This window comes from Amycolatopsis ponsaeliensis, assembly GCF_030182635.1.
GTDB lineage: Bacteria > Actinomycetota > Actinomycetes > Mycobacteriales > Pseudonocardiaceae > Amycolatopsis > Amycolatopsis ponsaeliensis.
Genome location: NZ_JAPZLD010000050.1, coordinates 1 through 57,231, shown reverse-complemented (window position 1 = coordinate 57,231; position 57,231 = coordinate 1). Strand labels below are relative to the sequence as shown.

General features: G+C 72.1%; 52 protein-coding genes and 1 rRNA gene (1 of these 53 only partly in view). 16 read left to right on the top strand and 37 right to left on the bottom strand.

From position 1 onward, the window contains the following. From QQ657_RS46230 to QQ657_RS46200, 7 genes are all read right to left on the bottom strand, one after another. On the bottom strand, positions 1-824 hold the 5' portion of the coding sequence (locus QQ657_RS46230; protein ID WP_284748763.1) for a SagB family peptide dehydrogenase. The gene continues 622 nt to the left of window position 1, outside the view; only the first 824 of its 1,446 coding nucleotides appear in the window; the start codon lies at positions 822-824; the stop codon falls past the left edge of the window. 39 nt (positions 825-863) lie between these two features. Then, positions 864-1,406 carry a carboxymuconolactone decarboxylase family protein gene (locus QQ657_RS46225; protein ID WP_284748762.1) on the bottom strand — a complete coding sequence of 181 codons (543 nt, stop codon included), beginning with the start codon at positions 1,404-1,406 and terminating at the stop codon, positions 864-866. After that, positions 1,378-1,845, bottom strand: a complete 468-nt coding sequence (locus QQ657_RS46220; RefSeq protein ID WP_284748761.1) for a DUF6187 family protein — start codon at positions 1,843-1,845, stop codon at positions 1,378-1,380. The genes QQ657_RS46225 and QQ657_RS46220 overlap by 29 nt, the downstream gene beginning before the upstream one ends. Continuing rightward, on the bottom strand, positions 1,838-3,181 hold the full coding sequence (locus QQ657_RS46215; protein ID WP_284748760.1) for an FAD-dependent oxidoreductase: 1,344 nt from the start codon (positions 3,179-3,181) through the stop codon (positions 1,838-1,840). Before QQ657_RS46215 ends, QQ657_RS46220 begins: the two co-directional genes overlap by 8 nt. A gap of 18 nt (positions 3,182-3,199) precedes the next feature. After that, the gene (locus QQ657_RS46210; RefSeq protein ID WP_350310758.1) at positions 3,200-3,676 is read right to left on the bottom strand and encodes a DUF6423 family protein; all 477 of its coding nucleotides are present in this window, start codon (positions 3,674-3,676) and stop codon (positions 3,200-3,202) included. A 262-nt stretch (positions 3,677-3,938) separates the two neighbouring features. Beyond that, positions 3,939-4,286, bottom strand: a complete 348-nt coding sequence (locus QQ657_RS46205) for a DUF6235 family protein (protein ID WP_434056849.1) — start codon at positions 4,284-4,286, stop codon at positions 3,939-3,941. Positions 4,287-4,414: 128 nt separating this feature from the next. Continuing rightward, positions 4,415-4,549, bottom strand: coding sequence for a hypothetical protein (locus QQ657_RS46200; RefSeq protein ID WP_284748758.1), 135 nt, complete (start codon positions 4,547-4,549; stop codon positions 4,415-4,417). 149 nt (positions 4,550-4,698) lie between these two features. On the opposite strand from QQ657_RS46200, the gene QQ657_RS46195 reads away from it, so the two are divergent. Continuing rightward, entirely contained in the window at positions 4,699-4,920 is a 222-nt protein-coding gene (locus QQ657_RS46195; protein WP_284748757.1) for a hypothetical protein, read from the top strand. A gap of 393 nt (positions 4,921-5,313) precedes the next feature. Here the strand turns inward: QQ657_RS46195 and QQ657_RS46190 are convergent, their stop codons facing one another. The 17 genes from QQ657_RS46190 to QQ657_RS46110 form a co-directional block, all read right to left on the bottom strand. Beyond that, complete coding sequence (locus tag QQ657_RS46190) at positions 5,314-5,505, bottom strand: acyl-CoA carboxylase epsilon subunit (RefSeq protein ID WP_284748756.1); 192 nt, start codon at positions 5,503-5,505, stop codon at positions 5,314-5,316. Positions 5,506-5,520: 15 nt separating this feature from the next. Continuing rightward, on the bottom strand, positions 5,521-7,230 hold the full coding sequence (locus tag QQ657_RS46185; RefSeq protein ID WP_284748755.1) for an acyl-CoA carboxylase subunit beta: 1,710 nt from the start codon (positions 7,228-7,230) through the stop codon (positions 5,521-5,523). Then, positions 7,227-7,412: a DUF6222 family protein gene (locus QQ657_RS46180; protein WP_284748754.1), complete on the bottom strand. Its 186-nt coding sequence runs from the start codon at positions 7,410-7,412 to the stop codon at positions 7,227-7,229. The genes QQ657_RS46185 and QQ657_RS46180 overlap by 4 nt, the downstream gene beginning before the upstream one ends. Then, a complete protein-coding gene (locus QQ657_RS46175) occupies positions 7,409-8,482 on the bottom strand; it encodes an SDR family NAD(P)-dependent oxidoreductase (protein WP_284748753.1) in 1,074 nt (357 codons plus the stop codon). The genes QQ657_RS46180 and QQ657_RS46175 overlap by 4 nt, the downstream gene beginning before the upstream one ends. Before the next feature lie 13 nt (positions 8,483-8,495). Then, positions 8,496-9,059: a flavin reductase family protein gene (locus QQ657_RS46170; RefSeq protein WP_434056848.1), complete on the bottom strand. Its 564-nt coding sequence runs from the start codon at positions 9,057-9,059 to the stop codon at positions 8,496-8,498. A 1-nt stretch (position 9,060) separates the two neighbouring features. Further along, positions 9,061-9,513, bottom strand: a complete 453-nt coding sequence (locus tag QQ657_RS46165; protein ID WP_284748752.1) for an acyl-CoA thioesterase — start codon at positions 9,511-9,513, stop codon at positions 9,061-9,063. A 2-nt stretch (positions 9,514-9,515) separates the two neighbouring features. Then, on the bottom strand, positions 9,516-15,338 hold the full coding sequence (locus QQ657_RS46160) for a type I polyketide synthase (RefSeq protein WP_284748751.1): 5,823 nt from the start codon (positions 15,336-15,338) through the stop codon (positions 9,516-9,518). 257 nt (positions 15,339-15,595) lie between these two features. Continuing rightward, entirely contained in the window at positions 15,596-16,393 is a 798-nt protein-coding gene (locus QQ657_RS46155; protein WP_284748750.1) for a TIGR03084 family metal-binding protein, read from the bottom strand. Between the two features lie 195 nt (positions 16,394-16,588). Continuing rightward, on the bottom strand, positions 16,589-17,650 hold the full coding sequence (locus QQ657_RS46150) for a carboxymuconolactone decarboxylase family protein (protein WP_284748749.1): 1,062 nt from the start codon (positions 17,648-17,650) through the stop codon (positions 16,589-16,591). Between the two features lie 170 nt (positions 17,651-17,820). Next, entirely contained in the window at positions 17,821-19,473 is a 1,653-nt protein-coding gene (locus tag QQ657_RS46145) for a GMC family oxidoreductase N-terminal domain-containing protein (RefSeq protein ID WP_284748748.1), read from the bottom strand. After that, the gene (locus QQ657_RS46140) at positions 19,470-20,039 is read right to left on the bottom strand and encodes a DUF5987 family protein (RefSeq protein WP_284748747.1); all 570 of its coding nucleotides are present in this window, start codon (positions 20,037-20,039) and stop codon (positions 19,470-19,472) included. The genes QQ657_RS46145 and QQ657_RS46140 overlap by 4 nt, the downstream gene beginning before the upstream one ends. Before the next feature lie 35 nt (positions 20,040-20,074). Further along, on the bottom strand, positions 20,075-21,460 hold the full coding sequence (locus tag QQ657_RS46135) for a cytochrome P450 (RefSeq protein ID WP_284748746.1): 1,386 nt from the start codon (positions 21,458-21,460) through the stop codon (positions 20,075-20,077). Next, positions 21,457-22,467 carry an enediyne biosynthesis protein gene (locus QQ657_RS46130; protein ID WP_284748745.1) on the bottom strand — a complete coding sequence of 337 codons (1,011 nt, stop codon included), beginning with the start codon at positions 22,465-22,467 and terminating at the stop codon, positions 21,457-21,459. Before QQ657_RS46130 ends, QQ657_RS46135 begins: the two co-directional genes overlap by 4 nt. A 4-nt stretch (positions 22,468-22,471) precedes the next feature. After that, positions 22,472-24,445, bottom strand: coding sequence for an FG-GAP repeat domain-containing protein (locus tag QQ657_RS46125; protein WP_284748744.1), 1,974 nt, complete (start codon positions 24,443-24,445; stop codon positions 22,472-22,474). Further along, on the bottom strand, positions 24,442-25,425 hold the full coding sequence (locus tag QQ657_RS46120) for a DUF1702 family protein (protein ID WP_284748743.1): 984 nt from the start codon (positions 25,423-25,425) through the stop codon (positions 24,442-24,444). The genes QQ657_RS46125 and QQ657_RS46120 overlap by 4 nt, the downstream gene beginning before the upstream one ends. 121 nt (positions 25,426-25,546) lie before the next feature. Then, entirely contained in the window at positions 25,547-26,542 is a 996-nt protein-coding gene (locus tag QQ657_RS46115; protein ID WP_284748742.1) for a DUF1702 family protein, read from the bottom strand. Between the two features lie 128 nt (positions 26,543-26,670). Then, positions 26,671-27,498: a helix-turn-helix transcriptional regulator gene (locus tag QQ657_RS46110; RefSeq protein ID WP_284748741.1), complete on the bottom strand. Its 828-nt coding sequence runs from the start codon at positions 27,496-27,498 to the stop codon at positions 26,671-26,673. Positions 27,499-28,061: 563 nt separating this feature from the next. Here QQ657_RS46110 and QQ657_RS46105 point away from each other — a divergent pair. Together QQ657_RS46105 and QQ657_RS46100 are read left to right on the top strand one after the other, a co-directional pair. Continuing rightward, positions 28,062-28,868 carry an AfsR/SARP family transcriptional regulator gene (locus QQ657_RS46105; RefSeq protein WP_284748740.1) on the top strand — a complete coding sequence of 269 codons (807 nt, stop codon included), beginning with the start codon at positions 28,062-28,064 and terminating at the stop codon, positions 28,866-28,868. A gap of 65 nt (positions 28,869-28,933) precedes the next feature. After that, a complete protein-coding gene (locus QQ657_RS46100) occupies positions 28,934-29,632 on the top strand; it encodes a winged helix-turn-helix transcriptional regulator (RefSeq protein ID WP_284748739.1) in 699 nt (232 codons plus the stop codon). A gap of 204 nt (positions 29,633-29,836) precedes the next feature. Here QQ657_RS46100 and QQ657_RS46095 read toward each other — a convergent pair whose 3' ends face one another. Further along, positions 29,837-31,096 carry an RNA polymerase sigma factor gene (locus tag QQ657_RS46095; protein ID WP_284748738.1) on the bottom strand — a complete coding sequence of 420 codons (1,260 nt, stop codon included), beginning with the start codon at positions 31,094-31,096 and terminating at the stop codon, positions 29,837-29,839. Position 31,097: 1 nt separating this feature from the next. Beyond that, on the bottom strand, positions 31,098-31,481 hold the full coding sequence (locus tag QQ657_RS46090) for a YciI family protein (protein WP_284748782.1): 384 nt from the start codon (positions 31,479-31,481) through the stop codon (positions 31,098-31,100). Positions 31,482-31,617: 136 nt separating this feature from the next. Between QQ657_RS46090 and QQ657_RS46085 the strand changes: the two genes are divergently transcribed. Further along, positions 31,618-32,289 carry a maleylpyruvate isomerase family mycothiol-dependent enzyme gene (locus QQ657_RS46085; RefSeq protein WP_284748737.1) on the top strand — a complete coding sequence of 224 codons (672 nt, stop codon included), beginning with the start codon at positions 31,618-31,620 and terminating at the stop codon, positions 32,287-32,289. Between the two features lie 172 nt (positions 32,290-32,461). Here the strand turns inward: QQ657_RS46085 and QQ657_RS46080 are convergent, their stop codons facing one another. After that, positions 32,462-33,082, bottom strand: coding sequence for an L-threonylcarbamoyladenylate synthase (locus QQ657_RS46080; protein ID WP_284748736.1), 621 nt, complete (start codon positions 33,080-33,082; stop codon positions 32,462-32,464). A gap of 166 nt (positions 33,083-33,248) precedes the next feature. Between QQ657_RS46080 and QQ657_RS46075 the strand changes: the two genes are divergently transcribed. Together QQ657_RS46075 and QQ657_RS46070 are read left to right on the top strand one after the other, a co-directional pair. Then, positions 33,249-33,761, top strand: coding sequence for a DUF899 family protein (locus QQ657_RS46075; RefSeq protein ID WP_284748735.1), 513 nt, complete (start codon positions 33,249-33,251; stop codon positions 33,759-33,761). A gap of 175 nt (positions 33,762-33,936) precedes the next feature. Beyond that, complete coding sequence (locus QQ657_RS46070) at positions 33,937-36,303, top strand: sensor histidine kinase (RefSeq protein WP_284748734.1); 2,367 nt, start codon at positions 33,937-33,939, stop codon at positions 36,301-36,303. Between the two features lie 75 nt (positions 36,304-36,378). Here QQ657_RS46070 and QQ657_RS46065 read toward each other — a convergent pair whose 3' ends face one another. Continuing rightward, positions 36,379-36,984, bottom strand: coding sequence for a response regulator transcription factor (locus QQ657_RS46065; RefSeq protein ID WP_284748733.1), 606 nt, complete (start codon positions 36,982-36,984; stop codon positions 36,379-36,381). A 325-nt stretch (positions 36,985-37,309) separates the two neighbouring features. Then, positions 37,310-37,495, bottom strand: coding sequence for a hypothetical protein (locus tag QQ657_RS46060; RefSeq protein ID WP_284748732.1), 186 nt, complete (start codon positions 37,493-37,495; stop codon positions 37,310-37,312). Positions 37,496-37,952: 457 nt separating this feature from the next. On the opposite strand from QQ657_RS46060, the gene QQ657_RS46055 reads away from it, so the two are divergent. Next, on the top strand, positions 37,953-38,702 hold the full coding sequence (locus QQ657_RS46055; RefSeq protein WP_284748731.1) for a helix-turn-helix domain-containing protein: 750 nt from the start codon (positions 37,953-37,955) through the stop codon (positions 38,700-38,702). A gap of 231 nt (positions 38,703-38,933) precedes the next feature. Beyond that, positions 38,934-39,539, top strand: a complete 606-nt coding sequence (locus QQ657_RS46050; RefSeq protein ID WP_284748730.1) for a response regulator transcription factor — start codon at positions 38,934-38,936, stop codon at positions 39,537-39,539. Between the two features lie 241 nt (positions 39,540-39,780). Here QQ657_RS46050 and QQ657_RS46045 read toward each other — a convergent pair whose 3' ends face one another. From QQ657_RS46045 to QQ657_RS46035, 3 genes are all read right to left on the bottom strand, one after another. Then, positions 39,781-40,950, bottom strand: coding sequence for a sensor histidine kinase (locus QQ657_RS46045; RefSeq protein ID WP_284748729.1), 1,170 nt, complete (start codon positions 40,948-40,950; stop codon positions 39,781-39,783). Positions 40,951-41,062: 112 nt separating this feature from the next. Continuing rightward, positions 41,063-42,517, bottom strand: a complete 1,455-nt coding sequence (locus QQ657_RS46040) for a SagB/ThcOx family dehydrogenase (protein WP_284748728.1) — start codon at positions 42,515-42,517, stop codon at positions 41,063-41,065. Positions 42,518-42,562: 45 nt separating this feature from the next. Next, on the bottom strand, positions 42,563-44,872 hold the full coding sequence (locus tag QQ657_RS46035) for a TOMM precursor leader peptide-binding protein (protein WP_284748727.1): 2,310 nt from the start codon (positions 44,870-44,872) through the stop codon (positions 42,563-42,565). A gap of 298 nt (positions 44,873-45,170) precedes the next feature. Between QQ657_RS46035 and QQ657_RS46030 the strand changes: the two genes are divergently transcribed. The 3 genes from QQ657_RS46030 (at position 45,171) to QQ657_RS46020 (ending at position 47,920) form a co-directional block, all read left to right on the top strand. Continuing rightward, on the top strand, positions 45,171-45,866 hold the full coding sequence (locus QQ657_RS46030) for a winged helix-turn-helix transcriptional regulator (protein ID WP_284748726.1): 696 nt from the start codon (positions 45,171-45,173) through the stop codon (positions 45,864-45,866). A gap of 141 nt (positions 45,867-46,007) precedes the next feature. After that, positions 46,008-46,580 (top strand): hypothetical protein, encoded by a 573-nt coding sequence (locus QQ657_RS46025; RefSeq protein ID WP_284748725.1) that lies wholly within the window; start codon positions 46,008-46,010, stop codon positions 46,578-46,580. Beyond that, on the top strand, positions 46,577-47,920 hold the full coding sequence (locus tag QQ657_RS46020; RefSeq protein WP_284748724.1) for a copper resistance CopC/CopD family protein: 1,344 nt from the start codon (positions 46,577-46,579) through the stop codon (positions 47,918-47,920). Before QQ657_RS46025 ends, QQ657_RS46020 begins: the two co-directional genes overlap by 4 nt. A gap of 120 nt (positions 47,921-48,040) precedes the next feature. Here QQ657_RS46020 and QQ657_RS46015 read toward each other — a convergent pair whose 3' ends face one another. Further along, on the bottom strand, positions 48,041-48,706 hold the full coding sequence (locus QQ657_RS46015; RefSeq protein ID WP_284748723.1) for a maleylpyruvate isomerase family mycothiol-dependent enzyme: 666 nt from the start codon (positions 48,704-48,706) through the stop codon (positions 48,041-48,043). Positions 48,707-48,816: 110 nt separating this feature from the next. Between QQ657_RS46015 and QQ657_RS46010 the strand changes: the two genes are divergently transcribed. From QQ657_RS46010 to QQ657_RS45995, 4 genes are all read left to right on the top strand, one after another. Next, the gene (locus QQ657_RS46010; RefSeq protein ID WP_284748722.1) at positions 48,817-49,536 is read left to right on the top strand and encodes an MgtC/SapB family protein; all 720 of its coding nucleotides are present in this window, start codon (positions 48,817-48,819) and stop codon (positions 49,534-49,536) included. A 120-nt stretch (positions 49,537-49,656) separates the two neighbouring features. Further along, on the top strand, positions 49,657-50,853 hold the full coding sequence (locus tag QQ657_RS46005; RefSeq protein ID WP_284748721.1) for a coiled-coil domain-containing protein: 1,197 nt from the start codon (positions 49,657-49,659) through the stop codon (positions 50,851-50,853). A gap of 38 nt (positions 50,854-50,891) precedes the next feature. After that, a complete protein-coding gene (locus QQ657_RS46000) occupies positions 50,892-52,160 on the top strand; it encodes an ABC transporter substrate-binding protein (protein ID WP_284748720.1) in 1,269 nt (422 codons plus the stop codon). Then, positions 52,157-52,852 carry a CPBP family intramembrane glutamic endopeptidase gene (locus QQ657_RS45995; protein ID WP_284748719.1) on the top strand — a complete coding sequence of 232 codons (696 nt, stop codon included), beginning with the start codon at positions 52,157-52,159 and terminating at the stop codon, positions 52,850-52,852. Before QQ657_RS46000 ends, QQ657_RS45995 begins: the two co-directional genes overlap by 4 nt. Positions 52,853-53,052: 200 nt before the next feature. Here the strand turns inward: QQ657_RS45995 and QQ657_RS45990 are convergent, their stop codons facing one another. The 3 genes from QQ657_RS45990 to QQ657_RS45980 are packed head-to-tail and all read right to left on the bottom strand — an operon-like array spanning position 53,053 to position 55,717. Next, complete coding sequence (locus tag QQ657_RS45990) at positions 53,053-53,334, bottom strand: metal-sensitive transcriptional regulator (RefSeq protein ID WP_257920172.1); 282 nt, start codon at positions 53,332-53,334, stop codon at positions 53,053-53,055. Between the two features lie 56 nt (positions 53,335-53,390). Continuing rightward, entirely contained in the window at positions 53,391-55,505 is a 2,115-nt protein-coding gene (locus tag QQ657_RS45985) for a heavy metal translocating P-type ATPase (protein ID WP_284748718.1), read from the bottom strand. 5 nt (positions 55,506-55,510) lie between these two features. After that, on the bottom strand, positions 55,511-55,717 hold the full coding sequence (locus QQ657_RS45980; RefSeq protein ID WP_284748717.1) for a heavy-metal-associated domain-containing protein: 207 nt from the start codon (positions 55,715-55,717) through the stop codon (positions 55,511-55,513). 78 nt (positions 55,718-55,795) lie between these two features. On the opposite strand from QQ657_RS45980, the gene cobF reads away from it, so the two are divergent. Beyond that, positions 55,796-56,554: a precorrin-6A synthase (deacetylating) gene (gene cobF / locus QQ657_RS45975; protein WP_284748716.1), complete on the top strand. Its 759-nt coding sequence runs from the start codon at positions 55,796-55,798 to the stop codon at positions 56,552-56,554. Between the two features lie 510 nt (positions 56,555-57,064). On the opposite strand, the gene rrf is transcribed toward cobF, so the two are convergent. Continuing rightward, positions 57,065-57,181 (bottom strand): 5S ribosomal RNA (gene rrf / locus QQ657_RS45970). Positions 57,182-57,231: the final 50 nt, after the last annotated feature.

Here is a 57,231-nt window from a genome sequence, read left to right as displayed (position 1 = left end):
GTCAGGTCGGGCCGGTGCAGGACGTATTCCCGGCCCGGCCCCAGCGGCTTGGCCACCGGCGAGCGGGGCGGCTCGGCCGTCTCCGGCAGACCGTACGCCTGCCAGGTGCGGCTGCGGTCGTGGAAGAGCAGCTCCTCGTAGGACCACAGGCTCAGCCCGGGGTCGGCGTCCTCGGCGAACCGGCCGCCGTCCTCGCCGGCCACCACGCAGCCCGACGCCACCAGGTAGCCGACGAGCCGGGTGACGACCTCGACCGGAATCCCTTCCTGCGCGGCGATTTCCGCCGCCGACACCGCCTTGCCCAGCGACGCCGCGACGTGCACCGCCCACGGCTGGGCCAGCAGCACCCGGAACCGCGCGGACGGGGACTCCAGGCTGAGGCCGCTGTCATCGGGGCGCAGCGCGCTGAAGCGCGAGAGCCGGACCGGCCGCGTCGCCACGATCTCCTCCGGCGCGAACACCGGGTCCGGGACCACCGGCACCACCGACAGCAGCGGCCCCTTGCCGTCGTTGAGTCCCAGCGACCGCACGACCGACCCGCTGAGCTCGGTCAGCACGCGCTCGAGCGCCGCCGCGCCGGGTACCGTCCAGCCGGGACCGCCGGACTCTTCCCACGACGTGGCCACGTTCGCCGGCGAAACGGGGCCGAGCGCCATCCGGCGAAGCGCTTCCCCGACCAGCGGCCCGGCGTCCGGGAAATCGAATTCGCCCCAGCGGGTGACCACGACCAGCGAGGTTTCTTCCCCGAATTCGAGAAGGCTCTCCTCGGCCAGCGACACCAACGGGATCGTCTCCACCGATTCGTCCGGCGCGTCGAAAGTCACGCTGCTGCTCCCCCCTGCCCGCGGCGGCCGGCTCGGTTATCACAGCATTTCGGCGAGCCCCGCGTATCCGCCTTGCTTCAACCGCAACCCGGACGTCGTCGCGTACGCCTCGTCCGCGCGGATCCCCAGCCCCTCCACCATGCGGTTCATGAAGTTGAACAGCGCGCACACCAGGACCGCGTCGTGCAGCGCCCGCTCGTCCCAGCCCGCGGCGAACACGGCTTCGGCGTCGGCCTCGGTCATCCGGGACGGCGTGCGGGTCAGCTTGCCGACGTAGGCCAGCACGGGCCGGAGCTTGTCGTCGACCGGGGCCGAGTCCAGGTCGGCGACCGCGGCCGCCAGCAGCCCCTCCGGCACGCCGAACGCCTCCGCGGTGATCGTGTGGATCCCGTGGCAGTAGTCGCAGCTGTTCACCCCGGACACGTACGCCGCGATCAGCTCGCGCTCCCCGGGGGTGAACGGGGACGACTCGCCGCGCATCAGCACCTCGTGGAGGTCCAGCAGGTGCCGCGCCGGGTCCGGGTTCGCCTTGAACACCTGCAGCAGCGTGGTTTCAGCCGGCAGGGACCTCAGGTACGACATCGAAGGGTTCCTTTCCGTCCGCCAGCCCGGAAGCGAGCTGGTCGACCTCGGTGCCGCGCAGCGCGCACGCGGTCAAGTAGGCGATCGTGCCCGCGCCGGCGCCGGGCACCGCGGCCGCGACGAGGTCCAGGCGGCGCTCCCACTCCCGCCGCAGCGAGCCCGGCGACGACGTCGACGGCGGGTCGCCGACCCGGCCGCGCAGGGCCAGCCAGTGCTCGCGGCCGGACTCCAGGAGCCCGCCGAGGCCGAACTCCGCCGTGCCGTGGCGAGCCTGGTCGACCACCTGGGTCACCAGGGCCGGGTCGTCGGCGAGCCGGGCGAGCGCGAGGCCGGCGAGCAGCCGGTCGGCGTCGAGGCCCAGCAGGATGATCCCGGCTTCGGTCGCACCGGTTGCGTCTACGTCGGGCAGGGCGAACCGGGAGTCGTGGCGCTCAGACACCGACGACCGCCTCGGCCGGCGCGGCAGGGAGGGCGGGGGTGGCGACACCGCGCAGCTGCGCCGCGATCGCCGCGGCGACCCGGGTGGTGGCGACGCGGTGGCCGTCGATGTTGCGGGCGGCCGGGCCGAGCACCATCCCGGCCGCGGCCCCGACCACCGAAACGCGCGGCTCACGGCGGTAGGACAGCGTCCGCTCGTCCAGGGACGGCCAGCCGTCGCGGGCGTCGACGACCTCGTCGGGCAGCAGGCCGGTGCCGATCGACGGCGTCGTACCCAGCGCGAGCACGACGTGGTCGCCCGCGACCCGCCGGCCGCTCTCCAGCCGCAGCACCACGCTCCCGCCGACCGCGGGCGCGATCTCCTTGACCGCTTCGCCGCGGTGGACGACCAGCCTGCCTTCGGCTTCGGCGCGTTCGAGCAGCGGCCGGAACTCGAACATGATCGACGCGCGCCGGAACCGGCCCATCAGGTCGAGCCGCTCGGCCCAGCCGACGCCGTCGAAGCGCTTGCGGCCCTCCGGCCGGAAGAAGGTGGAGTTCACGTCCGCGCACTGGTAGCGCTCGCCGGTCTCCCGGACCACCCAGTGCACCTCACGCCCGGCCTCGAGCGCGCCGGCGATCAGGTGGGCCGCGGTGAGCCCGGCCCCGACGACCACCTGGCAGCGCGCGCCCGGCGGGACGGACTCGTCCCAGAAGGACACGCCCCGCGGCGGATGCCCGCCGCCCCACCAGGTTTCCGGCGCCGGCCGGCGTTCCTCGCCCGGGCACAGCACGACGTGGCGGGCGGTGACGGAGAAGCGGTCGGTGTGCACGCGGACCGCGTCCGGCCCCGGCACGACCTCGCGGACCGTCGCCTGCCAGGTCTTCTCCCCGATGTGGTGGGTGGTGACCAGGTGCGCGCAGTAGGCGTCGAAGACGTCCACCGGGACGACCGACCGGTGCCCGGACTGCGCCATCCGGATCTCGCGGCGCTCGGTGGGCGTCAGCCGGCCCCAGTGCAGCCGTGCGAAGTCGAGCAGCTCGCAGTCGCGGAAGCCTTCGACGCCGGGGTGGTGTTCGTAGGGCGAGCGCAGCACGCGCTGGCCGAGGAGGTCGATGCGGCCGAAGAACCGCCCGCACGGGCGTCCGGTGCGGTCCACCACGACGACGTCGTGGACGCCGTGGTGCCACAGGGCGGAGGCGACGGCGAGCCCCGCCGGTCCGGCGCCGGCGATCACGACGTCGGCCGTGGGCGCCGGCGACGCCTCCCGCGCCGGGGACGGTGGCGCGGGCGGGCGCGGCCACGGCCGGCCACGCGGCGAGTCGAGCAGGTGCGGCTCCGGAACGAACTTGATCACTGCTCGCCCGCCGCCGGCTCAGAGCACCGTGACGGGGACGATCAGCTCCACCACCGGCCGCTGGCCCATCCCGTTGGTGACGAGCTCGTCCAGCGTCTGCTGGGACTGCTCGGCGCTGTCGGTGGCGATCGGGCTGTAGCGCGAGTAGAAGTAGGTCGGCTTGCGACCGCCGGTCTCCATCGAATACGTCTTCAGGACGGTTTCACCCGGGCGGACCTCGCCGTCGTAGAAGGTGAGGCGGCGCTGGTCCGGCGTCATGAAGCTCTTCGAGAACTGCGGAGACATCAGCATCTCGTCGTCGAGGAACGTCGAGTCCTCGTCCATCACGGCCTGCATCGCGACCCACGTCTGGTCGGTCAGGTTGGTCTCGGCCTTGATGACCTGCCAGCGGCCGGGCTCGGGGAGGCTGACGCTCACCGAAACGTCGTGGTCGGTGGTGTCGATGGCACCGGTGATCATGAGCACCCGGCGGCCGAGGTCGGCGGTCCCGGTCATCTGGACGTCCCGGGCGCGCACCCGGCTGGAGACATCGAGTCCTGGCAATTCGGGTGAAGACATGGTGCAGCCTCCTACGTTTACCCACCCCAGAAATAGCGGCCTGACCAGCGAACGCTTAAAGGCTTTCACACGGCAAGATGCAATGTCAAGATGAGGAATGCACGTCCGTGAGCGTTAATTCGGCGGCCGATCAGGGCAAACGACGGCAGCCGGGTGCGGGCCGGGCACTGGTCCGTTCGGCCCAGTACACCGGCGACGATCACTCGGGACTGGAGGTTTCTTGAGCTGCGGCGGCGGTGTCGGCGCCGTCGACCGCGCCGACGTGCCGGATTTCGAACGCGGATTCCGCGCGCTGCACCATTACTTTCAGGACCAGTCCCGGTTTCACCATGATGAGGAAATTGCCGGGATCCCGGGGATCGCCGAAAATGTCGTAAACGAGGAACGCGGAACCGTCACCGACGGCGAACAAGGCTTCGTAGACGACGTTCCGCTCCGCCTGCGACGCCGTCTCGGCCCAGCTTTCGAGGACCTCGTGGCCCGCCGTGAGCTGGAGGCGCATTGCCATCCGCCGGCCTCCCAACCGAACGTCGCAGGTCGCCGGCACGCATGGGCCACCGTGCTGCGGTGACACTCCGGCCCGAACACCCTCGATTCTCCCGGCCGGGCGCCGGGATGCTCATCTCCGAGCGTGCGCTCCGGCACCGTCCGTGTCCGGCGCCGGAGCCCCGCCGCTCAGTTGTAGCCGAGCACGATGTGCTCGCCGAGCTCCTCTTCGACCGGCGCGGGCGGCTCGACCAGCCGGAGCACGCTGGGTTCTTCGGTGACCGCCGGCGTCCAGTCGTCGGCCGGGACCGCTGCTGCTGTCATGGCGTTCCTCGCTTTCGGTGTGTGGGACCACCATGCGCGCCCGGGGTCGAGGATCGGATGGGAACCGCTGACGTGCGCAGCTTTCGAGTGGCCGCGAGCGGGGCGCGCGAGGTGCACTGGAAGGACGACATCGACGGCGAGGTACGCGCATGACGGACGACCGGAAGCCAGTGGGCGGCGCGGCGGACCGCCAGCGCACGTGCGCGATGTGCGGCGCGGAGTTCAGGCAGGGCGAGCGAACGCAGCTGGAGGCGTTCTCGGACGGCGAGGTCCGGTACGTGGCGGTCCACCCGGGGCACACGACGCACTCGCCCACCCGCGAACGCGCGGCGGCGCGGAGGTTGAAGGGGATCCCGGGCCAGGCGGCTTGACGACGCTGCGGCGGGGTTCCGGCCCTCCTGCGGCCCATCGGGCGGCGCGACGGATCTCGCGGGATTTCGCGGCCAGGCAACGGAAGTCCGCGGGGAGGCCTCGGTTGCGTCCAGCGCACTGATGGGCTCGCCGGGTCGCCTGACCGGCGCCGGGCCGCGGGCCGCAGGCAGCAGGTCGGCCGCGTCCTGGAGTGCGCGGACCAGAGCCCCCTTGGCTGCGCTCAACGCAGCGAAAGGCGCGCCGCGAACGCCGGGTCGCCCGCCCGACCGGCGCCGGGGCTGCGAGCCCCTTGGTTGCGCTCAGGGCAGCCCGGTCGGCCGTCACGTCCCAGAGCGCGCTGCCCCGCGCTCTCGCGGCCGGGCGCACGTGATCAGTGCGACATCAGCGCTGCATCAGCGCGGCAGACCCGACATCCGCCAAGCCCCCGGCGCGGCCCGCACTTCCCGGGCCCGCCAAGCCGGATCCCCCCACACCGATCGCTCCGGCGCACGACGCGGCCGGGCGCGGGCCGCCTGCAGCACCGCCACCAGGGCCGCCAGCTCGCCGTCGTCCGGGGAACCGTGCAGGACGCGGATCGCGGACATCGCGGACACCTCGTCTCAGATCGGCAGGTTGCCGTGCTTGCGTCCCGGCGCCGGCTTGCGCTTGTCGCGCAGCATCGCCAAGCCGCGTGCCACCGACGCGCGCGTCTCGGCCGGGTCGATGATGTCGTCGACCAGGCCTCGCTCCGCCGCGTACTGCGGGTTCAGGAACTCTTCCGTGTACTCCGCGACCAGCTTCGCGCGCAGCGCCACGGGATCGGCCGCCGCCGCCAGGTCGCGGCGGTACAGCACGTTCACCGCTCCCTCCGCGCCCATCACCGCGATCTGGTTCGTCGGCCACGCCAGCGACAGGTCGCACCCGATCGAGCGCGAGTCCATCACGATGTACGCACCGCCATACGCCTTGCGCAGGATCACCTGGACCCGCGGGACCGTCGCCTCGCAGTACGCGTGCAGCAGCTGCGCGCCCTGGCGGATGATGCCGCCGCGCTCCTGCTCCACCCCCGGCAGGAACCCCGGCACGTCGACCAGGGTCACGAGCGGGATGCCGAACGCGTCGCAGAACCGCACGAACCGCGCGGCCTTCTGGGACGCCGGCCCGTCGAGCACCCCGGCGAACACCACCGGCTGGTTGCCGACCAGGCCGACCACGCGGCCGTCGATCCGGGCGAGCGCGCACAGGACGTTGCGTGCCCAGCCCTCGTGCAGCTCGAAGAACTCGCCGTCGTCGGTGACTTCGGCGAAGACCTCCCGCATGTCGTACGGCTGGTTCGGCTCCACCGGCACGAGCTCCGCCAGCCGGGGCCGGTAGTCGTCCGCCGCGCTCGTCGGCGCGGTCGCGGGCGGCGGGTCGAGGTAGTTCGAAGGCAGCAGCGACACCAGGTACCGGACGTCGGCCAGGCAGCTCTCCTCGTCGTCGTGCACCACCGTCGCGACGCCCGACGCACTCCCGTGGACGTCGGCGCCGCCGAGCTCCTCGTGCGTGACGCGCTGCCCGCTGACGGCCTCGACGACGTCGGGCCCGGTCAGGTACATCCGCGCGGTGTCGCGCACCATGAACGTGAAGTCCGCGAGCGCCGGCGAATACGCCGCGCCGCCCGCGCACGGGCCGAGGATGACGCTGATCTGCGGGATCACCCCGGACGCCTCGACCTGACGGCGGAAGATGCCGCCGTAGCCGTTGAGCGCCAGGACGCCCTCCTGGATCCGGGCGCCGCCGCTGTCGTTGAGCCCGATCACCGGGGCGCCGTTGGCCACCGCGAGGTCGAGCACCTTGTGGATCTTCGCCGCGTGCGCCTCGCCGAGCGAACCGCCGAAGAGCGTGAAGTCCTGGGCGTAGACGAACACCCGGCGGCCGTCGATCGTGCCGGAGCCGGCGACCACGCCGTCGGTGTGCGGGCGGTTGCCCGCCAGGCCCGGGCCGGTCGCCTGGTGGCGCCGGTAGGGCTCGATCTCGGTGAAGGAGTCGTCGTCGAGCAGCAGGGCGAGCCGTTCGCGCGCGGTCAGCTTGCCCAGCGAGTGCTGCCGCCGGACGGCGTCGAGCTTGCCCTCGTTGATGTGCGAGCGCAGCTCTTCACGCCGCCGGCGCAGCAGCGGCATGTCGGGCGGCACCGGCCGCACCAGGTCGGCGGCGCGCGCCAGCTCGATGACCTGGGCCTCCCCGGACGCCGCCGGGCGGCCCAGCCGGCGGCGCCGGACCCCGTCGGGGACCGGCACCACCTCCGCGTCGTCGGCCCGGACGGCGCCGGAGTCCTGGGGTCCGCTCACGCGGCATCCCTCATCCGGGCCTGGTGGTCCCGCTCGATCTCGGCGACGATGGCGGACCACACGATGCCGCGGCCCAGCCGGGGCATCGGGCGGACCAGCGCCTCGACGGCAGGCGGGGTGAGGATCGCCGGCACGGGCTGCCGGTCACCGGTGTCCGCGTGCCCGGCGTCGCTGGTGGTCATGACAGGACCTCCTCGGTCTGCCCGGTCCCGGGTCCGGGACCGGTGAGAGCTGGCCGCCCACTGTCCGAAGTGGACGGAACGGGCGGCACCGCCGCGCCCGCCCGGCGGCCGGTGACGCGCCCGGTGGCGTGCAACCAGGCCACCGTGTCGCGCACGGTCTCGAGCACCGGCCGGGCCGGCACGCCCCCGGTGGGCGCGTCCCCGGCGACCGGCACCGCGCTCGCGCAGACGTGGATCGCGCCGTACTGCACCGGCAGCGCCCACGGCCAGACGCGCTGCAGCCGGTCGGCGAACCGCCCCACCGGGTACAGGGCACGCGGCGGCAGGAACACCGCCGGCAGCGCCCGCCCGGTCGCCGCCCGGGCCGTGGCCAGGTACTCCCGGGTGGTCAGGAAGCGGCCGGGCCCGAAGAACGCGGCACCGTGCACCTCCCCGCCGAGCAGCCGGGCGTGCAGCTCCGCCGAGTCGCGGACGTCCCCGATCGGGAGCCCGCCGCCCGGCCAGATCGGCGTCAACCCGCGCAGGAGGTCCCGCAGCCGGGCGTTCTGGTCGCCCAGGCGCGGGTCCCGCGGGCCGAGCAGCGCCGGCGGGTAGGTGAGGACGACCGGGGCGCCGGCCGCCCGGTGCTGCCGCGCGATCCGCTCGGCCGCGGCCTTCGACGCCAGGTAGGGCTCCCGCGACTCGCCGACCGGGCTCGAAACCCCGATCGACGGCGCGGTCGCCGGGTACAGCGCCCCGACGGTGGAGACGTGCACGATCCGGCCGGTGCCGGCCCGGCGCGCGGCGCCGAGCACGACCTCGGTGCCGCGCACGTTCACCCGCCACAGCTCGTCGCGACGCCGGCTGTCGAACGTGTAGACGCCGGCCGCGTGCAGCAGCGCGTCCGCCCCGGCCACCAGCCGGCGGGCCGCGGCGGGATCGGTGACGTCACCCGCCACGACGTCCACTGTGGACGCATCCACGCCGCTCGCGTCCCGGGCGAGCAGCCGGACCCGGTGCCCCCGCCGCAGCAGCGCCGCGACGGTGTGCGCACCGAGGAAGCCGGTGCCGCCCGTGACCGCGATCAGCATGCCCTCTCCCCCTTCAAGCCGCGCGGGCCTGCCCGTCGATGTGGTGGTAGCTGCCGCTGTAGAAGACCAGCGCGTCCTCGCCGGTCCCGCGGCTGGTCGCGACCACCCGGCCCAGGAAGATCGAGTGGTCACCGCCCGCCACCACCTGCGCCAGCTCGCACTCCAGCCAGGCCAGCGCGCCGTCCAGCAACGGGGCCCCGGTCCGGGAACCCGGCGTGTAGCCGACGGCCTCGAACTGGGCCATCCCGTCGGGCCGCCGCCAGTCGGCGAAGTACTTCGACGTGTCCTGCTGGTCCGCCGCGAGGATGTTCACCCCGAACGAGCCGGCGGTGACGATCGCGGTGTGCATCCGGGCCGCCTTGGACACGCAGCACAGCACCATCGGCGGTTCCAGCGAGACCGACGAGAACGCGTTCGCCGTCATGCCGTGCGCGTCCTCCCCGCCCGCCGTCAGCACCGTCACCCCGGTGGCGAACTGCGCCATCACCTGACGCAGTCCCGGCTGGGCCGAGAGGCCGCGACGCGACGATGGCGTCGGCAGCCGCTTCAGCACGGGGGGCTCGGATTCGTGGGCCACTTCATGCTCCCTTGCCGTTGACCGCGGCCGTCCAGTAGGGCACCAGCGCTTCGCGCAGCTGCTCGGGGACGCGCGACGGCACGGTCGCCGTGTTGGGGCCGCGCATGCAGGCGATCCGCTGCCGTCCCCGGGCCACCAGCCGCTCGTCGCCGCCCTCGGTGAGGTGGACGTAGTCGAACGCGAACTGGATCTGCGTCGAGGTGAGCTCCTCCAGCCGCAGCCGGATGGACAGCTCGTCGAACGCGGTGATCTCGGCGAAGAACTCGCATTCCACCTTGAGGGTGAACAGCTTCAGGTCGTGACGGACCTCTTCGAGGACCGCCGGGGCCTTCTCCTTCAGGAACATCTCGCGGCACCGGCCCTGCCAGCGCACGTAGTTCACGTAGTAGACGTTGCCCACCAGGTTGGTCTCTTCGAAGCCGACCGTGTGGCGGATCTCGTAGTAGTCGGCCATCTTCAGTTCCCCTCTGTGTGGAGCACCGCGAACACGATCGGGTCGGTACGGTCGTTGACGGTCGTCGACCAGGTGGCGATCCGGGCGGTGCCGGAGGCGAGCAGCGCCCACCCGTCGGCGTCGACCTGGCGCACCGTCAGCGCCTGCGTCATCGAACCGGTCTTGCGGACGCACTCCAGCGCGCTCCAGACCCGCGTGTTGGCCACGCTGATCGGTTCGCCGGTGTCCGCGGCCAGCAGCCGGCCGAGGGCGAGCAGTTCCTCGCCCAGCAGCCCGGCCCAGTCCTCTTCGGTGCGTTCGATCGCCGTCTCGATGTCGCAGGCGACCTGCTCGGCGCCGGCGACCACGAGGGTCAGCTCCGACGTGTGCGACGCGGTGACGTTCAGGTCGTCGCACTCGGGCTTCCCGTCCGGGCGGTACCGGATCTCGATCGGCTTGTCGAGCGCGCGGCCCGCGGCGAGCGCGGTCTGGGCCCGCCGTTCGGCGATGCCCTCCGCCGGGCGGCCCACCGGGTCCGGCTCGAGGACCACCGACCGCGTCCCGCCGAGCAGCCGCTCGCACGCACGCTCCACATAGGACCCGAGCATCGACGGGACCCACGGCCCGGCACCGTCGCGCTTGCGGACCGCGCGCAGCTTCAGGCCTTCCCAGCGCTCGACCAGCGTCCCGTCCGGGTTGCGCACGTCGAGGTCGTAGATGTAGCTGTCGCCGTCCTGGCTGCGTTCCTTCGCGTCCAGCAGCACGTACTCGTCGTGCTGGGCGCCCGGCTCGGCCAGGTACAGCTTCTCGATGCCCTGCGGCAGCAGCGTCGCGTCCGGGACGCAGCACTGGATCGCGTGCATCATCGCGTCCCGGGTGCCGGGGTCGGCCAGCAGCCGCTCCTGCGGGAGGAACGGGGCGAACCAGTAGTGGTCCGCGCTGGTCGAGATCTCGGCGACGGCGTGCCGGGCGCTCGCCCGCCGGTAGCCGAGGACCCGCTGGAACCGCTTGCCCTGGAACAGGACCGAGCCGTACAGCTCGCTGATCGGCTCCACCGGGACCGGCGGCAGCGCGACGTCACGGGGGACGCACTCGCCGATCTCGGCCGGCCGGGCGAAGCTCAGCCGCGCCTTGAAGTGGTCGGCGCTGAAGCCGGTCTCCTCGCTGCGGATCACGACGTCGACGGTGTCGGCGTCGCGGGCCAGCGTGGCCAGCCGGACCGTGGTCGACCCGCCCGGCGAGACGATGATCGGCCGGAGGAACTCGACATCGGAGAGCACCGGGGTGCCGGTGCGGTCCAGCGTCGCCGCCGCGGCCTGCGTCATGGCCTCCATGCCGAGCACCGCCGGGAACAGCAGCTGCCCGTCGAGCAGGTGGTCGGTCAGGTACGGGTCGGCCCCGTCGGACAGGTCGGCCTCGGTGATCAGCTCGACGCCCGGGTAGTGCACGACCGCGCGGTCGACGAACCGGGACAGCGGCAGCTCGCGCTTCTGGATCGGCAGCGTGGCCAGGCCCGACGTGCGGCCGCAGACCACCAGCACCGGCGGCGCGGCCGGGTCGGCCAGCACCTGGCGGAGGATGGTGATGCCCTCCTCGGTGGGGATCGGCGTGATGCCGTCCCGCATCAGGGCGGACACGACGCCGAGCTTCTCGCCCATGCCGGTGCCCGACCAGACCGACCACTCCAGCGCGATCGCCCGCGCCTGCGGGTGTTCCTGGCCGAAGCGCAGGGTCAGCTCGGTCATCCAGTCGTTCGCCGTGGCGTAGTGCGCCTCACCGCGCAGGCCCGCCCGGCCGATGATGCTGCCGAAGGTGACCAGGAGCTTGATCCGGTCCTGGTCGACCGCGGCGAGCACCGCGTTGAGCCCGCCGATCTTCGGGGCGAGGGTCTTGCGGAAGCTGTCCTCGGTCAGGCTGAAGAGGGCGGCCGGCTCGTTGCGGCCCGCGCCGTGGAGGATCGCCGTGACCGGGCCGAGCTCGGCCTGGACCCGGGTGACCGCCTCGGCGATCTGCGGGGCGCTGGTGACGTCGGCGCGCTCGTAGCGGTAGCGGATACCCGCCGCCTCCATGCGGTCGAGGTTCTCCGCCAGCTCGGTGTCGGTCTCCGGGTCACTGCGCCCGAGCAGGGCCAGCTTGGCCCCGGAGTCCTTGGCCAGCGCCAGCGCGCTCTCCGCGGTGATGCCCTTGCCGCCACCGGTGACGAGCAGGACGTCGGAGGAGTCCAGCGAGTCGCGGATCGGGCCGGGCTTCGGCGCCGGCAGCGCGGACAGCCGCGGCACCGTGCGCCCGCCGTCGGCGCCGTAGCGCGCTTCGGTGAAGTCCGTGGTCGCGGCGACCTCGGCCACCACGGTGTGCACGGCTTCGGCGATCGCGTCCACATCGGACGGCGTCGGGTCCGCGAAGTCGATGATCGTCGTCTTCGCCGACGGGTCCTCGAGCCGCAGGGTCCTGGCCAGGCCGGCGGCGCCGTAGCCGTGGTGCACGACCACGAAGCGCGTGCCGTTGGGGGCGGCCATGACGGCGCGGCCGGCGTCGAGGAACAGGCCGACGTGGCTGGAGTCGCAGTCCGCCGGCAGGCAGAGCACCACGCCGTCGCCGGCGCCGGACGCCGCGAGCGCGGCCCTCAGCGGTTCGGCCAGCGGGTGCCGCGGCGTCGAGAAGATCTGCCAATCGGCGTGACCGGTGCCCGGCGTGAGGTCCGCGGTGGGCCGCGGCGCGGGCACGTACTCGACCGCGAACGGCCGGACCCACGGTCCGACGCCCGGGGCCTCGCCCTTGCCCGTGTCGGTCGGCTTCGCCGTCTGCGCCAGCTCGTCGATCATCTCGGCGAGCTCACCGAGGCACACCGTCGCGAAGTTCGGCATGCCTTCCAGCGCGGGCCGGCCCAGCGCCCGGGTGACGTCGTTGACCAGCTGCCCGACCGTGATCGACGACAGGTGCAGGTCGTCGAGCGGGTGGGTGTCGGCCGTGACGGCCTCCAGCGGCAGCTCGACGCGCTCGGCGGCGAGCTTGCGCAGCAGGTCCAGGGTCGAGCCATCGCCATCGGCGGTTCCGGCGTCGGCCTCGGTGGCCTGGGCCTTCTCCGCGGCGAGCTCGGCGGCCAGCTCGCTGTCGATCGACGGCGCCGCCTCGCACGGGCTGGCGAGGAAGTTGAACTCGCCGTCGGCGGGCAGGGCACGCACGACGCGGCCTTCGAACAGCGCGTCGGTCGTGATCGGGGCGCCGAGCGCGAACGCCGCGCCGACGATCCGCAGCAGGGCCTGCAGCGACGCGTTGTCCGTGTCGATCGCGAGCACCGGGGTCTCCGGCGCGATCTCCTCGAAGAGCCCGGTCAGCACCCGGCCGGGGCCGACCTCGACCACCAGGTCGCTGCGCTCGGCCACCTTGGCGGCGGCCTCGCGGAAGCGGACCGGCAGCACGATCTGGTCGCGCAGCAGCTCGGGCAGGTTCTCGGCGGTGTGCAGCACGTCGCCGCTGACCGTCGAGACGACGGGCCGCTCGAGCCGGGCGAAGGTGAACTCGCCCAGCCGCTCGGTCATCGCGTTCGCGGCCGGTTCGACGGCCGGCGAGTGGAAGGCGTGCGAGACCTTGATGCGGGTCGCGCCGACACCCTGGGCCTTGGCGCGGGCGACGATCTTGTCGATCGCTCCGGCGGGGCCGGAGATCACGGTCTGCTCGGGCGCGTTGTACCCGGCGATGACGACGTCGGTGCCCAGGCCCAGTTCCTCGACGCGGCCGGGCGAGGCGGCGATCCCGGCCATCGCGCCGGTGCCGTCGCCGGTCGTCGTGGCCATCACCTTGCCGCGGACCTTCGCCAGCTCCAGCAGCCCGCGTTCGTCGAGCGCGCCACCCCAGTGCAGGGCGGTCAGCTCGCCGAGGCTGTGCCCGGTCGCGGTCGCGGCCTCGATGCCGAAGGAGCGCAGCACGCGCAGCGCGGCCAGCGAGCCGGTGACGATCCGCGGCTGGGCCACCTCGGTGGCGACCTGGTCGCCGGCGACCGGCAGCGCCGCGGCGCGGTAGACCTCCTCGGCCACGGTGAACCGGCGGCGCAGGGCGCTGTCGCCGCCGCGTCCGGAACCCTGGCCGGGGAACAGGTAGCCGATCTTCGGAGCCGCGCCGCGGCTGCTCGCGAAGATGCCGTCGGCCGAGTCGAAGACCGAGTCGCCGGACTCCAGCTGTTCCAGCAGCTTCGTCAGCTTCCGCTCGGCGTGCTCCGGGTTGGCCGCGACGACCGCGGCGCGCACCGCCCGGCCGGCCAGCTTCCCGGCCAGCTCGCCGGCGAGGTCGGTCAGCTCCGCGAACGACAGCTTGGGCACGACCTCGAGCGTCGCGGCGATGTTCCCGCGCAGGGTCGCGACGTCGTCGGCGTCGAACAGCAGCAGCTCGGCGTCCTGCCGGCCGGCCACCAGGGCGCGGGCCCGCTCGTCGAGCTCGCGGCGGCGGGCGGCGGTCGGTGCCTCGGTGACGGTGACGTGGGAGTTGATGCCGCCGAAGCCCATCGCGGAGACGCCGGCGCGCACCGGCTGGTCCTCCGGCCAGAGCGACGCGTCACGCGGGACGTACATCCGCGCCGACGACCCGGTCAGCGACTCGTGCGGCTCGTAGTGCCCGGTGGCCGGCGGGATGACCTGGTGGTACACCGCCAGCGTCGCCTTGATCAGGCCGGCGACCCCGGCCGCGGCCTTGGTGTGCCCGATGTTGCCCTTGATGGTCGACAGCGCGGCCTGCTTGGCCAGCGGGTCGGCGTCGCGGCGGGCGGTGGACAGCGCCTCGATCTCGGTGGCGTCGCCCAGCGCGGTGCCGGTGCCGTGACCCTCGAAGTAGGAGACGCTCTCGACGCCGTACCCGGCGCGGTCGTAGGCGCGTTTGAGGGCCAGCCGGTGCCCGGCGGCCTCGGGCCGGGTGATGCCGCCCTTGCCGTCGGAGGAGACGCCCCAGCCGCCGATCGACGCGTAGATCCGCTTGCCCTGCTCCAGCGCGTCGCTCTCGCGCATCAGGACGAGCATGCCCGAGCCTTCCCCGGGCCAGAAGCCGTTGGAGTCGGCGTCGTAGACCTTCATCTCGCGCTTGGCCAGCGCCCCGGTCTTCGCGAAGCCGATCACCTCGAACGGGTCGATCGAGAGGTCGACACCGCCGGCGACGGCGAGGTCGAGGTCGCCCTGGACGAGCGCGTTGGCCGCGGTCACCACGGACAGCAGCGAGGACGAGCAGGCGCCGTCGACGGTGTACCCGCCGCCGGCGAAGTCGAAGTGGTTGCACACGCGCCCGGCGATGGTGTTCGCCAGGCCACCGGCGAGGGAGTCCTCGTTGATCTCGGGGAACGGCTCCTTGTACTGGACTTCGAGCTCGCGCAGGAAGCTCGCGGTGTCCTCGTCCTCCCAGCCGCGGGCGGTCAGCGCCGCCGCGACCGTGCGGCGGACGTACGGCCAGCGCAGCCGCATGATGTTCGCCCGGGAGAACTCGCCGGTGAGGCTGTTGCCGATGACCACGCCGGTGCTCTGCCGCGGGGCGCCGTCGCCCTCACCGAAGCCGGCGTCCGCCAGCGCCGCGGCGGCGACGTCGAGCGCCAGCCAGTGCGTCGTGTCGGTCGCCCGGAAGGTGCTGCCGGCGACCTTGTGCGCCACCCGGTCGAACTCGTAGTCCCGCAGTACGGCCGCCTTGGACGCGTAGAAGCGGTCCGGCGCCTTCGGGTCGGGCGAGTAGTAGTCCGCCCGGTTCATCCGCTCGTCCGGCAGCCTGCGGAACGCCCGGCGCCCGGCCAGCACGTTTTCCCAGAGCTCCTCCGGAGAACTCGCGTCGGGGTACCGGAGACCGATACCGACGATCGAAATCCGCTCTACGCTCATGCCACCGCACTCCCACTGGCTCTCGAGCCCCGTATCACCGGAACCATCAGGTCCCCGCTGTCCTCCCGGTGCGGGATGGGGATCCCGCACCGGTCATTTCCCTCGGGCCGCGGCGGCGCCGCTGCCCGGTACGCCCGGTACGCCCGGCCGTGCGGTCCAGCATCTCCCGGGCCGTCCGGACCGTCTTCTTTCTCCCTGCCCCGAGCCGCACGTCAGCACGCTGGGACAAGGACACCACACTGTCTACTTAGGACTGATCAGGCGTCGAACTGCCCGGGACGACGCCCCTGGCCGGCCGGCCCGCGATAGGCCTGAGCGATGTCGAGCCACTGGTCCGCCAGCGTGCCCTTCGCCCGGATGTCGAGGTCGTAGCGGTGCCGCCGCCGGGTGACGAGCAGGCAGAAGTCCTCGGCGCTGCCGCTGACCACCTGGGTCGCGTCGGCCGGCCCGAACGTCCAGAGCGCACCCGACGGCGCGGTGAGCTCGTAGCGGAACTCCTCCGCGGGCGGCGTCAGGTTCCGCGCCTCGTAGCCGAAGTCCCGGACCCGCACGGCGAACCCCACCAGGTGCTTGATCCGGTCGGTCCGCACCGGGCGCACGCCGAGCGCGTCGGCGACGTCCTGGCCGTGGCCGAACAGCTCCATCATCCCGGCGCAGGCGAGCACGTACGGCGGCAGCGGGTTCACCAGCCACGGCACCAGCTGGTCGCCGGGCACGGCGGCCAGCGCCTTGATCCCCGTGTCGCGCTCGGCGCGCCAGCGGGTCAGCAGCACCTCGGCCGGGTCGTGGATGAACTCCTGCAGCGCGCCTTCGACGGCGTTCTCGAAGCCGACGGACGCTACTGCCTTGGTCATCTGGACGAACGCTTCCGGCTGCGCGGCCGAGAGGCCGGCGATCCGGAAGATGAACGCGAGGTGCGCGATCTGGTGCCGGACCGCCCAGCCCGGTGCCGGGGTCGGGGTGTCCCACCCCGCCTCGGGAAGGCCGGCGACGAGGGCGTCCACCTCGGCGGCATCCGCGGTCAGGTCGGCGATCACGCGCGTGGTGTCAGTCACCTGTTTGTCCTCTCACCGGTGCGACGTCTTCTCGTGGGCCGGTGGCCGCCGCGAGGAGGGCGGGGTAAGGGGAGCACTCCTCGCGGCGACCGCCGCCTGGGCGGATCGGGATCGCCGGGGCGGCGTCACGGACCGGGTCAGGTTCGGTGTGTCCCGGTGCTGCGCGCCCCGGCGGGCGATCCGACCTCTCGATCATCACCCGCGCCGACCTGGGGAGTCTTCTCTTCGCGGGCGGAGGGAAAGCCGCTCACCGGCCGCCACGGCCGCCGTGAGAGCCGCCCACGACACCAGCTCCACCAGCCCGCGATCGTCCGTCCTTTCCGGACCGACGTCGGCGGGTCCCACCTGGTAGGGCGCCTTGGCCGTGAGCAGCGCCAGCCGACCCGCGGCGCGTTCGCCCTCGGGCAGCTCGGCGAGCACCGGCTCGGCCCAGGCGCGGCTCAGCCCGGGCGGGTTCCCGTCCCAGGCCTTGACTTCCCGGCGGACGAGCTCCCGCACGCGGGGCGGCACCGAGCGTTCCCCGGCGGCCTCGATCGCCGCCGCGGCGCGCGCGAAGGCGTCGGCCAGGGTCCCGCCCGGCGGTGCCCAGCCCGGGCCGTCGGTGGCGGCGGCCGGCAGCAGGGGCAGGCTCGTCCCGGCCGGTGGCGGCGCCCCCGGCTTCAGGAAGTACCCCAGGACCGCCTTGGCCTTCTCCCGGGCCGCCGGCGGGACCGCCTCGGGCAGCGGGGACTGGTCGAGGAACACGCTCACCACCCGGTTCAGGTAGTGGAACGCCACGGCCACGGCGGTGAACTCGGCGGCGGTGCCCGCGGGGACGTCCGCGGGCAGCGGGCCGTCGCCCATCGCCCACGCCACCAGTGCCCGCGTGTCCCGGTCCGGGATGGCCCCGGCGTCGCCCGCCTCGATGGCCGCGGCGGCGGCCGGTTCGCCCAGCGAGGCGAGCGCCATGCCGTGCACCTCGACGCAGTACGGGCACGAGTTCGCCGCCGACACCGTGGCCGCGACGACCTCCTTGTCGGCCCGGCTCGCCGCCCCGGCCGCGACCAGCGACTCCCGCAGCATCAGCCACACCGCGGCGAGCACCTCCGGCGCGGGCGAGTGCAGGGCCACGGGCGGGGCGAGCATCCCGAAGTCGCGCTCCACCTGCCGGTAGACGTCCCGCACGAGCCCCCGTGCCCGCCGGGGCCGCACGGCCTCGACGTACTTCACGTCCCGCAGCGTCCGCCGCAGGGCGAACCGCACCAGTCCGGGCGCCATCGTTCCTCCTCGTGAACCGGCCTCCACGCGTGTCTTGAATGAGTCATTCAGGACCTCCGAAGACCTGAATGACTCATTCAAGACGTCTGGCGAGCCGGTCGCGCTCAGCCGGCTCCGGCTTCGCTCGCGCTCCCAGGAACCCAGGAGCGCGAGTTCGATGTACCCGTGCATCAGTTGCCGGCGACCAGGTCCAGCTTGGACACCGCCCGGCGGCCGGTGATCGAGCCGTCCGGCGCCGGGGCGCCGTACTTGACGTCCACGCCTCGCGACTGCAGCTCCCGGACGATGCCCGGGATCGACCGCTCGGCGAGCGCGGCGATGGTCATCGCCGGGTTCACCGTCAGCGCGCCCGGCACCGACGCGCTGTCGGTGACGAAGATGCCCGGGTGGTTGCGCAGCTCGTGGTTCGGGTGCAGCGCGGACGTCGCCGCGTCGTCCCCGATCCGGCACGACGCCAGCGGGTGCACCGTGTACGCCCCGACGACGTCGTTGGTCCACGGCGCGACCTTCGCCAGGCCGTCCTTCTCGATGATGGACTTGCAGTCGGCGTCCGCGAGCGCCCAGCCGCGGCGCGTGTTCGGCGTCGGGTCGTAGCGCAGCGAACCGCGCCCGAGCATCTGCTGCGAGATCCGGTAGGCGTTGCCGGTGGGCGGAGGGGTGCCGAAGACGCCCTCGTTGTCGTCCTCGGTCATCAGGAAGATCGTCAGCCAGTTGGCCCACTGGTTGAGGATCTCCTTCTTCTGCGCCCCGTACCAGCGCGGCTCGTCGCCACCCGGCACCTGCGCGAGGATGGTGCCCAGCCCCGGCGGGAAGTACAGCTGCTCCAGCGAGAACCGCTCGTACTCCGGCAGCGAGCCGTCGAGCTTGTCCCAGTTCGCGACGGTCGGGCCCTTGCCGATGTGGTTGGCCGAGTACACCGGACCGTCCTCACGGGACAGTCCGAGCACCTCGCGGACGCGGTCCTCGTCGATGATCGCGGTGTTGAGCCGCTCGCCGTTGCCGGAGAAGTACCGGCCGACGCCGTGCGGCATGGTGCCGAGCGTGGCCTCCGAACGCTGCAGGATCACCGGCGTCGCACCGGCGCCCGCGGCGATGATGACGACCTTCGCCTCGATCACGCCGGTGCCGGTGTGGACCCGGTAGTCCTCTTCGTCGATCAGGTCGAAGTGGACGCGGTAGCCGCCGTCCTCGGTCCGCTCGAGGCGCTGGACCTCGTGCAGCGGCCGGATCTCGGCGCCGTGCGCGAGCGCGGCGGGCAGGTAGTTCGTCAGCATCGACCGCTTGGCGTCGAACTTGCAGCCGGCCATCATGAAGTTGCAGTTGACGCAGGTGTCGTTGTCCACGGCCACCGGCGCCGGGTTCGCGGTGCGCCCGGAGTGGTGGCAGGCCGCGGCCCACAGGCCACCGGCGTAGGAGACGTCACTCCAGTCCTGTTTGGACACCGGGATCGACTCGTCGATCCGGTCGTACCACGGCTCCAGCGAGTCGCGCGTGATGGCGTGCGGCCACATCCGGCGCCCGATGCTGCCGTGGCGCTCGAAGACGAACTTCGGCGCCCGCGGCATCGCGGCGAAGTACACGACGCTGCCACCGCCGACGCAGTTGCCGCCCAGGACGCTCATCCCGTCCCCGACGACGAAGTCGAACGCCCGCGTGTAGGACGAGCCGAGCAGGTAGTCGTGCTCGAAGTCGGCCGCGGCCAGCCACGGCCCGCGTTCGAGGACCGTCACCTTGGCCCCGCCCGCGGCGAGGTGGTACGCGGGGATCGACCCGCCGAATCCGCTGCCGACGATGACGACGTCGGTCTGGTCGATGGCAGTCATGCGGGGCTCCCCGAGGGCGTCGTGTCCGGGTGGAGTTCGGCCAGCTTGCGGCCGTAGCCGTACTTCGGGAACCGCCAGAAGCCGTCGGCGTCCGGAGCTTTGTACCCCAGCGCCAGCAGGCCGGGGTGCCCGTCGCGGATGGCGTCGGCGGTGTGCAGGTGCGGGGCGCTGTCGTAGGCCATGTTGCAGAACAGCGCGAGGCTGACCCAGCCGTCCTTCTCCGGGTGGCCGGGCGTGGTCAGCCGCCGCACCAGCTCGCGGCGGTGCTCGTAGGGCAGCGCGACGAACGGCGGGACGTCGTGGTCGAGCTCCAGCGCCACCTCGCCCGCGTAGGTCTTCGCGTGGTCGTTGAGCGACTGCGCGAGGTAGGGCAGGCCGGCCGTGACGCCGGTCGCGTCGAAGTTCAGCAGCTCGAGCGCGCCCGCCACCACCGACCCCGGGCCGGGCGCGGCTCCGGCGATCGCGCGGTCTTCGGGGAACCGCTTCTCCCCCGGCACGATCGTGTCCGCGTAGGCCTCGAGAGTCATGTTCTTGACGCGTTCTTCTTCGGTGGCCTCGGGTTGCACCGGCCTACCTCCTCGTCGAATGTCCACAGTAGACGTCAGGCTGCTTCGGCACTCCGCCGCCGCTCGCGGCGGTGCACGGTCATCGGCAGCCCGCCGCGCACCCGCAGCGACAGCATCGCCTCGGGTTCGACGACCTTGCCGGGCACCTTGCGCAGTTCCAGGTCCCGAGCCGCCATGGCGAGCACGAACACCGCTTCCATCACCCCGAGGCTGTTGCCGATGCAGAACCTCGGCCCGGCGCCGAACGGGATGTAGGCGTAGCGCGGCGGCCGGCCGGCCGGGTTGGCGGCGTCGAACCGGCCCGGGTCGAAGCGTTCCGGGTCGGTCCAGAACTCCGGGTGCCGGTGCAGCGTGTAGGGCACGACGACGACGTCGGACCCGGCCGGCACGTGGTACCCGCCGATCTCGTCGTCGGCCTGCGCGATCCGCGGCAGCAGCCAGACCGGCGGGTACATCCGCATGACCTCTTCGACCACCGCGACGGTGTAGGTCAGCTTCCGCAGGTCCTCGTGCTCGGGCAGCCGGTCGCCCAGCACCTCGACCGCTTCGGCGTGCAGCCGCTCGGCCACCTCGGGGTGCTCGTCGATCAGGTGGAACGCCCAGCCCAGCGTGCTCGCCGTGGTCTCGTGCCCGGCCAGCAGCAGGGTGATCAGCTCGTCGCGCATCCGGACCCGCGACGAGCCCTCCGCCGACCCGGACGCGATCAGCCGCGACAGCACGTCTTCGCCGCCCTCGATCGGGTTCGCCAGCCGCTGCTCGACGAGCTCGTCGGCGATCCGGCGCAGGTCTTCGCGCGCGGTCCGGAACTCCACCTGCTTCTTCAGCGGGACCCACTGCGGGACCATGCTCAGCGTGACCGCCTCGAACATGGCCTGGTCCTGCACGGCCTCGAACGAGTGGCCCAGCGTTTCGTAGCCGCCGAGCTCCGCGTCCAGCAGCGTCTTGCCGAGCACGCCCAGCGTCAGGCCGGTCATCTCGTGCAGGATCTCGACCGGCCCGTCGTGCCCGGCGAGCCGCTTGATCACAGTGTCCACTTCGGACGCCACGATCGCGGCCTGGCGCGAGATCCGCTTGGGCTGGAAGACCGGCCGGATGGTCCGGCGCTGGGTCTTCCACGTGTCGCCGTCGCTGGTCAGCAGGCCGTCGCCGAGGGCCCGGCGGGCCTCCTGCAGGCCGATGCCCTTGTGGTAGTTCGCGGCGTTGTCCGCGAGGACGTGCTTGGCGAGGTCGGGGTGGTTGACCAGGTACATCGCCTTGGGGCCGATGGCGATGCGGACGACGTCGCCGTAGTTCTCGGCGTTGTCGCCCATGAGCGCGAGCCGGTCGGTGAAGAGCTGCTTCAACAACCGGAACGTCGCCCGGCGCGGCGGCCCGGGCGGCGCGGTGCGCGCCGCCCGGGCTTCCTGCTGCGGACCGGTCATGCCGCGACGGCTCCCGGCTTCTCGCCGTCGTCGGCCGACTCGACCGGCGGGGCGAGCTCGAGCTTCGCCTTCTGCGTGGCCTGGTCGGCCTCGAACTGGATCCGAGCCTTGTTCGAGAAGTGCAGGCCCCACAGGAAGGCCCCGCGGATCAGGCACACGGTCGCGGTGGCCAGGAACAGCCCGTACGACACGTGCACGGCGGTGAAGAACCCGTACGCGAGGGCCACGCCCGCCCCGAAGGCGAACTGCGAGCCCTTCTTCGACGGCGACGTCCCCGGGTCGGTCACCATGTAGTTCGTGTAGAGCACGAACGCGATCCCGGTGCCCATCGCCAGCGCGCCCGGGATGGACGTGCCGAAGAGCCAGCCGCGGACGAAGGCCTGGATCACGAAGAAGCTCAGCCAGCCCGCGATCAGGAACATCCGGTTGGTCAGCAGCGCGTTGAGCACCGTGCCCGAGATCAGGATGATCGCGACGATCAGCCAGCCGCCCCAGGTCGCGATCTGCTCGCTGAAGTGGTACGGCGGGGCGATGCTGGCCCACGGGAAGAACAGCAGGATGATCGTGATGCCGAAGTTCGACGGGTTCATGTAGTGCCGCATGCGGCCGTACACCGGCGCCTGCAGGACCCACTTGGCGCCGACGGCCACGACCACCCCGAAGATCATCACGAGGATCCGGTCGTTGACGTAGGTCAGCATGTTCAGCGCGAGACCGGTGATGTGCGCCGGCAGCAGGAACTCCATGAGCCCCTTGAAGCCGTTGCCCTTGAACCGGACGCTCCGCTGGGTCACCTTGGCGTTGATGATCTCGAGCAGGATCTCGGTGGTGTACGCGGTCGCCAGCGCGATGAACGGGTACAGCCACGGCTGCTCGAAGCCGAGGACCGTGTAGCCGAGGATGTTGAAGATCGTGATCGACATCGCGAACCGCTTCAACGCGGTCACGACCTTGTTCGTCCGTTTCGGTGGCGCCGTGTCCACCTTGGTGAGGGTCGGGGTGGTCATGCCGTCACATCTCTTCCATCGCCGTGGTGCCGAGCTGGTACATGTGGCAGCCGGGTTCGAGCTTCAGGTCCTGCGTCCGCAGCTGCCCGGTCCGGTCCCGCCACTGCAGGTGCACGTCGAGCGGGCCGGTGACGTCGTGGCCGAGGCCGATCTGGACGTCGAAGCTGCGCCGGCCGGCCTCCCCGCTGCTGCCGTCGACCCGGCCGAGGTACTTCTTGCCGTCCGAGGTCGTCACGGTCGCCTGGGCGCCGATCGCGGGCACGCCGGCCGCGGGCAGCGGGCCGGGCGCCACCGGGGCGTCGGTGGTCAGCTTCAGCTGCAGGTACTTGCCGGGGTTCGGGCTGTCGTTGTGGTAGAAGATCGGCTGCTCCCACTGCCGCGCCACCGCGAACTCGGGCAGGCCGTCCCCGTCGGTGTCGCCGACGGCGATACCGCGGGTGGGGATCGGCACCGCCAGGCCCAGCTGCGGGCCGAGGTCGGTGTAGCGGCCGTCCGGGCTCTTGACGAAGAAGTGGAACGTCTGGTCGCCACCGATGTCGTCCCCGGCGCGGGCGTTCGGCCACCAGAACGGGTTGGACAGCAGGCCGTCGTTGGCCGTGGCCAGCTCCTGCAGGTTCGGCCAGCGGTTGACCTGGCCCTTGACGAACCCGGTCGCCTGCGCGATCTGGTTCTCGCCGCTGTTGTTGAAGTCCTGGATCTTGACGTCCCAGCCCCAGCCGGACCAGGCCGTGCCGTCCGAACCGCTCTTGTCCTCGAACGGAGCGACGCCGTCGTTCAGCTGGCTGCGCAGGTCTTGAGCGTTCTTCGCGGTGTTCATGAACTGGAAGTTCGACTCTTCGATGCCCCACGACGTGGTGATGTTGCTGACGAACAGGTCGTAGAGGCCGTCGTGGTTCAGGTCGCCGAAGTCGACGCCCATCCCCTTGAAGGAGTCGTGGCCCAGCACCTTCGACTTCGGGTCGGTGATGCCGCGGACCCCGGTGACCTCACCGAACTCGATGTGCCCCGGCGAGGACTTGTTGTACAGGAAGTGGTCGTGCCCGAAGTCGTTGGCGATGTAGAGCTCCGGCAGGCTGTCGCCGTCGACGTCGGTCGCGCTGGAGGCCAGCGTCCAGCCGAGGCGCGCGTCCTCCGGGATGCCCTGGGAGGCGTCGACGAACTTCGCGCTCGGGTTCGCCCCGGACGTGGCGCCGGTCCAGCGGTAGATGAACTTGCCGCCCGAGTTCGTCGCGTGCGACATCGACTGGTTCAGCGTGATGCCGCCGTCGGCGTTCGGGTCCAGGACCTTGCTGTCCGGGAAGTAGTTGCCGACGAAGACGTCTACGTGCCCGTCGCCGTCGAAGTCGCCGATGGTGACGGAGTCGGTGTTCCACAGTGGACCGCTGTACTTGCCGTCCGCGCCGCGGTGGTTGCCGCCCACCAGCTCGGTCGGCTGGAACGCGGACGCGTCGAACTTCGTCGCGGTGGCCTTCTGCAGGAACACCACCGGCGTCCGGCCCCAGTAGTAGGCCAGGATGTCCGTGCGGCCGTCTTCGTTGAAGTCACCGGGGACGCAGCCCATCGGCGCCATGTAGTCCCACGTCGGCAGCGCCGGCGCGGGGTCGAGCGCGAACGGCGCGTAGCGCGGGCCCGAATCCGGCGCCGGCGTGATGACGACCTGGTCGCTGCGCGGGTCGACCAGGCAGAGGTCGTTGGCCTTGCCGCTGCCGCTGATGTCGTTGAGCGCGATCGCGGCGCCGACCGAGGAGATCCACGCGGAGATGTGCTCGTACTCCTTGTTCACCGTCCGGATCGACTGCGACTTCTTGGCCGCGGGCAACGCGATCGTCATCGGGGTGAAGTGGAACTGGCTCGCCATCGTGTCCTGTTCGGCGGCCGAAACGCGGGGCAGCTGCGCGACCGTGTAGAGGCCGAGGATCAGCACCAGCGCCACGATGCCCGCCAGCTGCTTGCGCAGCCAGCCCAAGGTCGCGGTCATTTCTTCTTCCCTCCGTGGGTCAGCACTTCTTCGGCGATCCGCTGCCGCCAGGTTTCGAACGCCGGGACGTCGTCGCCGTCGACGACGACGGCCGGGCGGACCTCCTGGGTGATCGCCGCGGCCCGCTCGGCGGGCAGGCCGCAGATCGCCTGGGCCGCCATCTCGGTCTCCGGGATCATCAGGCCCGAACGCACCCGGCACTCGGCGGCGAAGGCGCTTCCCTGCGCCAGCGGTCCGTGGTGGATCCCGGCTCGGTCGACCAGTTCCGCCAGCTCGTCGGCGGTGACGCCGCACGCGTAGGTCGAGGCCAGCCCGACCCCCGCGTACAGGTCGCCGTGGCGCGACTCGGGGAACTCCTCGATCGCCTTGGCCACCAGGGAGACGTCCGTGCCGTTGATGAACCACAGCGCCCGGCCGATGCCCTGGTCGATGGCGCGCAGCGCGTAACCGTCGTAGCGCCGGTCCGGCCAGGAGAAGTTCCGGTCCTGGTACTGCTCCCCGATGTACTTGGCGGTCTTGAAGTACGCCTGGTGGAAGCCGTAGCCGTCGAGCACGAGCCAGCGCAGCAGCGGGTCGAACGCCGACGCCTTCGGCCACGCGAACCGCGGGAGCCGGCACATGGCCCAGCCGACCCCGACGTAGATGATGTAGTCGTGCTTCTCGCCGGGGCCGGCCAGGAACTCGGCGATGTTCTTGCTCTTGCCGAACGGCAGGCCGTCGAGGACGCCGTACCCCATTCCCGCGCCCTCGTAGGCGAAGCCGCGGAACTGCGGGGGGATGCGCTCGAGCCATTCCTCGGCTTGCTCGACCGAGCGCGCTTCGACCGCGTGCGCGTACCCGAGGAGGAACTTCTCCCCGATGGTCTCGAGTCGTTCTTGAGCGGCTGGGCTCTTCCGGTGGAAACCCCGCTTCTCCAGCGATGTCTCCGAGACATCAGGTGTCAGGACGCGGCGCCTGAGCGTTCGCCAACCATTGCCCAACGCACTCTCCCCCTTAGGGTCGACTAGGTTCTTCGCATCTACGGTCACAGATCCGCTGGTCAGCGCTCTACTCCGCGGTTGCCCGTGATCACGGCAGCGCACTTTCGAACGGCACCGCGGTTCAGCCGGCGCGCCGCTGGGCGGCCTCACCGAACTCGCCGCGGATCCGCTGCCGCCACAGCTCGTAGGGCGGCTGCGGCCCGTCGTCGCCGTCGGCGCGTTCGGTGCGGTCCGCGAGGTTCTGCGCGCCCTGCACGGAAAGGTCGGTGAGCACGCCGGCGGCGAGGTGGGTGTGGGCGGGCACGTACTCGGAGTAGGTCCGCGCCTTCACCGCGAACACCACCCCGAGCGCCAGCTCGTCGTAGTACTCCCCGGCCGCCTGCCGCAGCCGGCCCAGCCCGCGCTGGTCGCTGCCGCCGGCGAACGTCGCGGCCAGCCCGACCCCGCTCCACAGGTCCGCGCGGCGGTGCTCGGCGAAGCGCACGACCGCCTTGGCGACGGCGTCCGGGTTCCCGCCGTTGATGAACCACAACGCGCGGCCGACGCCCTGGTCGAACGCCCGCCCGAAGTACTCCGGACGGCCCGCCCACGGGTAGGGCTGCGGGTCGGCCTGCTCGTCGACCCACTTCTTCGTGTCGAAGTAGGCGCGGTCGAAGCCGTAGCCGTCGACGGCGAGCCAGCTCATCACCGGGTGGTAGGCCACCCCGGACAGCTCGGGCAGGATGTTCTTCCACAGTGGACGCGGCAGCCGCGCCATCGCGAAGCCGATCCCGATGTAGGTCAGGAAGATGTGCGGGCGCCCCGGCCCCTCCAGCAGCGCGCGGGTGCGGTCGCGGCCGCCGCCCGGCATGGCGTCGAGGATCGTGTAGCCCATCGTCGCGCCCTCGTAGGCGAATCCGCGCTGCTCGGGTTCGATCAGCGCCAGCCGGCGCTCGATCTCCCACAGCGACGCGCCTTCGATCGCCCATTCGAACCCGCACACGACCGCCTGCGGCACCGCCTCCAGCCGGGCCGTCGCGTCGGTGTGGGTGACCGGGAAGCCGCGCTCGGCGAACCCGACCGAAGCCAGTGAAGGAGCGAGAGCCCGCTTGCGCAGGACTCCGATCAAGGTGGACATCTGCTCTTGTCCTTTGCTGTGTCATGGTTATCACTCCGACCGCAGTCACGGCCCGATGGCCCGGTGGCAACGGTTGCGTGCCGCTCGGGGGGTCGGCCTGCTTTGGTCGGACTGATAACTCGAGTGAATCAGGCGACAGCGCGCAGGTGCGGCCGCTGGGCGGCGAGCATGCGCTGGGTGAACGGCGACTGCTTCGACGCCAGGGTGATCGCGATCGGCGCGTCGGTCGTGGCCGGCGGGCGCAGGCTCACCCGGCCGGCGGACTGCCCGAAAGGCGCCACGTTCACGGCCGCATAGCCGATCGAGAACCGCGGCCCGGGCGCGCCCGGCTGGTGCTGCGCGACCGCGATCGCCGTCCACCGCCCGGCGGGCACGCCGTGGATGGTCAGCTCGCCCGAGCTCATGTTGGCCATGCCGCCGAAGGCGACCGGACCGCACTGGGGCACCGGGTCGGCGAAGAGCCCGACGAGGGTGTCGGCGGGCGCCGAGCCGCGGGGCATGTCCAGCCGCATCGACAGCACGCCCGTGCCGGTCTGCAGCGAGGCGCAGCTGCGGCCGGCCGCGCGCAGCACGCGCAGCGGCGGAAGCCGCTGGAACGTCGGCGAAATCGCCACGAGCAGCTCGGCGACCTGCGGCTCGCGGTACTGCGTCGGCGTCATCCCGACCGCCCGCGAGAACCGGCTGGTGAACGTGCCGACGCTGCTGTAGCCGACGCTGCACACGATGTCGGAGACGTTCAGCGACGTCGTCAGCAGCAGCCGCTTGGCCTCGAACAGGCGCACGGCGGTGAGGAACCGGCCCGGTGTCACCCCGGTGGCGTCCGCGAAGATCCGGGAGAAGTGGAACCGGCTGACGAACACCTCGGACGCCAGCTCCGCGAGCGTGATCGGCTCGAAGTACCGTTCCTGGATCGACGAGATGGCCTGCAGCACCGCGGGCCGGACCGACTTCTCCACCCGCTCCAGGGCCGGTACCCGGGGCGGATCGTCGAATTCGCTGTCGTGTCCGACAGCCGCAATAGACCGCAACATCATCCGTCCAACCTCTGATTCCCCTGATGGCAGTTCTCCTGGTGTCAGGGAAGACGCCGCGCCTTAGAGGTCGATCGACGAGCGATGGAGGGGAACCGGGCGAAATGCACCCGGCCGGGTACTGGGCACGTGCCGATGGGAAATCCACACCGGACAGTCCATGCGGAACGCACGGCCCCGGCGTGCGGGACGTCCGCCCGCGTGGCCCACGACGGTCCCGCCGGGGCCGCGCATGGTCCGTTCCGGCGACACCGCCGAGCGCGCAAGCGCAGGTTGGGCCGGATGGCGGACCGTGCGGAACGCACGAGCCGGACCTGCACAACGCACGGGGCCACGGGGTAAACGCACGTTGACTCTGATGGGTGGCTCACTGGTCGCCGGGGCGACGCTCTGTCACATTCGGATAGAAGCCCGGAGTCGGCTGTCCCCCGACCCGCGCAGCACCACTGGGGAGCGCGAGGACGCATTGATGACGCTGGAGGCCTGCCATGTACTCCGAACTGCCGCGACCGGACGCGCCGGACGACGGTGAAGTGACGTTCACCGTCCTGGGCCCGCTGGAAGTGCTGCGGGGCGGGGTCGACTACGCGCCGACCACGCCCAAGGTGCTCCAGCTGCTCGCCGTGCTCGTGATGCGCCCGGGCCGGATGGTACACATCGACACCCTCATCCGGGAGCTGTGGTCGGACAACCCGCCCCGGACGGTGCGCACGACGCTGCACACCTACGTCTACCACCTGCGCCGGTGCATCGACCAGAACGGCCTGGCCGCCGACGGCGAGAAGATGCTGGCCACCAAGCAGTCCGGCTACGCCTTCTACATCGACCCGGCCCGGGTGGACACCCACCGGTTCGTCCGGCTGCGGCAGCTCGGCCACGAGCACCAGGACGCCGGCGACCACGCCGCGGCGGCCGACGCCTACCGCGCGGCGCTCGACCTCTGGTCCGGCCCGCCACTCGCGAACGTCCACTGTGGACCGATCCTGTCGGCCTACCGGACCGAGCTGCTCGAGCAGCGGCGCAGCGTGCTGCACCTGCGGATCGAAGCGGAGATCGTCAGCGGCAAGCACCGCGAGCTGATCGGCGAGCTGCGTTCGCTGGCCACCGGCAGCCCGCTGGACGAAGCGCTGCACGGCCAGCTGATGCGCGTGCTCGGCCGCAGCGGACGGCGGTCCGACGCGATGGCCGTCTACCGCAGGCTCCGGTCGCGGCTGGCCGGCGAGCTGGGCGTCGAACCGTGTGACGACCTCCAGGTCCTGCACCGCGAGCTGATCTCCGAAGGGGACCACCGCTGATCCACCGCTTCACCGGCTCCGGCCGTGTTCCACCGCATCGCCCGAGAAAGAAGTGAGGAAGCCCGATGCCCGCTCCCAACACCCGCGCCTACGGTCAGTTCTGCGGCCTCGCCCGTGCTCTCGAGATCATCGGCGAGCGCTGGTCGCTGCTGATCGTCCGCGACCTGGTGCTCGGCCCGAAGCGCTACGACGAGCTGCAGGCCGGTCTGCCGAAGATCCCGCCGTCCATCCTGTCGTCCCGCCTCAACGAGCTCGAGGCGACCGGCGTGCTCCGCCGCCGCGTCCGCGCCGAGCTCGAGGCGGGCCTGGTCTACGAGCTGACCCAGTACGGCAGCGAGCTCGACCAGGTCCTGCTCGACCTGGGTCTGTGGGGCGCCCGTTCCCTGCACCAGCCGGGGCCGGACGACGTGTTCACGCTGGACTCGGCGATCCTGTCGCTCTACACGACGTTCCGCGGCGACGTGGCCGAGGGCGTCCAGATCAACTACGAGATCCGCTACGACGACCGGATGATCATCCACGCGCTGGTCGAAGACGGCGCGGTCAAGGTCGGCGAGGGCCGCTTCGCCGGCGCGGACCTGGTGGTCAAGGTCAGCAACGGCGCGGTGATGCTGGACCTGATGAGCGGCCACGTGTCCGCCGCGGAAGCGGTCCGCAGCGGCAAGCTGGCGATCGAGGGCGACCTGGCCGACCTGGACCTGCTGGCCCGCCTGTTCCACATCCCGGCGGCACCGGAGCCCCCGTCGGGCATCGTGGTCCGCTGAGTTCCCGGCCCGCCCGGCCCGGCCCCGGGCGGGCCCACGTTCCGGCCGCGGAGACTCGCTACGGCGAGCCTCCGCTCAGCCGTGCCTGGCCCGGTCGGTTTCCACGCCGGCGGTGTCTTGAATGAGTCATTCAGGACCTCCCAAGACCTGAATGACTCATTCAAGACCTTTGGTCGGGGGCCAGCGCGGGCACCCTCGCCGGGCTCAGTTCCGCGCGGGGTCCGCCCCCGGCGCGATCCGCCCGGCCCGCTCCATCAAGTACCGCCGCTCCGGCAAACTCGCCGTCCGCTCGGCCGCACGCAGATAATGCTCCCGCGCACCCGCCAAATCCCCGGCCAGCTCCAGCAAATGCGCGCGGACCGCGTCCATCCTCCGGCCCACGTCGAGCTTCGCGTCCACTGTGTCCAGTAGCTCCAAACCCTGCACCGGCCCCGATGCCTGCGCCACCGCCACCGCCTGGTTGATCGTCACGACCGGGCTCGGCATCAGCGTCTGCAGCACGCGGTACAGCTCGACGATCTGCGCCCAGTCCGTCTCCTCCGTGCTGGGCGCGGTCGCGTGCAGGGCCGCGATCGCCGCCTGGACCTGGTACGGCCCGAGCGCCGCGTGGCCGATCGTCGCGTCCACCAGTGCCTCGCCCTCGGCGATCATCGCCGCGTCCCAGCGGGTGCGGTCCTGCTCCGGCAGCGGCACGAGCTCGCCGTCCGGTCCCGTGCGGGCCTCGCGCCGCGCGTCCGTCAGGAGCATCAACGCCAGCAGCGCCGCCACCTCGCCCTCGACCGGGATCAGCGCGTGCACCGCGCGGGTCAGCCGGATGGCCTCCGCCGCGAGCTCGTCGCGAGCCAGGTTCTCCCCCGACGTCGCCGTGTACCCCTCGTTGAAGATGAGGTACAGCACCTGCAGGACGACGCGCAGCCGGTCGCCGAAATCGGCCGGGGACGGCTCGCTGAACGTCGACCCGGCGGCGGCGATGTTCTCCTTGGCGCGGGTGATGCGCCGGGTCATCGTCGCCTCGGGCACCAGGAACGCGCTCGCGATCTGCGCGGTGGTCAGGCCGCCGACCGCGCGCAGCGTCAGCGCGACCTGCGAAGACGGCGACACCGCGGGGTGGCAGCACAGGAAGAGCAGCTTCAGCGTGTCGTCCTCGCCGGCGGGCTGGTCCTCGCCGGGCCCGGGGACGACCGCCGCGCTCACCGGCTCCCGCACGGCGACCGACTCCTCGCGCCGCCGCCGCGCGCTTTCGCTGCGCCAGTGGTCGGTGAGCCGGCGGGTCGCGACCGTGACCAGCCAGCTGCGCGGGCTGTCCGGCACGCCTTCGGCCGGCCACTGCTCGCTGGCCGCCAGCAGGGCTTCCTGGACGGCGTCCTCGCACGCGTCGAACTGGCCGTACCGGCGCACCAGCACGCCGAGCACCTGCGGCACCAGCGGGCGCAGGACCTCGGCGACCGGGGCGGGCGCGGTCACCTCACGAACCGGGGATCTCGGATTCGGCGTCGGCGAAGAAGACGATCTCGCGCACCTCGATGCCCATGCCGTCGAAGGCCGCGTCCGGGATCATCGCGGCGAGCTCGACGGCGCGGTCCTTGCTCGCGCAGTCCACGAGGTAGTAGCCGGCCAGGAACTCCTTCGACTCCAGGAAGGGACCGTCGGTGACGGCGGGCAGGCCCCCGCGCACCCGCACGACGCTGCTGTCGGCGACCGGCGCGAGCGCCTGCGTGCCGATCATCTCGCCGGACTCCCGGATCGTGCGGATGAAGTCCTGGTGCCCGGCCATGATGGCGTCCATGTCCTGCTGGGACAGGTTCGCCATCACGTCGGGGTTGAGGTACATCGCCAGCAGGTACTTCACGCCCGTCGCTCCCATCGTCGGTGGCATGAACATAGCCGACCGTTCCGGCGGCACGTCGCAAGCGCGGAGTGGAGCCGCCGCCGGGCCGGCTGCCAGCCTGGATCCGGGCAGTCCCGGACTCAGGAGGTTGGCACCGATGGCCGACGTGTTCACGGACCTGCAGACCGAAACCGAAGCACTGGCCGAGCTGGCGGAGCGCCACGGGTCCGGCTCCGGACCCGACGTCACCGCGCACTTCGCCCGGCTGACGTCGACCGCGCGGCTGGTCCGGCTCAGCGCCGAGAACCCGGGTGCCTTCGGCGTCACCCCGCAGATCTCCTACGACTCGCTCGACGAGGCGGTCCTGACCTGGCTGATCGAGCAGCGGAAGGCGAACGCCCTGCTCGCGGCGGCGCCCGCGAAGCCGGAGCTGCCGTGGAGCGACGGCCCGCTGCGCCCGTCGGTGCTCGCCGCGGCCGCGCTGACCGAGCTGTTCGCCTGCGGCCAGGACATCGCCGACGCGCTGGGCATCCGCCCCCGGCGCGACGACGCGATCGGGCACGTCGCGTACTACGGCGTCCGGACCCGCGACCGCGCCTACCGCCGGCACCGGCGGACACCGCCCGGGCCGTTCCGGTTCGAGCTGCGGGCACCGTCCGGGACGCAGTGGGACTTCGGGCCGGAAGAGGCCGGCGACCGCGTCGCGGGCCCCGCGGAGGACTTCTGCCTCCTGGTGACCGGCCGCCGCGACGCCGAGGACCTCGCCCTGACGTTCAGCGGCGAGCACACCGCCGAATGGCTGGAACTGCTGGAGACCCTGGCGGTCTGACCGGCACTTTCTCCGTCACCCGGCCTCGGCGAGCCGGTTCTCCCGCGCGCCGCGACCGGGTCCGCTGTCTTGAATGAGTCATTCAGGACCTCTCAAGACCTGAATGACTCATTCAAGACAGCCGAATCCGGGCGCCGCACGAGCGGGCCGGGGATCCGTCAAGCGGCCGGCGTCACTCGAACGGCGTGGGATCGCCCGCGCCGACGCGCAGGATCTCCGGTTCCCCGGACGAGAAGTCGACGACCGTAGTCGGCTCGACTCCGCAGTCGCCGGAGTCCAGGACCGCGTCGAGCTGGTGGTCCAGCTCCTCTTTGATCTCCCAGCCCTGCGTCATCGGCTCGCCCTCGCCGGGCAGCAGCAGCGTGCTCGACAGCAGCGGCTCGCCGAGCTCGGCCAGCAGCGCCTGGGTGACGCGGTGGTCGGGGATGCGCACGCCGACCGTCTTCTTCTTCTCGTGCATCAGCCGCCGCGGCACCTCCTTGGTGGCGGGCAGGATGAACGTGTAGCTGCCGGGGGTCGACGCCTTGATCGCGCGGAACACCGCGTTGTCGATGTGGACGAACTGGCCCAGCTGGGCGAAGTCCTGGCACACCAGCGTGAAGTGGTGGCGGTGGTCCAGCTTGCGGATGGTGCGGATGCGCTCGAGCCCGTCGCGGTTGCCCGGCCGGCACCCGAGCGCGAAGCACGAGTCGGTCGGGTAGGCGATCAGCCCGTCGCCGCGGAGGATCTCGACGATCTGGCCCAGCGACCGGCGCTGCGGGTTCTCCGGGTGCAGGTCGAAATAGCGTGCCATGACCGCAGAGCCTAAGGTCCGGCCACTGCAGCGGCACGGCGAGGGGCAACCCAGGCGATCATGGCCGGCGCGTCTCCCAGCTTGCGGTTCCCCGCGGGAACACTGGGCCGGCCCCGGCCCGCGCGCCACACTCCGTTCGGGGGAACACACCCAGGGAGGGCGAGCCATGACGAAGCTGACCGTGCCGGAGCTGGACCGGCCCCGGGCCGTCACCGCGGCGAAGTACCCGTTCGAGGGCCCGCAGGGGCGGATTTCGCTGGCCGACCTCTTCGACGGGCACCGGCGGCTCGCGGTGCACCACACGATGCCCGGCCACGACGGCCCGTTCGACGACGTGCCGGCCGCCGACATCGCCGCCGCGCTGCACGATCCGGACCTGCGCCTGGTGCTGGTTTCGCGCGCGCCCTACGCCAAGCTCGCGCGGTACCGCCGCCACTTCGGCCCGGACCTGGCCACGTACTCGGCGGGCCGCGCGTTCACCGCGGACTTCCCGGTGTCGCGGCGCCTGCCGGAAACCGGGAGCGGCGAGTTCCGGGACGACCTCGAGTCGGCGCTCAGCTTCTTCAGCCACGAGCACGGTTCCGTGCTGCACACCGGGTCGGTCGCCCTGTCCCGGCTGGACTTCCTGAGCCTGCTCGGCGTCCCGGACCGCGCCGGGTCCGCGACCGGCCGGCGCTGAGCCGCGCCCCGCCGCCGTCGTGCCGTCCTCCCGCGCCCCCGCACCACGTCTTTTCGGCGCAAGGAAACGCAGCTCGGGTGGGTTAGGATCGGTCGGCAGCACAACGCACACCGCGGCCCGGCCGGGCCATCTGGGGCGCTCCGGCCACCGCCGAAGTCCTGGGGGGTCCACACCGATGTCTCCGGTCGCCGCGCTCGAGCCGGCCGCGGAGCTGTCCGTCACCGCCGAGCCGCGCGGCACCACCGCCGCGGACCGGCGCCCGCGGCTGGCCGCGTACCTCGCCGCGGCCATCATCGTCGTGGTCATCACCGGGTTCAGCGTGATCGGCGTCGTCAGTGTGCTGCCCGAGTCGGTCGACTTCCTGCAGGCCGGGTACGCCGTCGTGGCCGCCGCCGCGCTGCTGGCGATCCAGCTGCTGTGGTTCAGCCGCCCGTCCGCCCGGCTCGACGCCACGACCAGCCGGGTGCTGTTCGCCGTCATGGTCGTGCTCGCCTACGTGCCGATGCTGACCTTCGGCCTGCTGTGGGCCAGCATGCTCGTCTACGTCGGCAGCGCCGCGCTCCTGATCCTGCCCCCGCGCTACGGCTGGGCGGCGGTGGGCGCGATCGTGGTCAGCACCGTCGGGGTGTACCAGGTGTTCGACGCCAAGCCGACGACGACGATCTACAACACGTTCGGCACCCTCTTCTACGTCCTGGTCTTCTACCTGCTGTCCCGGCTCGCGCGGATGGTCCACGAGCTGCACGCGGCCCGCACCGAACTGGCCCAGCGCGCGGTCGCCGAACAGCGGCTGGCCTTCGCCCGCGACCTGCACGACCTGCTCGGGCTGAGCCTGTCCGCGATCGCGCTCAAGGGCGAGCTGGTGTCCCGCCTGATGCGCAAGTCCGCCGAGCGCGCCAAGGCCGAGCTCGCCGAGATCACCGCCACCGCCCAGCGCACCCTCTCCGACGTCCGCGCGGTGTCCCACGGCTACCGCGAGCTCTCGCTGGAGAAGGAGTCGCGCACGGCCGAGTCGCTGCTTTCGGCGTCCGAGATCGCCGTCCGGATCCACCTCGACCAGGGGGACCTGCCGGTCCAGGTGCGCACGCTGCTGGCCAAGGTGCTGCGCGAGGGCGTCACGAACGTCCTGCGCTACAGCGACGTCGAACACTGCGAGATCGACGTCCGGCACCAGGACGGCAAGGTCGTCCTCGAAATCGTCAACGACGGCGTGACGGCGGGCGATCCGGCGCTGGCCCCGGGCAGCGCGCTGACGGTCCTGCCCGAGGAGGTCGCGGCGGTCGGCGGCTCGGCGACCGCGAAGGCCGGCGCGGACGGCCGGTTCCGGCTGCGCGTCGAGGTCCCGCTGCCCGACGGGCCGGGTGCCTCCGCCGCGCACGACACCGAGGAGCGTTCGGAAAGCGCGTCGAAGGAGATCCGCCGCCTGCTGCCGGTCATCATGGTGCTGATGGGCATCGGCGCGGCGGCGCACCTGCTGCAGCTGACCCCCCGGCCGTGGGAGATCGCGCTGGTCGTCGGCTCGATCGTGGCGTTGCTGGCCCTGCAGTTCTCGTACTTCAACCGGCCCTCGACCCAGCTGCGGTCCGCCCAGAGCTACGGGATGCTGCTGGTCCAGGCCTGCCTGATCTACCTCCCGCTGCTGCCGCTCGGCCCCCGGTGGGTCAGCCTGCCCGGGCTGCTGGTCGGCACCGCGCTGCTGGTCCTGCCGCCCGTCGCGGGCTGGGTGTTCTTCGCCCTCAACATCGCCGCCTACGCCGAAATCGAGCGGCTGTCGGGCGCGAACATCACGGCCACGATCTTCTACACCGCCGCGACCGTGATGACGAGCCTGGCCGTGTTCGGGCTCCTGTGGCTGGTCCGGCTGGTCACCGAGCTCGCCGCCACCCGGCGGCGGCTGGCCGAGATGGCGCTGGCCGAGGAGCGGCTGCGGTTCGCCCGCGACCTGCACGACCTGCTCGGCATGAGCCTGTCCGCGATCGCGCTGAAGAGCGAGCTGACCGCCCGGGTGCTGCCGCTGGACCGCGACCGCGCCGCCGAGGAGCTCACCGAGGTCCTCGGCCTGACCCGGCAGGCCCTGTCCGACGTCCGGTCCGTGGCCAGCGGCTACCGCGAGCTGTCGCTCGACAGCGAGTCCCGCACCGCGAAGTCCGTGCTGGTGGCCGCCGACGTCCGGGTGCGGATGGAGATGCTCGGCGACGACCTGCCGACGCCGGTGCGCACCGTGCTGGCCGTCGTCCTGCGCGAAGGCGTCACGAACGTGTTGCGGCACAGTAAAGTGGAGAGCTGCGAGATCGCGATGCGGCGCACCGAAGGCGGGATCTGCCTCGACATCATCAACGACGGCGTCGAGCGCAACGGCGACCGGTCCGCCGCGCGGGTGCCGGTGGTGCTGCCCGCACCGGCCGTCGCGGGCAGCCGGGACACCTCGCCCGGCAGCGGGATCGGCAACCTCTCCTACCGGGTCGCGGACCTCGGCGGCCAGCTCACCGCGGGGGTGGAGCCGGACGGCCGGTTCCGGCTGCGCGCGGTCGTCCCGGCCTGAACCCCGGCCGATCCCGGCTCGCGAGCGACCGAACCGATACTGGTCCAGACCGCATGGTCCGGACCATTCCGGCGGTCACAGCCAGCCCGACTCCTCGGCGATGCGGATGGCGTCGACCCGGTTGCGGGCGTTGAGCTTCGCGACGACAGTGGTGAGATAGTTCCGTACTGTCCCGGCGGAAAGGTACAGCCGGGCCGCGACTTCGACCGTCCCGTACCCCTGCGCGGTCATCCGCAGCACGTCCATCTCGCGGGCGGTCAGCGGGCAGTCGACGGTGTCCCAGGCGGCCAGCGCCAGGTCGCCGTCGACCATGCGGCGGCCGGCCAGCACGCCGCGCACGGCGTTGGCGAGCTTGTCGGGCGGTGCGTCCTTGAGCAGGAAACCGCCCACCTTGGCGTCCAGAGCGCGCCTGAGCGTGCCGGGGCGGCCCAGGCTGGTGAGGATGAGGGTCCGGCAGCCCGGCAGCTGTGCGTGCAGCTCACCGGCCGCGGTGAGGCCGTCCTTGCCGGGCAGGTCGATGTCGATGACGGCCACCTGCGCCTGCTTGGCGCGCGCGGCGGGCAGGATCTCGAGCCCGGAGGCGACCTCGGCGACCACGTCGATGTCGGGCTCCAGCCGAAGCAGCGCCACCAGTGCTCCCCGCACGATGTGCATGTCCTCGGCCACCAGCACTCTGATCACGGGTGCCTCCGAACTCACGATTCCCCAGAAGCTCAGTTAAACATTCTGCTTGACGAATCGGTTGCACCATTCGGGCACCACTTATGCGGGGATGCCGCGAAATGCACATGCACGGGTTACGACCAGGTCAAAAATGCCTACTCGCACTTGAGCGGCTACCAGCCGTCACGGCTGCACCCGAGTTCCCGTCACCCGTGTCGGAAATTTTCCGGCCAGGTCGCTTGTGGACCTTCCCGGCCCGCCACGCGCGACGAGCCGGCCCCCGCGGGCGCACTGGGCGCCCGCCGTGACCGGCTCGCGACGTCGAGAACTGCGCAAACGCGCATCAAGCCGCTTCGAGGACGTCGACCTGGCAGAAGCAGGTGCCCCGGCGCGGCTGCCCGGCACCCACGGAAGCATCGATGCTCCAGTGCTCGAAACGGTCGATCACGAGGTCCGTTCCCGTCTTTTCGAACTCGATCTCGAAATCGGCGAAAAGTGCGCGGACGTCAGCGGAAATCTGTGCGGACATGTTCTGCTCCCAGTGGCGAAGATGAATGCTTCACGTGCCATAAATCGTCGCCAACGGACGCAGCATCAGCCAGTGTCCGCATCACCGGCGCGCTGTGGTTTACACATGGTCCGTGCGGTTTCGGCTAAGAGTCCGAACGGGCTAACGAGAACCTCGGACACCCGCGAATCACGGCATTTCCGTCACTGTGCGCTGTCGTGCGCATTCCACCCGTCACCTCGGGTATGAAAAACGCACATGCGCTCATGGCCGGAGTTCCCGGCCGGGACCCGGTTCACACCCGATGTGCAAAACGCATGTCCAGGACCGGTGAAATCCATCCCGACCGGTGCACAGAGCACTTAAGAAGTAGACGCCCGCCGATCTACAGTTTTGGAGGAAATCACATCCCCGCACCGAAGGCGCCTTCACCAGGAAGACGCCCGGGCGGCTTTGTCGACCGGGAGGGACGGCCACCATGGATGAGATCGTCCGGCAAGCCGTGGCACGCGCCATCGTGACCATGCGAGACAACCTGGGCGAGCGGCTCACGATCGACGACCTCGCCCGCGCCGCCATGTTCAGCAAGTTCCACTTCACCCGCGTGTTCCTGCGGGCCACCGGGCTCTCGCCGGGCCGGTTCCTCTCGGCCCTGCGGCTCGCGGAGGCCAAGCGCCTGCTCGCGACGACCGCCATCTCGGTGGCCGACATCAGCCACCAGGTCGGCTACAACAGCGTCGGCACGTTCAGCGCCCGCTTCAGCGGCAGCGTCGGCGTCTCGCCGTCGGGGTACCGGCAGCTGCGCGGCATGGCCCCGCGGGTCGCCGACCGGCAGACCCGGCCGGGGTCGGGGACGACCGTGCGCGGCCAGCTGCGCGTCGCACCGTCGGCGCAGGTCGGACCGGTGTTCGTCGGGCTGTTCGCCGCCCGGATCGCCGAGGGCGCGCCGGCCCGGTTCGCCGTCCTGCCCGGCCCGGGACCGTATGCACTGGCAGACGTTCCGCTCGGCTCGTGGTACGTGCTCACCTACGCCTACGGCTGCGGTGAGGTCGACAACCACACCCTGCGGCCCTACACGGGCCTGGCCGGCCCGGTGACCGTGCACCAGGGGGTCACGGCGAGCCTGGCCGACGTCCGGCTGCGGCCGCGGCACGGCTTCGACCCGCCGGTCCTGCTGGCCCTGCCGGACCTGCGCCAGCCCGCGGTGGCCCGCCCGGTGGCGGTCTGAGCGTGCAATTCCGGCACGCCGAATCCGCCGTTCGTTAATCCACGGACGGCGGACTCACCAGGTTCACGTTCCCGGCAGCCATTCGGCCCAGCCGGGAAGGCGGCGGACTCGCCGCGCGCGGTCGGAGAATTCGCGGCCATTCCCGGGTGCGCTTCTTCGAAACACCGGTGGGGCGGGGCAATGGCGTACAATTGGGGCGGGAGTCAACGAACTGGGGTGCGAGGTACCGTCGTGATCAAGGTGTTGCTGGCCGAGGACATGCACATGGTCCGCGGCGCCCTGGTCGCCCTGCTCAACCTCGAATCGGACATCGAGGTGGTCGCCGAGGTCTCCACCGGCGACCAGATCCTGCCGGCCGCGAAGGCGGCCCAGCCGGACGTCGCGGTCATCGACATCGACCTGCCGGGCAAGGACGGGCTGTCGGCGGCGATGGAGATCCACGAGAGCCTCCCCGGCGTCCACACGCTGATCCTGACCAGCCTCGGCCGGCCGGGCACGGTCCGCCGCGCGCTGGACGCGAAGGTGAACGGCTTCCTGCTCAAGGACTCGCCGTCGGACAAGCTGGCGAACGCGGTGCGCTCGGTCGCGATCGGCCGCCGGGTGATCGACAGCGAGCTGGCGCTGGCCGCCTGGGAGACCGACGACTGCCCGCTGACCCCGCGCGAGATCGAAATCCTGTCGCTGGCGGCACGCGGGCGCAACGTGGCCGACATCGCGGCGGAGCTGTTCCTGTCGGCCGGCACGGTCCGCAACTACCTGGCCGCGGTGGTCACGAAGCTCAACGCCCGCAACCGGGTCCACGCGATCCGCATCGCAACCGAAGCAGAGTGGCTCTAGCCCACCCTCCAGGCACGCGAACCGACCGCCCAGGTACGCGAACCGACCCTCCGGGTACGCGAGTCGACCGTCCAATCACACGTGTCGACCCTCCAAACACGCGAGTCGACCCTCCAATCACACGTGTCGACCCTCCAAACACGCGAACCGACCATCCGGGTACGCGAGTCGACCGTCCACACACGCGTGTCACACCCACGAAACATGCCGCACCGCCCGGGAAACCCCGGCCGGAAAGCGCTTACGCCGTCAGTTCGTCCCGCGTCCGGTGCCGGCGCACTTCGTCGCAGCCCACCGGAACCGCTGCCAGGAGCCGGTGGGTTCCGTCCGGGCCGGTCTCCGTCGCCAGCGTCCCGCCCAGCGACTCCACCCGGTCGACCAGGTTGCGCAGCCCCGAACCCGACCCCGGGCCGCCGCCCGCCGCGCCGCCCGCGCCGTCGTTGACGATCTCCAGCCAGGCCGTCCCGTCCTCCTTGCTCACCGAGAACGCGCACCAGCTCGCCGTGCTGTGCCGCACCACGTTCGTCACCCCTTCGCGCAGCACCGCCGCCAGCGCCGTCGCCACCTCCGGGGGCAGGTCCCCGGTACCCGAACGGGCGACCGTCACGCGGGTCCCGGCCGCGCTCAGCACCGCCGCCGCGGCGCGGCACTCGTCGTCCAGCGACAGCTCGCGGTAGCCCGCCGCGACCGTGCGGACGTCGGCCAGCGCACGCCTCGACATCGTCAGCAGCTCGGCCAGCTCCTCCTTGGCGCGCCCCGGCTGGCCGATCACCAACCGGTCGACGAGTTCACCTTTGAGGGTGATGGCCGAAAGGCTGAGACCGAGCAGATCGTGGACGTCGCGGGAGAACCGCTTGCGTTCTTCGGCGATCGCCCGCCGCTTCAGTTCGCGGCGTTCCTCCTCGCGCTCGGCGATCAGCCGCGCCGCCGCGCCCGTCCCGAACAGCACCAGCGCGGCGACCCCGGCGGCCGCCACGGCCGCGAACCCGGCGTCGGCCGAAGCGGTCCCCCGGGCGGAGACGAGCCCCGCCGCGACGCACACGAGACCGGCCGCGGGCAGCGCCCTGGCCGGCCGGACCGCCAGCAGTAAACCCCCGGCGAAGAACCCGCCCGCGGCGCTCCACAGGGCGCCCAGCTGCAGCATCGGCAAGTACGCCAGCAGGGCCTGAACACCCAGCGCCAGGCCGGGACGGCGGACACGGCCGTGCGCGAACGCGGCCAGGTGCACCCCCGCCAGCGCCGCGGCACCGGACAGCGCGAGCAGCCACGAAACCCAGGACTGCCGTTCGGCCAGGACGGGGAGCGACGCCATCAGCGCGACGGCGGCGGCAGCAGCCGGTGGCCCGCCCGCGACGAGCGCGTGGAAGTCCGGCCGCCCGGCCTCCTCGCGCGCCGGGGCAGCGACCCGCACTCGGAATCGTCCGAGGAGCCGAACCGGATATGCCACGGCGCCTCCCACCTCACCCGCACCCCAGTGCCACAAAGGTAACAGGGAGAACGGTCACGGCAGAGGCGTCGTCCGCTCAACCGGTCGCGTTACCGAGGGGGAAATCGAGCACGCACTCGCCGACGCTGACCTCGGCGGGCCACTCCAGCTTCAGCGAACGGTCCACCCGGTCGCCGGCGTCGACCGGCACCGCGTGCGCGGCGAGCCCCATCGCCTTCGCCGCGAGGTAGAGCACCTGCTGCAACGCGCCGACGTGCACCAGCGTCGTCGCGTACGCGGCGCTGCCGAGCACCCACGCGATCCGCGACATCCGCGCGGTCATCGTCAGCAGCACCGACGGACGGCGGTGGCTGCCCGCCCCGATCATCGCCAGGTCCAGCATGCCGTCCAGGACGCCGAGGTCGTCGTTGATCAGCGTCAGCGTGTGCCACAGCGGGTCGTAGTGGTAGATCCCCCGCGCCAGGTCCGCGCACCGGTTGATCCCGACGTAGATCTCGAGCTCGTACAGGCAAGCGACGCTGAAGTACGGCCGCTGCGACGCCTCGTGGCCGGGCCCGCCGGGCAGGTACGCCGGCCCGATCGAGCGCACCCGCGCGGCGCGGAAGAGGAACTCCCCCACCTGCTCGGCGGACAACGCGCGTTCGGTGACCTCGGGGCACGTGTGGTCGTGTTCGAGCAGCGTGGCCAGCGTCGGGTCGGTCGCCTTGAGCACCCCCGGATCGGGGCGGTGCAGCGGGAAGGTCGGGCCGGCGGTGATCTGCTTGACCACCGGCGGCTCGGCGCCCGCGCGGTGCGCTTCCGGGTCCGGCGGGCCGCCCTTCAGCCACGTCCGGCTGCGGGCGTGGAACATCAGGTCGTCGGGCGACCAGACGGCCAGGTCCGTGTCAGTGTCCTCGGCGAACTCGGCCCAGTCGTCGGCCACCAGCACCACGCCCGCGGCCACCAGGAACGCCACGACATCGGCCACGACCCGCTCGGCCAGCCCCGAAACCTCGGCGACCTGGGCGACGGTCACCGGCCCGGCCAGCGACGACGCCACGGTCACCGCGGGCGGGCGCAGCAGCGCGACGCGGTACCGGGCGCGGGGCGACTCCAGCAGCAGCCCGCCGTCGTCCGGGCGCATCGCCGAGTACCGCGACAGCTTGATCAGCCTGCCGGGCGGCACCGCGTCGGCCGGGAAGACCGGCGCCTGGGTCACCGGGATGGCCGACAGCAGCGGTCCGCGGCCGTCGTTGAGCGCCAGCGAGTGCACGACCGAGCCGGACAGCTGGTTGAGGATCTTGCGCAGCGTTCCCGCCCCGGCCTCGGCGGCCCCGCCCGCCGACGTCGCGAGGTTGCCCATCGAGATCGGCCCGAGCGCCATCCGGCCCAGCGACTCGCGGACCGGCCCGGGGACGTCGGCCAGCTCGTACTCGCCCCACCAGGTGATCGCGACGAGGGTGTCGTCGTCGCCCGCCTCCAGCAAGGTGTCTTCGGTGAGGGACCAGAGCCGGACGGTCTCCGGGATCCCCTCCGGGCGGTATGCAGGCACAGCCAACTCCTCAAGCAACAGCGAAACACCGAGCCACCAGGGCTCTCACAGGAACATCGGGAAGGGATTGAGCCGCTCGTACGGGGTCGGCGCGTCGAGCCGCCCCAGCCGGACCGGGACGTCGAAGAGCCGGCCGGGCGCGAACCGGGCCCAGAACGGGCGGATCCCCGGCGCGAGCACCTTGACCACCGGGATCCCGACGTCCGGGCGGGTCTGGTCGAGCACCAGCAGCTCCAGGCCGGCGTGGCCGAACACCCGGGCCAGCGCCTCGACGTCGTCGCGGACGTCGGCCCGGTGGACGAACGGGAAGTCCGCGGCGGTCCGCATCCGCTCGCCCGCCTCGGGCCGCAGGTACGGCTGGTTCGCGACGGTGGCGTAGGCGAGCCAGCGCCGCGCGTCCGGGTCGTCGACGTCGTGGCCCGCGGTCTCCACGACGGGCAGCATCTGGTTCAGCTCGGTCACCGCGCGGCGCACCGCGATCCGCGGGTCGAGGTGCGCGCCGAAGCCCATCATGATGTCCTCGTGCGGGCCGCCGATCCGCCGCGAAACCGCGACGGTGACCGGGATCCCGAGGTCGGACGTCACGTCGAGGACCCACAGCTCGCGGCCGATCCCCGCGTAGGCCGCGGTCATCTCGTGCAGCCACGGGTCGGCGAACGACGCGAGGTCGACGCCCGGCACCGGCGTGCGGTTGTACCACCACAGCGCGACGGCGTCGCGTTCGACGAGTTCGAGCGCGCCCTGCAGGATCGCGTCCTCGAGGCTGCTGCCCGCCGCGGTGCCGTTCGAGTCGGCGCGCACCCCGCGCGCCACGCTCTCCGGCGGGGTCCCGTAGTACAGGTAGGACGTAGGCAGCAGGCGACGCTGCCCGGACAAGGACCACACCGGCGTCCAGTCGGTGCGGGCGGCGGGGTCGAACGGCTCGCCGACCCGCTGGAAGCTCGCGTGCTCGGCGTTCCACTCCGCGCGGCCGGCGTACTGGCGGTCGGCGAAGAGCATGCACGCGTTGGGGTGCATCGCTTCCTCGCCCAGTTCCTCGTACGAGCCCCGGATGCGCAGCTCGTCGCCCTGGAAGTTGCCGGAGAAGCGCTCCGCGGCCTCGCACAGCGCGCCGATTTCGGCGTCGAGCGGGCTGACGCCCTTGCCGCCGTTCTCGCAGCGCAGTCCCGCGCGCAGGGCGGCCATCCCGGTGACGCCGCGGGCGATGTTGGGCCCGGAGCGGTAGGCGTTGGCGAACGGGGGCGCGGCCGGGTCCGGCCGGATCTCCTTGACGATCCCGGTGACCGGGCTGACCAGGTGCCGGTGCCGCTCGAGCATCTGCGCCGGCGTCGCCGTCCGGTGCCCGCCGCCCCCGGTGGTCGCCTTCTTGGCCGGCTGCAGCACGACCGGCCGCGTCGAGCGCCACACGACCTGCCACGGGTCGCCGCAGCCCGGGCACTGCGGGCGACGGCGCAGCTCGTGCAGCCGGCCCTGCAGGTCGAGCGAGTCGAGCGTCCACACGCACTGCTGGCCGTGGTGGCGGTACCCGGCCACCCACTTGGCCGCCTCCAGCGCGACGAGGTGCGCCGCGGCCGAGGTCAGCGGCGGCAGCGCGGGCATCGGGCGGCGCGCCGGGCCGGCGTGGCCCAGTTCCTCCTGCACGCACGCCTCGGCGTGCCGGTGGCCCCACAGCCGGTGGGTCAGGCAGTGCCAGCACGCGCCGTCGGGCTGCAGGACCGGGCCGATCCACACCTGGGCCCCGGACGGGCGGGCCAGCAGCCACGGCCGCCCGGCCCGCCGGTGCGCGGCGTCGATCTCGGCCAGGCGCGGGTCGAGGTAGTCGGCGCACAGCACGACCGACAGGTCGGCGGTGCCGGTGTCCGTGCGGACCACCTCGAGCCCGGCCCCGGCCAGAGCCCGTTCCACGGCGCCGGGGTCGACGCCGTCGGCGCTGTCGCCCACCGCGGTCAGCCGCACGGTGCCCCGCCGCGCGGCGACTACGTCGGCGTCCACGCCGCACGCGTCCCAGTAGGCCAGCGCGCGTTCGTCGCCGGCCCGGGCGCCGGTACCGGGACTGCGCAGCGTCACGAGCCCGGCGTCGACCAGCTGGGCCAGCAGCGCGGCGACCTCCTCCGGCGCCATCCCGCCCGGCCGGCCCCGCAGCAGGCGGTCGAGGTCGTGGGTGCCGTCGAGCAACGCCGCCAGCGACTCGATCTTCGGGCCGCGCATCGCGATCACGCCCTGTTCGGAGAACAGGTACGCGCCTTTGCCCTCCCGGACCTCCGCGCGCAGGTGCCGCCGGAACGCCGGGGCGCGCGCCGGCACCGGGACATCCGTGGCGCCACCCCCGGGCGCGTCCACCGCTGTCGTGCGCATGTGCCCTCCTGCCGGTCGTCGGACTGGGCGGGACGAGAGAAGGGAATCGTGCTCCACGAGAGGTCTACTCAGCCAGTGCTCAGAGCACGGGGAAGTCATGCGAAACGCATGGTCCGGCATGGAAAACGCACGGGACACCGGTGCGTCGTTCACTGGCCGCGCGCGGCGGGGAACCGTCACCGTAGACAGCGACGCCCGTGGCAGCACGGTGCGTCGGGGGCACCGTATCCGAGCTCGCGGCCCCGCGCGAGCCCGGCGGCGCCCGGTCTGGCACCCCGAGACAAGTGAGGACCCGAGTATGCCTACATCTGCTCGCACGTACGGACAGTTCTGCGGCCTGGCCCGGGCACTCGAGATCGTCGGGGAGCGGTGGTCGCTGCTGGTCATCCGTGACCTCATGCTCGGCCCGAAGCGGTTCGACGACCTGCAGCACACCCTGCCGCGGATCCCCGTGAGCATCCTGACCTCGCGCCTCAACGAGCTCGAGGAGACCGGCGTGATCCGCCGCCGGGTCCTGTCCCAGCTGGAGGCCGGTGTCGTCTACGAGCTCACCGAGTACGGCTGCGAACTCGACCACATCGTCCTGGACCTGTCCCTGTGGGGCGCGCGTTCGCTGAACTACCCGAAGCCGGACGATGTCTTCACCCTCGACGCCGCCATCCTCTCGCTCTACACGACCTTCCAGGAGGAGGCCGCCACGGGCGTGCACGTCAACTACGAGCTGCACCACTTCGGCGGCGAGATGATCGTGCACGCCATGGTCGACGACGGCGCGCTCAAGGCCTCGGCAGGCTCGCTGCCCGCCGCCGACCTGGTGATCGAGCCGCAGGGACCGGCGATGCTCGACCTGCTCAACGGCAAGCTGTCCGCCCAGGACGCGATCTCCGGCGGCAAGGTCCGCCTCGAGGGCGACCCGGCGCACCTCGAGCTGTTCACCCGGCTCTTCCACATCCCGCCGGCGCCCGAGCGCGAGGCCGGGCTGTCGGTGCGCTGACCGCGTGACTCCGCCCGGCGGTACGCAATCCGCCGGGCGTCCCCTTTTTCCTTGCGCAATCAGCAATCCGGAGTAACGGAAGCAGCTCCGGAAGCGGTTATCGTCTACGCACGCTGTCTTCTTCGTGAACTGGGGTCCCGTATGTCGACGTCCGAACTCGCCCGTCCGTCCGGGTTCCTCGGCCCGCTCAACAGCCGCTGGCACCACCGCGCGCTCGCCGTGTTCATGCTCGTGGTGATCGCGCACTGGGCCGAGCACGTCGTGCAGGCCATCCAGATCTACGGGTTCGGCTGGCCGGCCGCGAAGGCGCGGGGCGTGCTCGGAATGCCCTTCCCGTGGCTGATCTCGCAGGAATGGCTGCACTACGGCTACGCGCTCGTGATGCTGGTGTTCCTCTGGGTCCTGCGGCACGGGTTCGCGGGCCGGTCGCGGCAGTGGTGGAACCTCGCGCTCGGCATCCAGTTCTGGCACCACATCGAGCACCTGCTGCTGTTCATCCAGGCGCAGTCCGGCTGGCGGCTGGCCGGGCAGAAGGTGCCCACCAGCATCATCCAGCTGCTCGTGCCGCGGGTGGAGCTGCACCTGTTCTACAACACGATCGTCACCATCCCGATGATCGTGGCGGTCGTCCTGCACCGGCGCGCCTCGGCCGCCGAGCGCGAGCTGACCGGCTGCGTCTGCGGGCAGAAGCCGCTGGCACTCACCGCTTCGTGAGCGGACGGACCGCGCGGCGGGCACTGGCCCTGCTGGTCTTCCTGGCCGGCTGGCTGGTGCTCGGCGCGACGCCGGCTTCGGCCCACGTCGAGATCGTCTCGTCGACCCCCGGGGACGGCGCCCGCCTGAGCGCGGCGCCGTCCCTGGTGTCGGTCACCCTGTCGGAGAACGTCGGCATCCAGCCCGGGTCGATCAAGGTCGTCGACCTCGCGGGCACGCAGGTCGACTCCGGGCCGGTGTTCCAGCCCGGCGACGTCGCCGAGCAGGTCGCCGTGCGGCTGAAGCCGAACCTGCCGGACGCGAGCTACCTCGTCGAATACGCCTTCGTCTCGGCCGACTCCCATCCGGTGCGCGGAACGTTCGCGTTCGTCGTCGGCACCGGCCCCCTCGTGACGTCGGCGGGCGCGGTGTCCGCGGCGACCGGCACCGACGCGGGCGTCGACTTCGCGTCGACGGTGGTCCGCTGGCTGGCTTACCTGGGCGTCGTCCTGCTCGGCGGGCTGGCGTTCGCCGTCCTGTGCCGCCCGGCGGCCCGCACCGACGGCCGCGCCCGGCGGCTGCTGCGCTGGGGCATCGGCCTCGTGGCCGTGACCACCGCCGCGACGTTCGTGCTGCAAGGTCCGTACGCGGCCGGCCGGAACCTGGAGGCGGTCTTCGACACCGGCCTGCTGGCGGACACGCTGCGCGTCGCCTACGGGAAGCTGCTGCTGCTCCGGCTGGCCGCCGTCGTCGCGCTGGCGGTGCTGCTGCCCCGGTTGCTGCGGCCCGGGCTGCCGGACCGGCTGCGGTCCCGCTACGAGAACCTGGCCATGGTGACCGGCTTCCTGGTGCTGCTGACGTTCTCGGCCACCGGCCACCCGGTCACCGACCCGATCATGTTCGTCTCGGTCTCGGCGGACCTCGTGCACTTCGGGGCGATCGCCGTCTGGGCAGGCGGGCTGGTCCAGCTGGCCCTGTGCCTGTACCGCCCGGCCCCGGGTGAGGACCTGGCCCCGGTCGCGGCGCGCTTCTCCGGCCTCGCGGCGGGCGCGGTGACCGCGATCGCGATCAGCGGCGCCGTGCTGGCCCTGCGGATCATGCCGTCGCTGTCCACGCTCTGGACGACCCGGTTCGGCGTGCTGGTCCTGCTCAAGATCGCCGGCTTCGCGCTGCTGCTGGCGGTGGCGAGCCGATCGCGCCGCGCGGTGCGCCGGGGCCTGACCGGCCCGGCGGAGGGCTCGACGAAGACGGTGACGGCGGACCTGCGCCGCCTGCGGCAGGCCGTGGCGGTGGAGGTGCTGCTCAGCGTCGTGGTGCTGGCGCTGGCGGCGATGCTGACGGTCACCCCGCCGGGCGGCTGAGCCACCCGGCGCGGGTCAGACGCTTAGCCCGTCCGGCTCACCACGGCAGACGTCTTGAATGAGTCATTCAGGTCTTCGGAGGTCCTGTATGACTCATTCAAGACGTCTTCGGCGGCCGGGTCAGACGCCCGGCGACCGCGGCGGGGTGAACGGCCCCCAGCTGAACGCGGGCAGCCACGGTCCCGGCGCCGCGCTCCACTCCAGCGCCATCAGCTGCCCCGGCGACCGCCGGCCGGCCAGCGCCCGGTACAGCTCGTGCCCCGGGGCCGTCAGCGTCGCCGTCGGCCGGCCCGCGCCCACCTGCCACTCCGAGCCGCCCGTCGTGCGCAGGCGCAGGGCCGGCAGTCCGCGGCCCGCGACCGAGCCCGAGAACCCGCGGACCAGCACCTCGAAGCTCGGTGCCCAGGCCGCGTGCTCGACCGGCGGCGGCATCCCGAGCGCCGCGCGCAGGTCCAGCTCGTGGGTGTAGGCGTCCATCACCATGATCTCGCCGCTGCGCCCGCCCGCCTCCGCGAGGCGCCGGTCGAGGTCCTCGCCGACGTCGTCCCAGCGGTCGAGCAGTTCCGGGATCGTCGAAGCCGTCGAAACCGGCGGCGTGCCGCCGTGGCGCTCGAGCACGCGCTCGGCGATCGCGATCAGGTGCCCCAGCAAGTCGGCGACGGTCCACTCCGGACACGCCGGCACCGGGCGCCGGTGCGCGCCGGCGCGGGAGCCCAGCAGGGCGCGGACGCCGCGCCGCACCTCGGGGTAGCCCACGAAGTCCGGGGCGAGCCGACTGGCTGTCACGCGTCCCACCTCACCTGGCACGATCGGGGCTTCCGGCCCAGTATGCCCAGGTGACGGCCCCGGCGGTTCTCCCCGCGTGCCGACACCGACGACCTCGGGAGGTAGTGATCTTGCCCACTCTGTGGTCCACCTCGGCGCAGTGGGACCTGTTGCCCCCGGTCCTGCTCGCGCTGGTGCTCAGCGTCGCGATCGGGCTCGAGCGCGAGGCCGGCATGAAGGCCGCCGGGCTGCGGACGCACAGCCTGGTCGGCGTCGGCTCGGCCGTGTTCATGCTGGTGTCGAAGTACGGCTTCGCCGACCTGCTGGGCAACGACCACATCGCGCTCGACCCGTCGCGGATCGCCGCGCAGATCGTGTCCGGCATCGGCTTCATCGGGGGCGGCCTGATCTTCGTCCGCCGGGACGCCGTCCGCGGCTTGACGACAGCGGCGACGATCTGGCTCACCGCTGCGGTCGGTACCGCATGCGGCGCCGGGCTGCCGGTCCTCGCCGTCGGCACGACGATCGCGCACTTCGTGGTGACCCGCGGCTTCCCGCCGCTGCAGCGGTTCGTCGCGCGGCACCGCCGTGAGCCACCGCTGGTGCAGCTGAGCTACCTCGACGGCCACGGCGTGCTGCGCGCGGCGCTCGCCGTCTGCACCGGGCGGGGCTGGAGCGTGCAGCACGTCGACGTCGAACACGAGTCACTTTCCGAGGAGGGGCAACGGATCGCGGTCGTGACGCTGCGCCTCGACGGCCGCGGTGATCTCTACGACCTCGCCGCCGAACTCGCCGAACTGCCGGGCGTCCGGAGCACGTCCACCGGTCCCGGGGAACCGCTCGACGAATGATCACCCGCCCGGGCAGCGCGCGGGGGCAGGTTTGCGGCACACTGGGGTGCACCCGGAATTCCCCGGTACCGCAAGGAAAACGTGCGGCCGAGGAGAAACCATCCAATTCGGAGGTGAGGCATGGCCCCCGGCGGTGGCGAGGACGTGGCGCGGACGCAGCCCGGATTCGACCTGGCGTGGCGCGGTTTTCACCGCGCGCAGGTCGCGGAATACGTCGCGTGGGCCGAGGCCGAGATGCGCAGACTCACCGCCGAACGCGACTCCGCGCGGCAGCGCGTGGGGGCACTCGCCGAGGACAACCGTGAGCTCCGGGTGAAGATCGACCGGATCAGCCGCACCCCGATCGAACCGGACGCGCTGCAGGAGCGCTCGCGCCGGATGATCGAGCTGACCCGCGAGGAAGCGACGGAAATCACCACGCTGGCAACGGAAACGGCGGAACGCACCCGCCGCGAAGCCGAGCAGGAAGCGGTCCGCCTCACGGAGAAGGAACGCCGGCTGGTCGCCGAAGCCGAGGCCGAGGCGGAGCGGCGGCGCGCCGAGCACGAGGAGTTCATGCGCGCGGCCGAGCAGCGCCGCCGCGAGCTCGACGAGGCGGCCGCGCACAGCCGGGCCCAGCAGGAAGAGGATCACACCCGCGCGATGACGCTCCGCCGGGCCACCGCGATGCGCGAGCTGGCCGAGCAGGAAGCGGCCGCCCGGGCCACGGCGAAGAAGCTGGTCAGCACCGCGGAAGCCAAGGCCGAAGAGCTCGTCGCGGCGGCCAAGGCCAAGACCGAGCGGCAGGTCGCGGCCGCGGACGCCAAGGCCAAGGACCTCGTCGCCACGGCCGAAGCCAAGGCAGAGCGGCAGGTCACCGCCGCCGACACCAAGGCCAAGGAGCTCGTCGCCACCGCCGAGCGGCAGGTCACGACGGCCGACACCAAGGCCAAAGACCTCGTCGCCACGGCCGAAACCCGGGCCAAGGAGCTCGTCGCCACCGCCAAGACCAAGGCCGAGCGGCAAGTCGCCACCGCCGACGCCAAGGCGAAAAAGCTGGTCAGCACCGCCGAAGCCGAGTCCGAACGCCTCGTCACCGAAGCGACCCGGCAGGGCGAATCCCTGGTCGAGGCCGCCGAACGCGAGGTCACCACCCTCACCGAGGTGCGCGACAAGCTTCACGCGAGCCTCACCGGCTGCCGCTCCCTCCTGACCGAAGCGGCCGTCGCCCTCGACGACCGGCCCGCGTCCTTCGATCCCGAAGCCACCCTCCCGATGGCGAAGAGAGTGCCCGTCCAGCGGCGATCCCCCGCGGACCTCACCGACGCCGTGGGCTGACACTTGCCCGGCGGCCGGGCAGCCCCCATGATCGGACCGTGAGGCGAACGAAGATCGCGCTGGTCGCCGCGCTGGCCGCGGGCACCCTCAGCGCGTGCGGCGAAGGCTCCGGCGTCACGATCAACCTGTACGTCTCGCCGGAGAACAACCTCCAGCACGTCGTCGACACCTGCACCGCGGCCGCGGGCGGGCGCTACCGGATCGTCTACCACAAGCTCCCGCGCAGCGCGGACGGCCAGCGCGAGCAGATGGTCCGGCGGCTGGCCGCGGAAGACTCGTCGCTGGACGTCCTCGGCCTCGACGTCACGTGGGTGCCGGAGTTCGCCGAGGCCGGCTGGGTGGTGCCGTGGACCGGCGCCGCCGAGGCCGAGGCGACCCGCGACGTGCTGCCCGGCCCGCTCTCGACCGCGCGCTGGAACGGGAAGCTGTACGCGGCGACGAAGCACACGAACGTCCAGCTGCTCTGGTACGACGACCGGCTCACGCCGTCGCCGCCCAAGACGTTCGACGACATGATCGCCCAGGCCAGGGCGCTCAAGGCGGCGGGCAAGCCGGGCGACGTCCTGTTCACCGGCGCCCAGTACGAGGGCCTGGTGGTCTTCTACAACACGCTGGTCGCGTCGGCGGGCGGGCACATCCTGTCCGACGACGGCAAGTCCGTGCTGATGGACGACGGCGCCGTGCGCGCGCTCGAGGTGCTGAAGACCCTGACCACGGCCGGCGTCACCGACCCGTCGCTGAGCAACTCCAAGGAGGACGAGGTCCGGCAGGCGTTCCAGCGCGGGCAGGGCGCGCTGGAGCTGAACTGGCCGTACGTCTACGCGTCCTACGCGAAGGAGAAACCGCAGGACCTCGCGCACGTGCACTGGGCGCGGTACCCGTCGGTGGTGCCGGGGCGCCCGAGCCGCGTCACGATCGGCGGGTTCAACCTCGCGGTCAGCACGTATTCGCCGCACCAGGCGGAGGCGTTCGAGGCGGCGTTGTGCCTGCGCGGCCCGGCGAGCCAGAAGTACCAGGCGATCGAGGACGGCCTGGCCCCGACGACGCGCTCGGTCTACGACGACCCGGCGCCGCTCGACCCGGCCGACCCCGGCTCGACGATGGCGGCGAAGTTCCCGATGAAGCCGGACATCCTCGCCGCGCTGGCCGACGCCGCCGTCCGGCCGCTGACCCCGGCATACCAGAACCTGTCGACGGTGATCTCGAAGGTGCTGTCCCCACCGTCCGCGATCGACCCGGCGGCCACCGCGGCGGAGCTGCGCGAACGGCTGACCGACGCCTTGAACTCGCGGGACATCATCCCTTGACCTGGCCCCTCCGCCGGGTGCTCGCGCTGGTCGCGGCGGTCGTCACGCTCGCCGCGTCCACCACGCTGGCCAACCGTGTGCTGCCCGGCTGGGCGTACCCGGTGTGCGGGCTGGTGGCGGCGCTGATGCTGGTGGCCCTGGCCCGCGCGGCCGGGCTGTCGTGGTCCGACCTGGGGCTGCGGTCGCTCCGTCGGCCCGCTTTGGTCGGTCTCGCCGGAGCCGGGTTGATCGCGGTGGTGTTCGGGATCGCGCTGGCGGTGCCCTCGCTGCGCACGGTGTACCAGGACGGCCGGGTCGGCACGCCCGACTTCGGCCAGCTGCTGTGGCTGACGTGCGGCCGGATCCTGTTCGGCACGGTGCTGATCGAGGAGATCGCGTTCCGCGGGGTACTGCCGGGTCTGTTCGGCGCGACGGACGAGCGCTGGCGCTGGCCACCGATTCTTTGCTCGGCGGCGCTGTTCGGGCTCTGGCACGCGCTTCCGGCGCTGGCGATCGGCCGCAACGCGGCGGTCCACGCGGTGTTCGGCTCGACGCCGGTGGTGGTGCTCCAGGTGCTGGCGATGGCCGCGGCGGGGGTGGCGGGGATCTTCCTGCACTGGTGGCGCCACGCGGGTCGCGGAGTGCTGGCTTCGGTGATCGTCCACTTCACGACGAACGCCGGCGGCCTCACGCTGGCGGTGCTGGTGCGCTGAAGGCGAGGACTCCGGCCGCGGTGACGCGGTGCGAGTGCACTCCGGCCGACCGCCGATGGCCCCATGCCGGCTGCGCTGCCGCGGTGCGGATGCGCTCCGGCCGATGGCGCCCATGCCAGCTGCGCTGCCGCGGCGCGGATGCGCTCCGGTCGAGCGGCCGTCGGCCGCCGTGGCTCCCCGCGCACGGCCGGCCGCGGGACCTACGAGCGCACCAACCGCGCGATCGCGTCCGATGCCTCGCGCACCTTCAAATCGGCTTCCTCGCCGCCGTTCGCGGCCGCCTGGACCACGCACGTCGCCAAGTGCTCGTCGAGCAGCTCGAGCGAGAACGACTGCAGGGCCTTCGTCGCCGCCGATACCTGCGTCAGGATGTCGATGCAGTACTTGTCCTGCTCGACCATGCGCTGCAGCCCGCGGATCTGCCCCTCGATCCGGCGCAGCCGCTTGAGATAGGCCTCCCGCTCCGTGCCGTAACCCGTCATCGCGCACCCGTCCCCGTCGTCGCCGTCCCTGACCACCGACTATACCCTCCGGGGGTTCAGCGGAACCGGCGCAGCCGGAGGCTGTTGCTCACCACGAAAGCCGACGAGCACGCCATCGCCGCGCCCGCGATCATCGGGTTGAGCAGGCCGAGCGCCGCCAGCGGCAGGGCCGCGACGTTGTAGGCGAACGCCCAGAACAGGTTGCCCTTGATGGTGGCGAGGGTGCGGCGGGCCAGGCGGATCGCGTCGGCGGCGACCCGCAGGTCACCGCGCACGAGCGTCAGGTCGCTCGCCTCGATCGCCGCGTCGGTGCCGGTGCCCATGGCCAGCCCCAGGTCGGCCTGGGCGAGCGCGGCCGCGTCGTTGACGCCGTCGCCGACCATCGCGACCACGCGGCCCTCGGCCTGCAGCCGCTTGACGACGTCGACCTTGCCCTCCGGCAGCACCTCGGCGACGACCTCGTCGATCCCCGCTTCGGCGGCGATCTTCCGAGCCGTGCCCGCGTTGTCGCCGGTCAGCAGAACCGGCTTCAGACCGAGTTCCCGCAGCTCGGCGACGGCCCGCGCGGACGTCGGCTTGATCGTGTCGGCGAGCACCAGCCGCCCGCGGACCTCGCCGTCCCACGTCACGCCGACCGTGGTCCCGTCGCCCTCGGCTCGCCCGACGGTGATGCCGCGTCCTTCGACCACTCCGGTCACGCCCACCCCCGCGGTGCTCCGGAACTCCGTGACGGCGGGGAGCGGGCCGAACCGCTCACGGGCGGCGTCGGCGATCGCACGGCCGATCGGGTGCTCCGACGCGGCTTCGACGGCCCCCGCGAGCCGGAGCACCTCGCCGTCGCCCTCGACCAGCGTCATCCGGCCGGTGGTGACGGTGCCGGTCTTGTCCAGGACCACGGTGTCGACGCGGCGGGTGGACTCGAGCACCTCGGGACCCTTGATGAGGATGCCGAGCTGCGCGCCGCGGCCGGTGCCGACCAGCAGCGCCGTCGGCGTCGCGAGCCCGAGCGCGCACGGGCAGGCGATGATCAGCACGGCGACGGCGGCGGTGAACGCCTGCTCGGAGCTCCCGCCGGTCGCGAGCCACACGACGAGCGTCGCCAGCGCCGCGAAGACGACCACCGGGACGAACACGGCCGACACTCGGTCGGCGAGCCGCTGGACCTCGGCCTTGCCGGTCTGCGCGGCCTCGACCAGCCGCGCCATCTGCGCCAGCCGGGTGTCCGCGCCGACGCGGGTGGCGCGCACGAGCAGCCGCCCGCCGACGTTGACGGTGGCGCCGGTGACCGCGTCGCCCGGGCCGGCCTCGACGGGGACGGACTCGCCGGTGAGCATGCTGGCGTCGACCGCGGAGCTGCCTTCGGCGACCACGCCGTCGGTGGCGATCTTCTCGCCGGGCCGGGCGACGAAGACGTCGTCCACCTGCAGGTTGTCCACCGGGATCAGGCGCTCTTCGCCGTCTCGGAGCACCGTGACGTCCTTCGCCCCGAGGCTCATGAGCGCGCGCAGGGCGGCGCCCGCGCGGCGCTTCGAGCGGGCCTCGAAGTAGCGGCCGGCCAGGATGAACGTGGTGACCGCCGCCGCGACCTCGAAGTACAGGCTGTCGCCGGCCATACCCCGGCCGATCAGCTCGAAGCCGTGGTGCATGCCGATCTCGCCGGCCATGCCGAAGAAGAGCGCGTACAGGGACCAGGCCATCGAAGCGATCACGCCGAGCGAGATCAGCGTGTCCATCGTGGCGGTGACGTGGCGCAGGTTGACCGCGGCGGCGCGGTGGAACGGCCACGCGCCCCAGGTCACGACCGGGGCGGCGAGGACCAGCGAGACCCACTGCCAGTAGTCGAACTGCCAGGCCGGAACCATCGCGAGGGCGACCAGGGGAACGGTGAGCACCGCTGAAAGGAGCAAACGCTTGCGCAGCGTGGGCGTCTCGTCGGGCTCTTCGGGCTCGGGGAGCCGCGCTGAGTAGCCGGCGGCTTCGACGACGGCCCGCAGGTCGTCGACCGACAGCTCGCTCGAGTAGCTGACCTGGGCTTTTTCAGTGGCGTAGTTGACCGTCGCGCGCACGCCGCCGACCTTGTTGAGCTTGCGCTCGACGCGGGCGGCGCAGGACGCGCACGTCATGCCGCCGATGGCGAGCTCGACGCTTTCTGCGGACTGCGCGGTGGTCATGGGGCTCAGGCGACCAGGCGGTAGCCGGCCTCGGTGACGGCCGCGGCCATGGCATCGGCGGCCAGCGGTGAGTCGCTGGTCACGGTGACGCGCCCGCTCTCGACGTCGACGTCGACGCTTCGGACGCCGGCGAGCTCGGAGACCTCTTCGCGGACCGACGTGGCGCAGTGCCCGCAGGTCATGCCCTCGACGGTGTAGCTCGCTTCGGTCATCAGCAGCTCCTCTCGTTCCCCTTCCTTTATACCCATCGGGGGTAGGGGTTCAGTCGTGACCCCCGCCAGACTCGCGGTATGCGCAAGCTCTACGCGATCGGGATCGGCGCCGGGGACCCGGAGCACCTGACGGTGCAGGCGATCGACCGGCTCAACCGCGTCGACGTCTTCTTCGTGCTCGACAAGGGGGCGGAGAAGGCCGACCTCGTCCGGTTGCGGCAGGAGATCCTCGACCGGTTCGTCACCCGTCCTCACCGCATGGTGCTGGTCGCGGATCCACCCCGCGACCGTACGCCGGAGGACTACCGGGCCGCGGTCGCTGACTGGCACGCGGCGCGGGCGGCGGTCTACGAGCGGATGCTGCTGTCGGAGCTTCCGGACGGTTCGACGGGGGCGTTCCTGGTGTGGGGCGACCCGTCGCTGTACGACAGCACGATCGCGCTGATCGAGGCGGTGCTGGCGCGCGGGAACGTGGAGTTCGAGTACGAGGTGATCCCGGGGATCAGCAGCATTTCGGCGCTGGTGGCCCGCCACCGGACGACGATGAACCAGATCGGCCGGTCGGTCCAGCTGACGACGGGCCGCCGGCTGGCGTCGGGCTGGCCTTCCGGCGTGGACGACGTGTTCGTGCTGCTGGACGCCCACACGACGTTCGACCGCTTCACCACCGAGGGCCTGCACATCTACTGGGGCGCGTACGTCGGGACGCCGGACGAAATCCTGCTGTCCGGCCCGCTGACGCCGGCCCTCGCCGCCGAGATCCGTTCGACGCGAGCCGCGGCGCGGGAACGTCACGGCTGGATCATGGACACGTACCTCCTGCGCCGCCCGGCTTGAGCCGTGTCGCCCCTCCAATCACGCGTGATGCCCTTCCAATCACGTGTGATGCCCCTTCAATCACACGAGAAGCTCGGCCGCGTCGGCGAGTTCCGGCTTCGATCACGCGAGTTCCGGGGTCAGTCACGCGAGATCCGGCTCTGATCACGCCGGCTTCGGCCTGGGTCGTGCCGGTACCGGGTGCCGGTGGGGCCGGCCGACGTGATCGGGCCCGTCATTCGCGTGATCCGGGACGTGACTCGCGTGATTGACGGCGGAACTGGCGTGACTGACCGGTCGACTCGCGTGATTGAGGAGCCGACTCGCGTGATTGGACCGACGACACACGTACCCAGGCGGCCGACTCGCGTACCTGGAGGGTCGGCTCGGTGTGCGCCGGGAGGCATCTTGCGTGTCTGGCGGGGCATCACGTGTGATTGGTGGGGCATCACGGCCGGCCGCGGGCATAAAGAAAGGGCCTGGGCCGGGAGACTCAAGTCTCAACCGGGCCCAGGCCCTTCCCCAACGTAAGTTCGGCGGTGTCCTACTCTCCCACAACCCTTCGGTTGCAGTACCATCGGCGCTATCAGGCTTAGCTTCCGGGTTCGGAATGGGACCGGGCGTTTCCCTGACGCTAAAACCACCGAAACACTATCAAACAACCACACCCCCCACAAACACGAGGGCCGTGTGGTGTT

Excerpts from the sequence above, each read along its gene's own strand:
- QQ657_RS46195 (WP_284748757.1), top strand. The coding sequence starts at position 4,699 with ATGACGGACGACCGGAAGCCAGTGGGCGGCGCGGCGGACCGCCAGCGC.
- QQ657_RS46105 (WP_284748740.1), top strand. The coding sequence starts at position 28,062 with ATGTACTCCGAACTGCCGCGACCGGACGCGCCGGACGACGGTGAAGTG.
- QQ657_RS45990 (WP_257920172.1), bottom strand. The coding sequence starts at position 53,334 with ATGACGGGTTACGGCACGGAGCGGGAGGCCTATCTCAAGCGGCTGCGC.
- QQ657_RS46225 (WP_284748762.1), bottom strand. The coding sequence starts at position 1,406 with ATGTCGTACCTGAGGTCCCTGCCGGCTGAAACCACGCTGCTGCAGGTG.
- QQ657_RS46125 (WP_284748744.1), bottom strand. The coding sequence starts at position 24,445 with ATGACCGCGACCTTGGGCTGGCTGCGCAAGCAGCTGGCGGGCATCGTG.
- QQ657_RS46130 (WP_284748745.1), bottom strand. The coding sequence starts at position 22,467 with ATGACCACCCCGACCCTCACCAAGGTGGACACGGCGCCACCGAAACGG.
- QQ657_RS46180 (WP_284748754.1), bottom strand. The coding sequence starts at position 7,412 with ATGACCACCAGCGACGCCGGGCACGCGGACACCGGTGACCGGCAGCCC.
- QQ657_RS46200 (WP_284748758.1), bottom strand. The coding sequence starts at position 4,549 with ATGACAGCAGCAGCGGTCCCGGCCGACGACTGGACGCCGGCGGTCACC.
- QQ657_RS46070 (WP_284748734.1), top strand. The coding sequence starts at position 33,937 with ATGTCTCCGGTCGCCGCGCTCGAGCCGGCCGCGGAGCTGTCCGTCACC.
- QQ657_RS45985 (WP_284748718.1), bottom strand. The coding sequence starts at position 55,505 with ATGACCACCGCGCAGTCCGCAGAAAGCGTCGAGCTCGCCATCGGCGGC.
- QQ657_RS46035 (WP_284748727.1), bottom strand. The coding sequence starts at position 44,872 with ATGCGCACGACAGCGGTGGACGCGCCCGGGGGTGGCGCCACGGATGTC.
- QQ657_RS46160 (WP_284748751.1), bottom strand. The coding sequence starts at position 15,338 with ATGAGCGTAGAGCGGATTTCGATCGTCGGTATCGGTCTCCGGTACCCC.
- QQ657_RS46190 (WP_284748756.1), bottom strand. The coding sequence starts at position 5,505 with ATGTCCGCGATCCGCGTCCTGCACGGTTCCCCGGACGACGGCGAGCTG.
- QQ657_RS46060 (WP_284748732.1), bottom strand. The coding sequence starts at position 37,495 with ATGTCCGCACAGATTTCCGCTGACGTCCGCGCACTTTTCGCCGATTTC.
- QQ657_RS46055 (WP_284748731.1), top strand. The coding sequence starts at position 37,953 with ATGGATGAGATCGTCCGGCAAGCCGTGGCACGCGCCATCGTGACCATG.
- QQ657_RS46150 (WP_284748749.1), bottom strand. The coding sequence starts at position 17,650 with ATGGCGCCCGGACTGGTGCGGTTCGCCCTGCGGCGGACGCTGCGGGAC.
- QQ657_RS46075 (WP_284748735.1), top strand. The coding sequence starts at position 33,249 with ATGACGAAGCTGACCGTGCCGGAGCTGGACCGGCCCCGGGCCGTCACC.
- QQ657_RS46100 (WP_284748739.1), top strand. The coding sequence starts at position 28,934 with ATGCCCGCTCCCAACACCCGCGCCTACGGTCAGTTCTGCGGCCTCGCC.
- QQ657_RS46115 (WP_284748742.1), bottom strand. The coding sequence starts at position 26,542 with ATGTCCACCTTGATCGGAGTCCTGCGCAAGCGGGCTCTCGCTCCTTCA.
- QQ657_RS46025 (WP_284748725.1), top strand. The coding sequence starts at position 46,008 with ATGTCGACGTCCGAACTCGCCCGTCCGTCCGGGTTCCTCGGCCCGCTC.
- QQ657_RS45980 (WP_284748717.1), bottom strand. The coding sequence starts at position 55,717 with ATGACCGAAGCGAGCTACACCGTCGAGGGCATGACCTGCGGGCACTGC.
- QQ657_RS46175 (WP_284748753.1), bottom strand. The coding sequence starts at position 8,482 with ATGCTGATCGCGGTCACGGGCGGCACCGGCTTCCTCGGTGCGCACACC.
- QQ657_RS46135 (WP_284748746.1), bottom strand. The coding sequence starts at position 21,460 with ATGACCGGTCCGCAGCAGGAAGCCCGGGCGGCGCGCACCGCGCCGCCC.
- QQ657_RS46005 (WP_284748721.1), top strand. The coding sequence starts at position 49,657 with ATGGCCCCCGGCGGTGGCGAGGACGTGGCGCGGACGCAGCCCGGATTC.
- QQ657_RS46145 (WP_284748748.1), bottom strand. The coding sequence starts at position 19,473 with ATGACTGCCATCGACCAGACCGACGTCGTCATCGTCGGCAGCGGATTC.
- cobF (WP_284748716.1), top strand. The coding sequence starts at position 55,796 with ATGCGCAAGCTCTACGCGATCGGGATCGGCGCCGGGGACCCGGAGCAC.
- QQ657_RS46210 (WP_350310758.1), bottom strand. The coding sequence starts at position 3,676 with ATGACCGGGACCGCCGACCTCGGCCGCCGGGTGCTCATGATCACCGGT.
- QQ657_RS46080 (WP_284748736.1), bottom strand. The coding sequence starts at position 33,082 with ATGGCACGCTATTTCGACCTGCACCCGGAGAACCCGCAGCGCCGGTCG.
- QQ657_RS46030 (WP_284748726.1), top strand. The coding sequence starts at position 45,171 with ATGCCTACATCTGCTCGCACGTACGGACAGTTCTGCGGCCTGGCCCGG.
- QQ657_RS46085 (WP_284748737.1), top strand. The coding sequence starts at position 31,618 with ATGGCCGACGTGTTCACGGACCTGCAGACCGAAACCGAAGCACTGGCC.
- QQ657_RS46165 (WP_284748752.1), bottom strand. The coding sequence starts at position 9,513 with ATGGCCGACTACTACGAGATCCGCCACACGGTCGGCTTCGAAGAGACC.